59 protein-coding genes (1 of these 59 only partly in view) are annotated in these 54,711 nt (G+C 71.4%); 32 read left to right on the top strand and 27 right to left on the bottom strand.

Going from position 1 to position 54,711, the window contains the following annotated elements; all coding sequences use genetic code 11:
- The 7 genes from ACFWBN_RS30680 to ACFWBN_RS30650 all read right to left on the bottom strand — a co-directional run.
- Window positions 1-209: the 5' portion of an ATP-binding protein gene (locus ACFWBN_RS30680; protein ID WP_385181931.1), read on the bottom strand. Its footprint begins 1,213 nt before the window's first position; 209 of the gene's 1,422 nt are visible here — the first part of the coding sequence; its start codon is at window positions 207-209; the stop codon falls past the left edge of the window.
- A gap of 19 nt (window positions 210-228) precedes the next feature.
- Window positions 229-1,791 (bottom strand): SCO6880 family protein, encoded by a 1,563-nt coding sequence (locus ACFWBN_RS30675; RefSeq protein WP_385181928.1) that lies wholly within the window; start codon window positions 1,789-1,791, stop codon window positions 229-231.
- Window positions 1,788-3,104: a hypothetical protein gene (locus tag ACFWBN_RS30670; RefSeq protein WP_385181925.1), complete on the bottom strand. Its 1,317-nt coding sequence runs from the start codon at window positions 3,102-3,104 to the stop codon at window positions 1,788-1,790. The genes ACFWBN_RS30675 and ACFWBN_RS30670 overlap by 4 nt, the downstream gene beginning before the upstream one ends.
- A complete protein-coding gene (locus ACFWBN_RS30665) occupies window positions 3,094-3,900 on the bottom strand; it encodes a hypothetical protein (RefSeq protein WP_385181922.1) in 807 nt (268 codons plus the stop codon). Before ACFWBN_RS30665 ends, ACFWBN_RS30670 begins: the two co-directional genes overlap by 11 nt.
- 97 nt (window positions 3,901-3,997) lie before the next feature.
- Window positions 3,998-4,306 carry a hypothetical protein gene (locus ACFWBN_RS30660; RefSeq protein WP_008742356.1) on the bottom strand — a complete coding sequence of 103 codons (309 nt, stop codon included), beginning with the start codon at window positions 4,304-4,306 and terminating at the stop codon, window positions 3,998-4,000.
- Between the two features lie 309 nt (window positions 4,307-4,615).
- Window positions 4,616-5,455 (bottom strand): pentapeptide repeat-containing protein, encoded by an 840-nt coding sequence (locus ACFWBN_RS30655; RefSeq protein WP_385181920.1) that lies wholly within the window; start codon window positions 5,453-5,455, stop codon window positions 4,616-4,618.
- A complete protein-coding gene (locus tag ACFWBN_RS30650) occupies window positions 5,452-5,976 on the bottom strand; it encodes a GNAT family N-acetyltransferase (RefSeq protein ID WP_385181916.1) in 525 nt (174 codons plus the stop codon). Before ACFWBN_RS30650 ends, ACFWBN_RS30655 begins: the two co-directional genes overlap by 4 nt.
- Before the next feature lie 80 nt (window positions 5,977-6,056).
- Between ACFWBN_RS30650 and ACFWBN_RS30645 the strand changes: the two genes are divergently transcribed.
- From ACFWBN_RS30645 to ACFWBN_RS30630, 4 genes are all read left to right on the top strand, one after another.
- Window positions 6,057-6,665 (top strand): LysE family transporter, encoded by a 609-nt coding sequence (locus ACFWBN_RS30645; protein WP_385181913.1) that lies wholly within the window; start codon window positions 6,057-6,059, stop codon window positions 6,663-6,665.
- A 63-nt stretch (window positions 6,666-6,728) separates the two neighbouring features.
- Window positions 6,729-7,523, top strand: a complete 795-nt coding sequence (locus ACFWBN_RS30640; protein ID WP_385181911.1) for a thioesterase family protein — start codon at window positions 6,729-6,731, stop codon at window positions 7,521-7,523.
- A gap of 447 nt (window positions 7,524-7,970) precedes the next feature.
- Complete coding sequence (locus ACFWBN_RS30635) at window positions 7,971-8,981, top strand: NlpC/P60 family protein (RefSeq protein WP_385181948.1); 1,011 nt, start codon at window positions 7,971-7,973, stop codon at window positions 8,979-8,981.
- 154 nt (window positions 8,982-9,135) lie between these two features.
- Window positions 9,136-9,867, top strand: coding sequence for a phosphatase PAP2 family protein (locus tag ACFWBN_RS30630; protein WP_385181908.1), 732 nt, complete (start codon window positions 9,136-9,138; stop codon window positions 9,865-9,867).
- Window positions 9,868-10,041: 174 nt separating this feature from the next.
- Here the strand turns inward: ACFWBN_RS30630 and ACFWBN_RS30625 are convergent, their stop codons facing one another.
- Both ACFWBN_RS30625 and ACFWBN_RS30620 read right to left on the bottom strand, forming a co-directional pair.
- Window positions 10,042-10,257: a hypothetical protein gene (locus ACFWBN_RS30625; protein WP_385181905.1), complete on the bottom strand. Its 216-nt coding sequence runs from the start codon at window positions 10,255-10,257 to the stop codon at window positions 10,042-10,044.
- A 91-nt stretch (window positions 10,258-10,348) separates the two neighbouring features.
- Window positions 10,349-10,534 (bottom strand): hypothetical protein, encoded by a 186-nt coding sequence (locus ACFWBN_RS30620; RefSeq protein ID WP_385181946.1) that lies wholly within the window; start codon window positions 10,532-10,534, stop codon window positions 10,349-10,351.
- Window positions 10,535-10,739: 205 nt separating this feature from the next.
- On the opposite strand from ACFWBN_RS30620, the gene ACFWBN_RS30615 reads away from it, so the two are divergent.
- Window positions 10,740-11,525 (top strand): hypothetical protein, encoded by a 786-nt coding sequence (locus ACFWBN_RS30615; RefSeq protein ID WP_385181902.1) that lies wholly within the window; start codon window positions 10,740-10,742, stop codon window positions 11,523-11,525.
- Window positions 11,526-11,672: 147 nt separating this feature from the next.
- Window positions 11,673-11,828 (top strand): hypothetical protein, encoded by a 156-nt coding sequence (locus ACFWBN_RS30610; RefSeq protein WP_385181950.1) that lies wholly within the window; start codon window positions 11,673-11,675, stop codon window positions 11,826-11,828.
- A 31-nt stretch (window positions 11,829-11,859) separates the two neighbouring features.
- On the opposite strand, the gene ACFWBN_RS30605 is transcribed toward ACFWBN_RS30610, so the two are convergent.
- The gene (locus tag ACFWBN_RS30605) at window positions 11,860-12,174 is read right to left on the bottom strand and encodes a metal-sensitive transcriptional regulator (RefSeq protein WP_382642903.1); all 315 of its coding nucleotides are present in this window, start codon (window positions 12,172-12,174) and stop codon (window positions 11,860-11,862) included.
- Between the two features lie 222 nt (window positions 12,175-12,396).
- Between ACFWBN_RS30605 and ACFWBN_RS30600 the strand changes: the two genes are divergently transcribed.
- Window positions 12,397-13,017 carry a DUF47 domain-containing protein gene (locus ACFWBN_RS30600; RefSeq protein ID WP_008742369.1) on the top strand — a complete coding sequence of 207 codons (621 nt, stop codon included), beginning with the start codon at window positions 12,397-12,399 and terminating at the stop codon, window positions 13,015-13,017.
- Window positions 13,018-13,022: 5 nt separating this feature from the next.
- A complete protein-coding gene (locus ACFWBN_RS30595) occupies window positions 13,023-14,021 on the top strand; it encodes an anion permease (RefSeq protein WP_385181897.1) in 999 nt (332 codons plus the stop codon).
- Between the two features lie 141 nt (window positions 14,022-14,162).
- On the opposite strand, the gene pstB is transcribed toward ACFWBN_RS30595, so the two are convergent.
- From pstB to mshD, 7 genes are all read right to left on the bottom strand, one after another.
- A complete protein-coding gene (gene pstB / locus ACFWBN_RS30590; RefSeq protein WP_385181894.1) occupies window positions 14,163-14,939 on the bottom strand; it encodes a phosphate ABC transporter ATP-binding protein PstB in 777 nt (258 codons plus the stop codon).
- 30 nt (window positions 14,940-14,969) lie between these two features.
- The gene (pstA, locus tag ACFWBN_RS30585) at window positions 14,970-16,052 is read right to left on the bottom strand and encodes a phosphate ABC transporter permease PstA (RefSeq protein WP_385181891.1); all 1,083 of its coding nucleotides are present in this window, start codon (window positions 16,050-16,052) and stop codon (window positions 14,970-14,972) included.
- Complete coding sequence (gene pstC, locus ACFWBN_RS30580) at window positions 16,052-17,041, bottom strand: phosphate ABC transporter permease subunit PstC (RefSeq protein ID WP_385181888.1); 990 nt, start codon at window positions 17,039-17,041, stop codon at window positions 16,052-16,054. The genes pstA and pstC overlap by 1 nt, the downstream gene beginning before the upstream one ends.
- A 129-nt stretch (window positions 17,042-17,170) precedes the next feature.
- Window positions 17,171-18,307, bottom strand: coding sequence for a phosphate ABC transporter substrate-binding protein PstS (gene pstS, locus ACFWBN_RS30575; RefSeq protein ID WP_385181886.1), 1,137 nt, complete (start codon window positions 18,305-18,307; stop codon window positions 17,171-17,173).
- Between the two features lie 245 nt (window positions 18,308-18,552).
- Window positions 18,553-19,512, bottom strand: a complete 960-nt coding sequence (locus tag ACFWBN_RS30570) for a CHAD domain-containing protein (protein ID WP_385181883.1) — start codon at window positions 19,510-19,512, stop codon at window positions 18,553-18,555.
- Window positions 19,513-19,516: 4 nt separating this feature from the next.
- On the bottom strand, window positions 19,517-21,793 hold the full coding sequence (locus tag ACFWBN_RS30565; protein ID WP_385181880.1) for an RNA degradosome polyphosphate kinase: 2,277 nt from the start codon (window positions 21,791-21,793) through the stop codon (window positions 19,517-19,519).
- Between the two features lie 381 nt (window positions 21,794-22,174).
- Window positions 22,175-23,101 carry a mycothiol synthase gene (mshD, locus tag ACFWBN_RS30560; protein ID WP_385181877.1) on the bottom strand — a complete coding sequence of 309 codons (927 nt, stop codon included), beginning with the start codon at window positions 23,099-23,101 and terminating at the stop codon, window positions 22,175-22,177.
- Window positions 23,102-23,269: 168 nt separating this feature from the next.
- On the opposite strand from mshD, the gene ACFWBN_RS30555 reads away from it, so the two are divergent.
- Window positions 23,270-25,084, top strand: coding sequence for a bifunctional metallophosphatase/5'-nucleotidase (locus ACFWBN_RS30555; RefSeq protein ID WP_385181875.1), 1,815 nt, complete (start codon window positions 23,270-23,272; stop codon window positions 25,082-25,084).
- 58 nt (window positions 25,085-25,142) lie between these two features.
- Here ACFWBN_RS30555 and ACFWBN_RS30550 read toward each other — a convergent pair whose 3' ends face one another.
- A complete protein-coding gene (locus ACFWBN_RS30550) occupies window positions 25,143-25,925 on the bottom strand; it encodes an alpha/beta fold hydrolase (RefSeq protein ID WP_385181873.1) in 783 nt (260 codons plus the stop codon).
- A 122-nt stretch (window positions 25,926-26,047) separates the two neighbouring features.
- Between ACFWBN_RS30550 and ACFWBN_RS30545 the strand changes: the two genes are divergently transcribed.
- Complete coding sequence (locus tag ACFWBN_RS30545; protein ID WP_385181870.1) at window positions 26,048-26,617, top strand: TetR/AcrR family transcriptional regulator; 570 nt, start codon at window positions 26,048-26,050, stop codon at window positions 26,615-26,617.
- A gap of 167 nt (window positions 26,618-26,784) precedes the next feature.
- Entirely contained in the window at window positions 26,785-27,654 is an 870-nt protein-coding gene (locus ACFWBN_RS30540) for a phosphatidylinositol-specific phospholipase C (RefSeq protein WP_385181943.1), read from the top strand.
- Here ACFWBN_RS30540 and ACFWBN_RS30535 read toward each other — a convergent pair.
- From ACFWBN_RS30535 to ACFWBN_RS30515, 5 genes are all read right to left on the bottom strand, one after another.
- A complete protein-coding gene (locus tag ACFWBN_RS30535) occupies window positions 27,634-29,091 on the bottom strand; it encodes a sensor histidine kinase (protein WP_385181868.1) in 1,458 nt (485 codons plus the stop codon). The genes ACFWBN_RS30540 and ACFWBN_RS30535 overlap by 21 nt on opposite strands.
- Window positions 29,088-29,822: a response regulator transcription factor gene (locus ACFWBN_RS30530; protein ID WP_385181866.1), complete on the bottom strand. Its 735-nt coding sequence runs from the start codon at window positions 29,820-29,822 to the stop codon at window positions 29,088-29,090. The genes ACFWBN_RS30535 and ACFWBN_RS30530 overlap by 4 nt, the downstream gene beginning before the upstream one ends.
- A gap of 65 nt (window positions 29,823-29,887) precedes the next feature.
- Window positions 29,888-31,036: a S1C family serine protease gene (locus ACFWBN_RS30525; RefSeq protein ID WP_385181864.1), complete on the bottom strand. Its 1,149-nt coding sequence runs from the start codon at window positions 31,034-31,036 to the stop codon at window positions 29,888-29,890.
- A gap of 409 nt (window positions 31,037-31,445) precedes the next feature.
- The gene (locus ACFWBN_RS30520) at window positions 31,446-32,468 is read right to left on the bottom strand and encodes a LacI family DNA-binding transcriptional regulator (RefSeq protein WP_385181861.1); all 1,023 of its coding nucleotides are present in this window, start codon (window positions 32,466-32,468) and stop codon (window positions 31,446-31,448) included.
- 24 nt (window positions 32,469-32,492) lie between these two features.
- Window positions 32,493-33,308 carry a response regulator transcription factor gene (locus ACFWBN_RS30515; RefSeq protein ID WP_385181858.1) on the bottom strand — a complete coding sequence of 272 codons (816 nt, stop codon included), beginning with the start codon at window positions 33,306-33,308 and terminating at the stop codon, window positions 32,493-32,495.
- A gap of 468 nt (window positions 33,309-33,776) precedes the next feature.
- Between ACFWBN_RS30515 and ACFWBN_RS30510 the strand changes: the two genes are divergently transcribed.
- The 13 genes from ACFWBN_RS30510 to ACFWBN_RS30450 all read left to right on the top strand — a co-directional run bounded on the left by ACFWBN_RS30510 (window position 33,777) and on the right by ACFWBN_RS30450 (window position 43,447).
- On the top strand, window positions 33,777-34,031 hold the full coding sequence (locus ACFWBN_RS30510) for a MoaD/ThiS family protein (RefSeq protein ID WP_030718384.1): 255 nt from the start codon (window positions 33,777-33,779) through the stop codon (window positions 34,029-34,031).
- A gap of 10 nt (window positions 34,032-34,041) precedes the next feature.
- Window positions 34,042-35,436 (top strand): hypothetical protein, encoded by a 1,395-nt coding sequence (locus ACFWBN_RS30505; protein WP_385181855.1) that lies wholly within the window; start codon window positions 34,042-34,044, stop codon window positions 35,434-35,436.
- 95 nt (window positions 35,437-35,531) lie between these two features.
- Entirely contained in the window at window positions 35,532-36,248 is a 717-nt protein-coding gene (locus tag ACFWBN_RS30500; protein WP_385181853.1) for a DUF2993 domain-containing protein, read from the top strand.
- Between the two features lie 155 nt (window positions 36,249-36,403).
- Window positions 36,404-36,493: an Ms5788A family Cys-rich leader peptide gene (locus tag ACFWBN_RS30495; protein WP_353962230.1), complete on the top strand. Its 90-nt coding sequence runs from the start codon at window positions 36,404-36,406 to the stop codon at window positions 36,491-36,493.
- 196 nt (window positions 36,494-36,689) lie between these two features.
- Window positions 36,690-37,535, top strand: coding sequence for a sulfurtransferase (locus ACFWBN_RS30490; RefSeq protein ID WP_385181849.1), 846 nt, complete (start codon window positions 36,690-36,692; stop codon window positions 37,533-37,535).
- Window positions 37,536-37,589: 54 nt separating this feature from the next.
- Complete coding sequence (locus ACFWBN_RS30485) at window positions 37,590-37,880, top strand: DUF1416 domain-containing protein (protein ID WP_361759364.1); 291 nt, start codon at window positions 37,590-37,592, stop codon at window positions 37,878-37,880.
- Window positions 37,881-37,944: 64 nt separating this feature from the next.
- Window positions 37,945-38,277, top strand: coding sequence for a DUF3099 domain-containing protein (locus ACFWBN_RS30480; RefSeq protein WP_385181941.1), 333 nt, complete (start codon window positions 37,945-37,947; stop codon window positions 38,275-38,277).
- A gap of 114 nt (window positions 38,278-38,391) precedes the next feature.
- Entirely contained in the window at window positions 38,392-39,195 is an 804-nt protein-coding gene (locus ACFWBN_RS30475) for a hypothetical protein (RefSeq protein ID WP_385181846.1), read from the top strand.
- A complete protein-coding gene (locus ACFWBN_RS30470; protein WP_385181843.1) occupies window positions 39,192-40,106 on the top strand; it encodes a hypothetical protein in 915 nt (304 codons plus the stop codon). Before ACFWBN_RS30475 ends, ACFWBN_RS30470 begins: the two co-directional genes overlap by 4 nt.
- Window positions 40,103-41,074 (top strand): hypothetical protein, encoded by a 972-nt coding sequence (locus tag ACFWBN_RS30465; protein ID WP_385181841.1) that lies wholly within the window; start codon window positions 40,103-40,105, stop codon window positions 41,072-41,074. The genes ACFWBN_RS30470 and ACFWBN_RS30465 overlap by 4 nt, the downstream gene beginning before the upstream one ends.
- 258 nt (window positions 41,075-41,332) lie before the next feature.
- Window positions 41,333-41,905 (top strand): FABP family protein, encoded by a 573-nt coding sequence (locus ACFWBN_RS30460; protein WP_385181838.1) that lies wholly within the window; start codon window positions 41,333-41,335, stop codon window positions 41,903-41,905.
- Between the two features lie 124 nt (window positions 41,906-42,029).
- The gene (locus ACFWBN_RS30455; RefSeq protein ID WP_385181938.1) at window positions 42,030-42,461 is read left to right on the top strand and encodes a Fur family transcriptional regulator; all 432 of its coding nucleotides are present in this window, start codon (window positions 42,030-42,032) and stop codon (window positions 42,459-42,461) included.
- A 20-nt stretch (window positions 42,462-42,481) separates the two neighbouring features.
- The gene (locus ACFWBN_RS30450; RefSeq protein ID WP_385181835.1) at window positions 42,482-43,447 is read left to right on the top strand and encodes a YgfZ/GcvT domain-containing protein; all 966 of its coding nucleotides are present in this window, start codon (window positions 42,482-42,484) and stop codon (window positions 43,445-43,447) included.
- Between the two features lie 12 nt (window positions 43,448-43,459).
- Here ACFWBN_RS30450 and dtd read toward each other — a convergent pair whose 3' ends face one another.
- Window positions 43,460-43,885 (bottom strand): D-aminoacyl-tRNA deacylase, encoded by a 426-nt coding sequence (gene dtd / locus ACFWBN_RS30445; protein ID WP_376659489.1) that lies wholly within the window; start codon window positions 43,883-43,885, stop codon window positions 43,460-43,462.
- 136 nt (window positions 43,886-44,021) lie between these two features.
- Here dtd and ACFWBN_RS30440 point away from each other — a divergent pair, with 136 nt between their 5' ends.
- From ACFWBN_RS30440 to ACFWBN_RS30415, 6 genes are all read left to right on the top strand, one after another.
- Complete coding sequence (locus ACFWBN_RS30440) at window positions 44,022-44,612, top strand: AmfC protein (protein WP_385181831.1); 591 nt, start codon at window positions 44,022-44,024, stop codon at window positions 44,610-44,612.
- Window positions 44,613-44,706: 94 nt separating this feature from the next.
- Window positions 44,707-45,951: a GNAT family N-acetyltransferase gene (locus ACFWBN_RS30435; RefSeq protein ID WP_385181828.1), complete on the top strand. Its 1,245-nt coding sequence runs from the start codon at window positions 44,707-44,709 to the stop codon at window positions 45,949-45,951.
- A gap of 64 nt (window positions 45,952-46,015) precedes the next feature.
- Entirely contained in the window at window positions 46,016-46,777 is a 762-nt protein-coding gene (locus tag ACFWBN_RS30430) for a putative protein N(5)-glutamine methyltransferase (RefSeq protein ID WP_385181826.1), read from the top strand.
- Window positions 46,778-46,904: 127 nt separating this feature from the next.
- The gene (locus ACFWBN_RS30425) at window positions 46,905-47,327 is read left to right on the top strand and encodes a helix-turn-helix domain-containing protein (RefSeq protein WP_385181823.1); all 423 of its coding nucleotides are present in this window, start codon (window positions 46,905-46,907) and stop codon (window positions 47,325-47,327) included.
- A 33-nt stretch (window positions 47,328-47,360) separates the two neighbouring features.
- A complete protein-coding gene (locus tag ACFWBN_RS30420) occupies window positions 47,361-47,936 on the top strand; it encodes a hypothetical protein (RefSeq protein ID WP_385181820.1) in 576 nt (191 codons plus the stop codon).
- A gap of 90 nt (window positions 47,937-48,026) precedes the next feature.
- A complete protein-coding gene (locus tag ACFWBN_RS30415) occupies window positions 48,027-48,365 on the top strand; it encodes a DUF2516 family protein (protein ID WP_385181817.1) in 339 nt (112 codons plus the stop codon).
- A 37-nt stretch (window positions 48,366-48,402) separates the two neighbouring features.
- On the opposite strand, the gene ACFWBN_RS30410 is transcribed toward ACFWBN_RS30415, so the two are convergent.
- The 3 genes from ACFWBN_RS30410 to ACFWBN_RS30400 all read right to left on the bottom strand — a co-directional run bounded on the left by ACFWBN_RS30410 (window position 48,403) and on the right by ACFWBN_RS30400 (window position 52,350).
- Window positions 48,403-49,710, bottom strand: coding sequence for a PP2C family protein-serine/threonine phosphatase (locus ACFWBN_RS30410; RefSeq protein ID WP_385181815.1), 1,308 nt, complete (start codon window positions 49,708-49,710; stop codon window positions 48,403-48,405).
- A 436-nt stretch (window positions 49,711-50,146) separates the two neighbouring features.
- Window positions 50,147-51,223, bottom strand: coding sequence for an NlpC/P60 family protein (locus tag ACFWBN_RS30405; protein ID WP_385181813.1), 1,077 nt, complete (start codon window positions 51,221-51,223; stop codon window positions 50,147-50,149).
- 305 nt (window positions 51,224-51,528) lie between these two features.
- A complete protein-coding gene (locus ACFWBN_RS30400; protein WP_385181810.1) occupies window positions 51,529-52,350 on the bottom strand; it encodes a class I SAM-dependent methyltransferase in 822 nt (273 codons plus the stop codon).
- A gap of 239 nt (window positions 52,351-52,589) precedes the next feature.
- Between ACFWBN_RS30400 and mshA the strand changes: the two genes are divergently transcribed.
- Together mshA and ACFWBN_RS30390 are read left to right on the top strand one after the other, a co-directional pair.
- The gene (mshA, locus tag ACFWBN_RS30395) at window positions 52,590-53,972 is read left to right on the top strand and encodes a D-inositol-3-phosphate glycosyltransferase (protein ID WP_385181807.1); all 1,383 of its coding nucleotides are present in this window, start codon (window positions 52,590-52,592) and stop codon (window positions 53,970-53,972) included.
- The gene (locus ACFWBN_RS30390; RefSeq protein WP_385181804.1) at window positions 53,965-54,462 is read left to right on the top strand and encodes a YbjN domain-containing protein; all 498 of its coding nucleotides are present in this window, start codon (window positions 53,965-53,967) and stop codon (window positions 54,460-54,462) included. The genes mshA and ACFWBN_RS30390 overlap by 8 nt, the downstream gene beginning before the upstream one ends.
- The last annotated feature ends 249 nt before the right edge of the window (window positions 54,463-54,711 follow it).

Raw genomic sequence — 54,711 nt, 5'->3', positions numbered from 1 at the left:
AGCTGGAAGGGGTCGTAGATGTAGCCCTTGCCGCTGTAGACCTCGCGGCCGATGATGACGCCGGAGTCGCCGAGTCCGGGGGCGGCGGTGGGCAGGTAGACGGCCTGCGCCTGCCCGGTGGAGGTGCGTACGGGCAGGCGCGTGGTTTCGACTTTGCCGAAGAGGAAGCTGGTGAAGGCGTCCGTCAGGGCGGACATGGGATCTCGCATGGGCGGCACTTCCCTCCAGCTAGCGTCGGATGCCGGTGGCGAACGGCAGGGTGTTGACGAAGGCGCGGTGGTGCTCGCGGTCGCACCACTCCAGCTTCAGGTAGGACTTGCCGGCCGAGGCGCGGATCGTCCGCTTGTCGCGGGCGAGGGCTTCGGGTGACCGAGAGGACACCGTGATGTACCCGACCAGGTTGACTCCCGCCGCACCGCTGGCGAGATCTTCACCTCTTTGGTCGAGCCGGCCGTGGGCGGCGATGTCGCGGGGGTCGACGGTGCGGTTCATCTTGGCGGCGCGGGAGGCGTCGGCCTCGTCGTTGGTCTTCTCCGTGAGCATGCGCTCGATGGCCACCTCGGTGGGCTCCAGGTCCATGGTGACGGCGACGGTGCGGATGACGTCGGGGGTGTGGACGAGGAGCGGGGCGAGGAAGTTGACGCCGACGGGGGTCATCGGCCACTCCTTGACCCAGGCGGTGGCGTGGCACCAGGGGGCGCGGGTGGAGGACTCGCGGGTCTTGGCCTGGAGGTAGGTGGGCTCGACGGCGTCGAGCTCGGCGGGCCAGGCGTTGCGCTTGGTCATGGCCTGGATGTGGTCGATGGGGTGGTCCGGGTCGTACATGGAGTGCACGAGGGAGGACAGGCGGCCCTGGCCCAGCGGCTGGCGGACGCGGATGTCGGCTTCGGCGAGGCGGGCGCAGATGTCGGTGAGCTCGCGGGCCATGACGATGGCGAGGCCGGCGTCGCGGTCGAGCTTGCGGCCCTTGTGGGGGGTGGCGGCGCGGGCGATGGTGTGGGCCTCGGCGGCGAGTTCGCGCGTGTAGTGCATGCAGGCGACGAGGTACGCGCGGTGCTGCTCGGAGGAGGTGGACACCATCGACTGGAGCTGGTCGTACGAGTCGCGCAGCCAGCCGGGGGCCTGGGTGTCGCCGCGCTGGGCCACGTCCTTGGCGTGCGCGTCGGGGTCGGCGGGCAGGGTGCGGGCGAGCATCTGGAGGCGGGTGACGAAGCCGTCGCCGTTGGCCACGTGCTTGAGGAGGGTGCCGAAGCGGTCGACGAGGGCTTCCTGGTCCTCGCTGTCGCGCAGGCCGACGCCGGGGCCCTCGATCTCGATGGCGGCGGTGACGGTGCGGCGGTCCGCGTGGAGGAGTACGGCGATCTCGTCGGGGCCGAAGGGGGCGGCGAGCCAGTTGATGCGGCCGATGCCGGGGGGCGGGCCGACCTCGACCTCGCGGCCGTCGGCGGCGCGGGTGCCTGCCTCGATGGCGGAGGAGCGGTAGGTGGTGCCGCGGCGCAGCGTGCGCTTGTAGCTGCGGCTGATCTCGAACCAGCGGTAGAACGTACGGCCCTTGTACGGGACGTACACGGCGGCGAGCGCGAGCATGGGGAAGCCGGCGAGGCTGACGATGCGCAGGGTGAGGTCGGGGACGAGCAGTCCGCTCATCATGCCGAAGAACGCCCCCGCGATGATCAGGGCGATCTCGCCGGTCTCGCGGTTCTTGCCGACGATCGCGTTCGGCCGGGCGCGGCCGATGAGATACGTGCGGCGGGGCGCGACCGGGTGCATCTGGTGGGACTGGGTCGTCAACGCCCGTCACCTCCTGTGTTCCTCGTACTCGAACTCGTGCGGGGTGCGGGTGCGGCGGAGGGGACAGATCCGCCGCCGGCTCCGCCGCCGGAGGTGGGGCGGCTGCTGTGGGCGGCCACGCCTCCGGAGATGGGGTTGGCGGGGCGGGGCGCGCTGTTGCCGCCGCCGTCGCCTCCGCGGTGGGCGCCGCGGCTGCTGTGGGTCTTGATGCCCTGCGAGACGAGGGAGGCCGGGGAGCTGATGACGGCGGCCGCCTGGGCGCCGTCGGTGGCCTTGCTGCGGTTCGAGCGGGCGGAGGCGATCTCGTCGCCGAAGCCGGGGACGAAGCGGTAGATCATCGCGGAGGCGAAGATCGCCAGGAGGATGATGGCGAGGCCGGTGACGACGGCGGAGAAGGCGTTGGGGCCCTTCTCGCCGGTGAGGGCTCCGGCGAGGCCGAGGACGATGACGATGACCGGCTTCACGAGGATGACGGCGATCATGATGCCCGCCCAGCGGCGGACGTGGCCCCAGAGGTTCCGGTCGACGAGGCCCGCGTAGACGACGACGCCGAGGAGGGCGCCGACGTAGAGGAGGGCGGCGCGGATGAAGAGCTCGAGGTAGAGCACGCCGGCGGCGAGGACGGTGACGAGGGCGACGACGATCAGCATGATCGGGCCGCCGCCGATGTCGTCGCCCTTCTTGAGGGCTTCGGAGAAGGAGCCGAAGAAGACGTCGGTCTGGCCGCCGGTGGCGGAGGCGATGACCTCGGTGACGCCGTCGGTGGCGGAGACGACGGTGTAGAGGACGAGGGGGGTGAAGGCGGAGGCGAGGACGGTGAGCCAGAGGAAGCCGATGGCTTCGGAGATGGCGGTGGTGAGGGGGACGCCGCGGACGGCTCGCTTGGCGACGGCGAAGAGCCAGAGGACGAGGGTGAGGATGGTGGAGGCGGCGAAGACGACCGAGTACTGCTTGAGGAAGGCGGGGTTGGTGAAGTCGACGTTGGCTGTGCCCTTGACCGCTTCGCTGAGTTTGCCGACGATCCAGGAGGCGGCGTCGGCGCAGCCCTTCGCTAGCGAGGCTAGGGGGTTGAGGGCGTCGGCCGGGTCGCTGGGCGCTAGGCCTGTACGGGGGCCTTGGCCGGAGCCGCGGTCGCAGTACTCCCGGGCCGGCCCGGCGATCAGCGCACACGGGTCGTTGCTCGCGCTCGGCGCCGGAGTTGGCGTGGGAGTCGGCGCGGCCATCGCGCGCGAGGCGAACAGGACGACCGCGGTCTGGAGGACCGCCGCGGTGGCGCCCACCCTTCGGAGCGGGAGCCGGTGACTACCGGGCATAGGTGAACCCTCCGAATTCGGTGACGGCACTGCCGATCTCGTCGGAGGTGGATACGGGGTTGTCGCCGGTGACCGGAGTGGGGCCGTCCTTCTGCGAGGTCTCGACGACCTTCCAGTCGCTGCCGTTCCACTTGAGCGTCATGGAGATCGTGAACCAGCCGCTGGTGACGGGGCGCGTGGACTTCTCGCCGGTCAGGCCGAACATGCCGACGCACCACACATCGACCGCGGCGGTCCCACTGGCGAAGTTCTTCACCTTGGCGCCGACCGGTACCGTCCGGTTGACGAAAGTGGCACCGGCCGGCGCAAGACCATCCTTCGTGAGGCCGATCTGGGAGAGCAGGCCTGCCGAGTAGTCGGCGTCGAACGCGGCCTGAAGCTTCGTCCGGCTGCCTTCCTCGGCGACCGCGTCCACGATGGAGTGGCGGCGCGCCGGGTTGAACATGCCGTCAGAACCAAGGGCGACGGCGTAGTTGGAGGCTGCCGACTGGGCGCCCTGTTGGTCCTGGGCGAACCCGGAGGCCACACCACCGTTCTTGCCCGTTACCGGGGCCGTGCCCGTGGTGGTCGTGGAGGAGGCGGCCGGGGCGTTGTCCGAGGGCTTGGCCTCCGGGGCGTCGGGGCCCTGGTTCGCGAACGCGATGGCGGCGATCAGGAGGACCACCACGCCGACCACCGTGATCAGGCTGCGGGTGGCGCGGGGGGTGCGGCGGGTGGGGCCGTACGGGTCCGCGGCGGAGTCCGGGAGGCGGGTACGGGTCTGGCCCGTGCCGCCGTACTGGTCGTCGTTGCTCATTCCGTGTCGGCCCCCTCCGCGTCGTACGACGTTAGCGCTGGTTCCCGCGCAGGCGCGGTGTGGTGATTCCTCATCAGGTACGGCCGCGGCGGCCCGGCTAGACGGCCATTCCGTAGACGATCGTGAAGAGGGTGCCCAGGGAGCCGATGATGAAGACGCCCGTGAGGCCGGCCACGATCAGGCCCTTGCCCTGTTCCGCGCTGAACGTGTCGCGCAGGGCGGTCGCGCCGATGCGCTGCTTGGCCGCGCCCCAGATGGCGATGCCGAGGCAGAGGAGGATCGCCACGGCCATGACCACCTCGATCATGACCTTCGCTTCGTTGCCGAGACTGCCGAACGGCCCCCAGTTCGGGGCGATTCCGCCGATGATGGTGGTGATGTCGCCCTTTTCGGCTGCCAGGATCATGTAACTCACCGCCCCTGTATGGGTAGTTCCGGAAGCCCGTGCCCGACGGCAGGGGTCACTCACTATCTTCGCTGATGAAACTGCCGCCGTCGTCGACTTGACGGCTCTCTTTACCCGATCTCCCGGCCCGCGCCCCGCCCGTGCGCTCTGACCTGGGCGCGGGCGGTGTGTATGCGAAAGAACGTATGGTCACTCTGTGTATCACGGGGGGTGACGCCGGGCAATGATTGTCGTCTCGGCGTACGGGTGGGGTGCGGGGACGCCGTTCGGCGTAGCCCCGGACCCCCCGCGTTTCGAGCCTCGGTGGGGCTACGCCCAGTGCGCGGGGCGGGTGAGGGTGGGGGGGATGCGGGTGGTGGGGTCGCCCTGGGCGGCGTTGAGTTGGGGCTGCGTGAGGAAGATGGTGTCGCGGAGGTCCGCGCCGCGGAGGTTGGTGTCGCGGAGGTCCGCGCCGATCAGGTCGGCCGTGCGGAGGTCGGCGCGGGTGAGGTCGGCGGCGATCAGGTAGGCGCCGCGGAGGTTCGCGCCGCGGAGGTCCGCGCCGGAGAGGCGGGCGCCCATCAGGTCGGCGCCGCGGTGGTTCTTCTTGCGGCCCGGCACCTTGGCCCGTACGAGCTCGCTCGTCTTGAGGAGGAGGGTGTTGATCTCCTGGCGGAGGGCGTCGACGTTCAGGGTGGCGAGGGTGTCCGCGTCGGCCCGGGTCCATTCGGACGCTTCCGACAGCGCCCGGCGCAGGTCCGCGTGGACCGGGGCGGCGTCCGGGAGGGTCAGTGCCGAGGAGACGTAGAAGAGCAGCTCGTGCAGCTGGCGCATGATCGGGAAGGCGTCGAACATCCGGCGGGCCGTGTCGGGGTGGGTGCGCCAGTCCTGGCCGCCGAAGGTGACCTGGGAGACCTGCTGGCCCGCGCCGAAGCAGTCGAAGACCGTGCAGCCCTGGAACCCCTTGTCGCGCAGCCGGGTGTGGATGCCGCAGCGGAAGTCCTGCTGGAGGTTCTTGCAGGGGGTTCCGGCGGGCTTGTTCACCGCGAAGTCGGTGGACTTGGCGAAGGGGAGGGCCACGCAGCAGAGGGCGAAGCAGTTCGCGCAGTCGGCTTGCAGGACGGGAAGGGGGGCGGGAAGCGGGGCGGGGGTACTCGGCACGTCTTTCATTGTGACGGGTCGGGGGCGATGAGTTTCATCTGGTGGGCGGTCCACGGCACGCCGTCGACCTCTTCGACGTCCTTGAGCGTGTCGTGGGTGCGGAAGCCCAGCTTCTCGTAGAGGCGGATCGCCGCCGTGTTGTGGGCCCAGACGCCGAGGCCGAGCTGGGGGAGGTTCAGCTCGCCGAAGGCGCGGGAGACGGTGAGTGAGACGAGCGTCTCGCCGAGGCCCCGGCCGCGGGCCTCGGGGGCGATCAGTACCCGGCCGAGGCGGGTGCCGGCGATCGAGGCGTGGCCGACCGGGTCGCCGGCGGGGGTGACGGCGGTCCAGGTGTGGCGGCCGGGCTCGGCGGCGTAGGCGGTGAGCTGGGCCTCGTCCAGGGGCCAGGAGAAGGAGGGGCCGGCCCAGGTCATGAGCTCGGCGTGGCTGGTCACCCAGGTGCGGAGGAGGGGGGCGTCGTGGGTGGGGTGGAAGGGGCGCAGGGAGAGCGGCGTCGGCGGCGGGATCGGCGGCGGGGTCGGCATCGGCATTCCGTCAGTATCGGTGGGCTTCAAGTGTGTTGGGTTTGGGAGGGGTTGATCGGTGGGGGTGGGGAGGTGAGCATGCCCCTATGACTGAAGTGATCGCAGTTGGTGTCATTACCTTTCTCGCCGTGATCAGCCCGGGCGCCGATTTCGCCATGGTGGTCCGCAACAGCTATCTGTACGGGCGGCCCACCGGGCTGTTCGCCGCGGCCGGGGTCGCGGGCGGGGTGCTGGTCCACGTCTCCTACACGATGCTCGGGGTCGGTCTGCTGATCGCCTCCTCCACCGCGCTGTTCACCGCGATCAAGCTGGCGGGCGCGGCGTATCTGGTGTGGATCGGGATACGGACCTTCCGGGCGCGGGCCGAGGTGACCGTGGACCTGGAGTCGAAGCCGCAGCTGACGCGGCTGGGGGCGCTGCGGTCGGGGTTCTTGACCAATGTGCTCAATCCGAAGACGACGCTGTTCGTCGTGTCGACCTTTACGCAGGTGGTCGATCCGGAGACGGTGGTGTGGCAGCAGGCGGGCTACGGATTGTTCATGTCGGGGGCGCATCTGGCGTGGTTCGGGGCGGTGGCGCTGTTCTTCTCCAACTCCCGGCTGCGGGACCGGATGCTGAAGGCGCAGAAGGCGCTGAACCGGGCCATCGGGTCGGTGCTGGTGGGGCTGGGGGTGGGGCTGGGGTTCGCCCGCTGATCGGTGCGTGCGGGGTTCATGAGGGGCTGGTGTGGGGGGTTACCTGTCGGTAGCGTGCTGGGTATGGGCGCTGTCGAGGGGTTCTTCGAACGGGTTGATGCCGGGCGGTTCACCGCCACCGAGTACACGCGCGGGCCGTGGGACCCGGGCTCGCAGCATGCCGGGCCGCCTGCGGCGTTGCTCGGGCGGGCCGTCGAGGAGCGGGCGGGGGCGCGTACGGACATGCGGGTCGCGCGGATCACGTACGAGATCCTGCGGCCGGTGCCGATCGGGGAGCTGGAGATTTCGACCTCGGTGCTGCGGGCCGGGCGCAGCACCGAGGTGGTCGAGGCGGCCCTCACCCCGGCGGGTGGGGCCGCGCCGGTGATGCTGGCGCGGGCGCTGCGGATCCGGGTGGCCGAGGAGGTCGTGCCGGCGGTGGTTCCGGGGCCGCAGCTGCCGCCGCCGGGGGAGGTGGAGGTGACGCCGTTCTTCCCGGTGCCGTGGGAGGTCGGCTACCACTCGGCGATGGAGACGCGGTTCACCGAGGGGGCGTTCGTCGAGCTGGGTCCCGGTACGTGCTGGATGCGGATGAAGGTGCCGCTCGTTGCCGGGGAGGAGACCAGGGCGCTGGACCGGGTGCTGATCGCCGCCGACTCCGGGAACGGGATCAGCTCGGTGATGGACTTCGGGCGGTACGTCTTCATCAACGGGGACCTCAGCGTGCATCTGCATCGGCATCCGGTGGGGGAGTGGGCGTGCGTGGAGGCGCGTACGAGTGTGGACGGGGGCGGGATCGGGCTGGCCGATGCGCGGCTGCACGATGAGAAGGGGCCGATCGGGCGGAGTGCGCAGAGTCTGTTCGTCGCGCCGAGGTAGGGGGCGGGGCGGGGGGCCCCGGCGGGGCTGGGGGTGTCCCGCCTGTGTGTGCAGGTGCGGGTTGGAGATCGGGGCTCCGCCCCGGGCCCCGCGCCTCAAACGCCGGCGAGGCTGGGAGTGCTCTGGGTGTGCAGGTGCGGGTTACAGATCGGGGCTCCGCTCCGCGCCCCGCGCCTCAAACGCCGGCGGGGCTGGGAGCGCTCTGGGTGTGCAGGTGCGGGTTACAGATCGGGGCTCCGCCCCGGGCCCCGCGCCTCAAGCGCCGGCGGGGCTGGAATCGCCTGGGACTGGGTTTCGGGGAGGGGGGCTGGACGGTGGTCCTGTGGGGCGTTGAGGATGGGTGGGGTCGGGCGGTGGAGCAAGTGGGCTAGTACGACCGGCGACACGGGCGAATCGCGGCGGAAAGCCAGGGCCATGGGGGAGGGTTGACGGGTGCGCAGATTCTGGATGGCCGGTGGGATCGGGGTCGGGCTGTGTCTGACCTTCGTCGTCCTGCTCGTAGTGGGGACGTACTCGGCCGCGGCGGGCCTGGTGGGAGCCGGTGCGGGGGCGGGCGGTCGGGTGGGGCTCGCCAAGGGGGCGGTGCCGGCGAAGTATCAGGCGCTGGTGGAGAAGTGGGGCAACCTGTGCCCGGCCATCAACCCGGCGCTGCTCGCCGCCCAGCTGTACTCCGAGAGCGGCTGGAACCCGAGTGCCGTCAGTCCGGCGGACGCGCGCGGTATCGCGCAGTTCATCCCGGGTACGTGGTCGGGGCACGGGATCGACGGGGACGGGGACGGGGACCGGGACATCTGGGACCCGAATGACGCGATCCCCTCGGCGGCCTCGTACGACTGTGAACTGGCCAAGGACGTGGCGAGCGTGCCGGGTGATCCGGCGTCGAACATGCTCGCCGCCTACAACGCGGGGGCCTACGCGGTCATCAAGTACGGGGGCGTGCCGCCGTACAAGGAGACCCAGGGGTACGTGAAGACCATTACGACGCTGGCGAAGAGCTTTGCCCGGCCCGTGGGGCGGGTGGCGCCCTCGCAACAGGCCGCCGGGGCCATTTACTTCGCGCAGAAGCAGCTCGGGACGCCGTATCTGTGGGGTGGGAACGGAACCCCCGACCAGGACGGGCGGTTCGACTGCTCGGGGCTGACCAAGGCCGCGTACGAGACGGTGGGGATCGAGCTGCCGCGCGTCGCCAATGACCAGTACAACGCCGGGGCGCATCCTTCGCGCGACCAACTGCTGCCGGGCGACCTGGTGTTCTTCTCCGATGATCTGACGAACTCTCGGGAGATCCGGCACGTCGGGCTCTACGTGGGCGGCGGATACATGATCAACGCCCCCTATACGGGTGCCGTGATCCGGTTCGACAAGATTGACACCCCTGATTACTTCGGCGCGACGCGCGTGACGAAGGACGGGGCCGAGGCTCTTCCGGAGCGCGCCGGGGCGAGCAGGGCGCCGTAGCAACTCTCCGTGAAGCCAAGGCCCTGAGCTGCGACGATGAGTCACTCTTCGATAACGTTGGAGTGATCATTCGGTGGAGAGTGGAACGTAGCCGCCAGAACGGGCGTTCCATGGACACAGGGGAACCACGGCAAGGGCAAGGGGCCGCATCACCATGGCTGGACTCACGACCGGTGGGCCGAACGTGGATGTCAGCCTGCTGTACGAGCTCAACGGACTTGCCCGGCAGGCCCCGGGCTGGGTGGACCGCGCCGTGAGCCTGGTCGGCGAGTACGGGATCCTGCTGGCCCTGGTGCTCCTGGTCCTGTGGTGCTGGCGAGGTGCGCGCCGGCAGGACGAGGCCACGGCCGCCGAGTCCTTCGCCGCGCTCGTATGGGCCCCGCTCGGCGCCGGGCTGGCGCTGCTCGTCAATGCGCCGCTGCGCGAATTCGTCGGGCGGCCGCGGCCGTTCCGGCAGCACGAGGGCCTTCAGGTACTCGACCCGGGCCTCGGGATCGGCCTCGCGAAGTCGGAGTTCTCCTTCGTCAGCGACCACGCGACCCTCGCGATGGCCCTGGGCGTCGGCCTGTTCGTGGCCAACCGGAAGCTCGGGCTCATCGGTATCGGGCTGGCCCTCGCCGAGGGACTGTGCCGCGTGTACATGGGCGTCCACTACCCCACCGACGTGATCGGCGGCTTCGCGCTCGGCACCGCCGTGGTCCTCGTCCTCGCGCCGCTCGCGATGGCGTCGCTGAACCCGGTGGTGCGGGCGGTGGCCCGCTCCCCGCGCGTGGGGCGGCTGGTGCGGGCCAAGGGCGGGGCGCTGCCGCGGCCGGTCGACCTGGCGCAGGCGCAGACCCCGTCGGCGGGACAGCAGCGCACGCAGGAGAGCGACCTCGCCGCCTGAGGGCGGTTCTCCACCACCGCCTGCGGGGCCTACGGGTTCACCGGTTTACGGATTCACCGGTTTACGGGGTTCCGCTTCCGTACGACTCCCAGGCGGCGATCAGGACGGCCGCCAGCAGGCACACCAGCGCCGCCCCGAAGCACAGGCGCACCGCCGTAGGGCGGGGGCGCGGGGTCATGGCTCGCGCCGCTCGTCGCCGTCGCGGCGGTAGCGGGAGCGCAGCCACAGGCCGGTGGCCACGGCCGCGGCGGCGGTGAGCCCGATGGCCAGGGCCACGTCGGCCGGGCCGTCCGCCGTGCCCACGGGCCGGGCCCAGGCGCCGGCGGCCGGGGTGAAGGCGATGAGCAGGGCCCAGAGAAGGGCCGCGAGGCGGGCTGCGGGTCCTGGCATGAATCAAGGGCATCCGCTCCGGCGGGCACCGGCCAGCCGGGCCGTCCGAACGGGCTAGATCGATTACCCCGGGGTGTGTGCCGGACCGCGACTACCCCGCGGTGTGCCGGTTGGCGTCCTTGCGGGCCAGGTCGCGGGAGCGGCGGGCCGGGCCGCTCCAGCCGCAGGTGCAGACGGCCAGGCAGAAGGATCCGCGCTCGGCGGTGGAGGTGGCGTGCCCGGTGGGTGGCTGCGGCTGTGGCCGCTGGAAGGGTACGGAGGCAAGCGGAGGGACCAGGGTCGCTTTCGTGTGCGGTTCCACGCCTCCACGGTACCCGGGTCGGGCACGGGGCGGGGCGGTGCGTGGCCCGTGACGGGAAACCCCGGACCTCGTTAAGCGGAGCGGGTGGGGGCCTCGGGCAAACAGCGGTCATGCGTTGGGGGTTGGGCAGGCGATGGTGGTTCACCAGCACAGGCGGCGGCGCGGGCGTGCGGGTGAGGTGATGCTCGCTGCCGGGGTCACCCTGGCGGTTGCGGCGACGGGCGCCTGCGCGGGCGCCGGCGGCAGCGACGACACGCCCCCCGCGGACCCGGCGGCGGTGGTCCGCGGGGCCGCCGACGCGCTGGCGAAGACGGGCAGCGCGCAGGCCCGTACGGCCATGGAGATGGCCACGGGCGGCACCCGGGTCACGATCCGGGGCGAGGGCGGGGTCGACTTCAAGCAGCGCATGGGCCAGCTGCTGGTGATGCTCCCGGCCGACGTGAAGGGCAAGGCCGAGCACCGGCCGATCACCGAGCTGCTCGTGCCGGGCGCGCTCTACATGAAGAACCGCGGCTCGGGCGTTCCCGACGACAAGTGGGTACGGGTCGACACGACGACCCTGGCCGACGGGAACCTGGTCACGGGCGGGGCCACCGATCCGCTGGTCGCGGCCGAGCTGCTGCGGGGCGCGCAGGAGGTCACGTACGTCGGGGAGACCGAGGTGGCGGGCACCAAGGTGCGGCACTACCGGGGGACCACCGACATCGGGCGGGCGGCGGGGAGCGCGTCACCGGACGTGCGGGGGGCGCTGGCGGCGGCGGCGAAAGGGTTCAGCAAGGACACCGTGCCGTTCGATGCCTATCTGGACGAGCAGGGGCGGCTGCGGAAGGTCAGGCACCGGTTCACGTACGTCAACAATGGCGTGATCGATGTCTCGTCGACCACGCTGCTGTACGGGTTCGGGACGCCGGTGACCGTCGTATTGCCCGCAAGTGCGGACATTTACGCGGGGAAGATCGCCGATTAGGGGCGGCGGGCGGGGGTGGGCGGCGCGGTCGGGCCATGGGGCGGTATCCGGAAATGGTCCATCCGTGTCATGCGCGGTGAGCCGGGGGCTCCCTACGCTTGGGGAGTCGAGTGCCGATGTCGATGACGGCAGATTGAGGTGACACGCGTGACTCCCGCTGGCGGTACGACGGTGCAGGACCACGTGGCGCTCGCCGAGATCGAGCTGTGCGGTGAGTTGATCATTGCCGCTTCGGCGGCGGACGAGGACCGGCTGAGTCTGGACCGGATCGACGAGGTGTTGTTGGGGTTGGCGGGCAGCTGACCCGCCCTCCGCCCCCTCGGGCCCGGGGCCGTCAGGTGCGCAGCAGGCGGGCGATGGCCTTCGTGGCCTCTTCCACCTTGGCGTCGATTTCGGTGCCGCCCTTGAGGGCCGCGTCGGCCACGCAGTGGCGGAGGTGCTCCTCCAGGAGCTGGAGGGCGAAGGACTGGAGGGCCTTCGTGCTCGCCGAGACCTGCGTGAGTATGTCGATGCAGTAGACGTCCTCGTCGACGAGCCGCTGGAGGCCGCGGATCTGGCCCTCGATCCGGCGCAGTCGCTTGAGGTGCTCGTCCTTCTGGTGGTGGTAGCCGTGGACGGCTCCGGAGCCCTCCGCCTCGATGGTCGTCATGTGCTCTCCCGTGTGATCGGTGTTTCGTGATCCGTGACCCGTGACCCGCAAGGGGATGCATACCCCTCACGGGTATAGGATACCGGGCCTCGGTCGCAGGGACAGGGGCCCGTGGTCCTCACTCTGCCTGATGGAGGACACTGGGGAACCGCCGGTTAGCCGTGGCAGGGGGATGCGCCTAGCATCAGCCTGACCGAATCCAATGCACCCCGAGGACCTCACGTGCGATTTCGTCTGACCCCCAGGGAGACGAGCTTCTACGACATGTTCGCCGCATCCGCGGACAACATCGTCACGGGCTCCAAGCTCCTGATGGAACTGCTCGGAGCGGACTCCTCCGCCCGGGCCGAGATCGCGGAGCGGATGCGGGCGGCGGAACACGCGGGGGACGACGCGACCCACGCGATCTTCCACCAGCTGAACTCCTCCTTCATCACGCCGTTCGACCGCGAGGACATCTACAACCTGGCCTCGTCGCTCGACGACATCATGGACTTCATGGAGGAGGCGGTCGACCTGGTCGTCCTCTACAACGTGGAGGAGCTCCCCAAGGGCGTCGAGCAGCAGATCGAGGTGCTGGCGCGCGCGGCCGAGCTGACCGCCGAGGCCATGCCGCACCTGCGGACGATGGACAACCTCACCGAGTACTGGATCGAGGTCAACCGTCTTGAGAACCAGGCCGACCAGATCCACCGCAAGCTGCTCGCCCAGCTCTTCAACGGCAAGTACGACGCCATCGAGGTGCTGAAGCTCAAGCAGATCGTCGACGTGCTCGAAGAGGCGGCCGACGCGTTCGAGCACGTTGCGAACACGGTGGAGACCATCGCGGTCAAGGAGTCCTGAACCTCGTGGACACCTTCGCTCTGATCGTGACCATCGGTGTCGCGCTCGGCTTTACCTATACGAATGGTTTTCACGACTCCGCGAACGCGATCGCGACCTCCGTTTCGACGAGGGCGCTGACCCCGCGCGCGGCGCTGGCCATGGCGGCCGTGATGAACCTCGCCGGCGCCTTCCTGGGCAGCGGGGTCGCCAAGACGGTCAGCGAGGGCCTGATCGAGACGCCCCACGGCAACCGGGGCATGTGGATCCTCTTCGCGGCGCTGGTCGGTGCGATCGTCTGGAACCTGATCACCTGGTACTTCGGTCTGCCCTCGTCCTCCTCGCACGCGCTGTTCGGCGGCATGGTGGGCGCGGCGCTGGCCGGCGGCACCGAGGTGATCTGGTCGGGCGTGGTCGACAAGGTCGTCATCCCGATGTTCGTCTCGCCCGTCGTGGGTCTGGTCGTCGGTTACCTGGTCATGGTCGCCATCCTGTGGATGTTCCGCCGGGCCAACCCGCACAAGGCCAAGCGCGGTTTCCGTATCGCGCAGACCGTCTCGGCGGCCGGCATGGCCCTGGGCCACGGCCTCCAGGACGCGCAGAAGACCATGGGCATCGTGATGATGGCCCTGGTCATCGCCGATGTGCAGGCCGCCGGTTCCGAGATCCCGATCTGGGTCAAGATCGCGTGTGCGGTGATGCTGTCGCTGGGCACGTACGCGGGTGGCTGGCGCATCATGCGCACGCTCGGCCGCAAGATCATCGAGCTGGACCCGCCGCAGGGCTTCGCGGCCGAGACCACCGGTGCCTCGATCATGTTCGGCTCGGCGTTCCTCTTCCACGCGCCGATCTCCACCACCCACGTGATCACCTCGGCGATCATGGGTGTGGGTGCCACCAAGCGGGTGAACGCGGTCCGCTGGGGCGTCGCCAAGAACATCATCCTGGGCTGGTTCATCACGATGCCGGCCGCGGCGCTCGTCGCCGCGGTCAGCTTCTGGATCGTGAACCTCGCCTTCGTGTAGCGGGACAACGAAAGCGGGCCGGCTCCCCCCACCCAGGGGGAGCCGGCCCTTTTTCTTTCTTTCGCCTTGCGGTGGCACCGCCATGCAGCACCGCAGGACGTTCAGATCACGCGGCGGAGCCGCATGATGTCTCGTCCGGGCTTAGCCGAAGCGGCCCGAGATGTAGTCCTCGGTCGCCTGCACGGACGGGTTGGAGAAGATCCGGTCCGTGTCGTCGATCTCGATGAGCTTGCCGGGCTGGCCGACGGCGGAGAGGTTGAAGAAGGCGGTGCGGTCCGAGACGCGGGCCGCCTGCTGCATGTTGTGCGTCACGATGACGATCGTGAAGCGCTCCTTCAGCTCGCCGATCAGGTCCTCGATCGCCAGGGTGGAGATCGGGTCGAGGGCCGAGCAGGGCTCGTCCATCAGCAGGACCTGGGGCTCGACCGCGATGGCGCGGGCGATGCACAGACGCTGCTGCTGGCCGCCGGAGAGGCCGGAGCCCGGCTTGTTCAGGCGGTCCTTGACCTCGTTCCAGAGGTTGGCGCCCTGGAGGGACTTCTCCACGATGTCGGTCAGCTCGGACTTCTTGAAGCTGCCGTTCAGCCGCAGGCCCGCCGCCACGTTGTCGAAGATCGACATGGTGGGGAAGGGGTTGGGGCGCTGGAAGACCATGCCGACCGTGCGGCGGACCGCGACCGGGTCCACGCCGGGGCCGTACAGGTTCTCGTCGTCCAGGAGGACCTTGCCCTCGACGCGGCCGCCGGGGGTGACCTCGTGCATGCGGTTGAGGGTGCGCAGGAAGGTGGACTTGCCGCAGCCGGAGGGGCCGATGAAGGCGGTCACGGAGCGGGGCTCCACGGTCATCGAGATGTCATCGATGGCCTTGTGGGTGCCGTAGAAGGCGGACAGTCCGCTGACGTCGATTCGCTTCGCCATGAGGGGTCACTTCGCTTTCATGTGGTCGCGTCAGCGACCGGTCTTCGGGGCCTTCCAGCGGGCGATGCCGCGGGCCACCAGATTGAGGATCATGACGAAGGCGATCAGGACGAGCGCTGCGGCCCATGCCCGGTCGTAGGAGGCTTCACTGCCGACCTTGTACTGCTCCCAGATGTAGAGGGGGAGCGAGGACTGAGCACCTTCGAAGGGGTTTCCGTTGATCAGCTGGGAGCCGAAGACCAGCAGCATGATCGGCGCGGTCTCACCGGCGATGCGGGCTACGGCCAGCATGACACCGGTGGAGATGCCGCCGATGGCGGTGGGGAGCACGACCTTGAGGATCATGCGCCACTTCGGCACGCCGAGGGCGAGGGCGGCCTCGCGCAGCTCGTTCGGGACGAGCTTGAGCATCTCCTCGGTGGAGCGGACCACGACGGGCATCATCAGGATCGACAGGGCCATGGCGCCGGCGAAGCCGGAGGGGCCGAAGCCGAGCATCAGGTTCCAGGTCGTCAGGATGAACAGACCCGCGACGATGGAGGGGATGCCGGTCATGACGTCGACGAAGAACGTCACGGCCTTGGCGAGCGAGCCCTTGCCGTACTCGACCAGGTAGACGGCGGTCAGCAGGCCGATGGGGGCCGCGATCGCGGTGGCCAGGGCGACCTGCTCGATCGTGCCGAGCAGCGCGTGGTAGACGCCGCCGCCCTGGTCGAAGCTGGTCACTCCGTTCATGGAGTGGCTGAGGAAGTTCCCGTCGAGGAGCTTGATGCCGCGGCTGATCGTGGTCCACATCAGCGAGAGCAGCGGGATGACCGCGAGGACGAAGCAGACCCACACGACGGAGGTCGCGACGCGGTCCTTGGCCTGGCGGCGGTTCTCGATGACCGCGCTGGCGGTGTACGTGACGGCGACGAACAGGAGGGCCGCGAGCAGGCCCCACTGGATCTTGCTGTCGAGGCCGAAGACGAGGCCGATGCCGGTGCCGAGGGCGATCGAGAGGACCGCGATGCCGGCCGGGGCCCAGCGGGGCAGGCCGCCTCGGGTGAGGCTGGTGGGGGCGGCGGACTTCGGGGCCCGGGCGGGCCGCTGGTCCTGGAGTGCGTGGCTCATCAGGCGTTCGCCCCCGAGAAGTCCTTGCGGCGAGCGATGATCAGGCGAGCTGCACCGTTGACCAGCAGGGTGAGCAGGAAGAGGACCAGGCCGGAGGCGATCAGCGCGTCCCGGCCGAACTCGTTGGCCTCGTCGAACTTCGCGGCGATGTTCTGCGCGAAGGTTCCGCCGCCCGGGTTCAGGACGTGGAACGAGATCAGGAAGCTCGGGGAGAGGACGGTCGCCACGGCCATGGTCTCGCCGAGTGCGCGGCCGAGGCCGAGCATCGAGGCGGAGATGACGCCGGAGCGGCCGAAGGGCAGCACCGACATCCGGATGACCTCCCAGCGGGTCGCGCCGAGGGCCAGGGCGGCCTCCTCGTTCATGCGCGGGACCTGGAGGAAGACCTCGCGGCTGACGCTGGTCACGATCGGCAGGATCATGATGGCGAGCAGGATGCCGACGGTGAAGAGCGAGCGGGCGACGCCGACCTGGGTCTTCTCGAAGACGTAGGTCCAGCCCAGGTACTCGTCGAGCCAGAGGTTCAGCCCGCCCAGCTGCGGGACGAGGAAGAGGGCGCCCCAGATGCCGTAGATGATCGACGGCACGGCGGCCAGCAGGTCGACCACGTAGGCGAGGGGCGCGGCCAGCTTGCGCGGCGCGTAGTGCGAGATGAAGAGGGCGATGCCGACAGCGATCGGAACCGCGATGGCCATCGCGATGATCGAGCTGACGACGGTGCCGAAGAGCAGGACGGCGATGCCGAAGACGGGCGGGTTGGCGGACGCGTTCCAGTCGAAGGTGGTGAGGAAGTTCCCCTCGTTCTTCGACAAGGCGATCGAGGCCCGGTAGGTGAGGAAGACGGCGATCGACGCCATGATCACCAGGAGCAGGATGCCGGAGCCCTTGGAGAGGCCGGCGAAGATCTTGTCACCGGCGCGGCCGGTGGACCTTCCGCTCTTGGCGACAGGCGGAGCCGTGTCTATCTGGGTGGGTGTGGTGGAAGCCATAATCTTTCCGGTCTGAGTGGGGGGCAGGCCCCCTGGCGGCGGTGCACCGGATTTCCCCCGGGTGAAGGGGAAAGGTCCCGGGTCCGGTCCGCTCCGGACGGGGAGTGGACCGGACCTCGGGGTCAGGATTTAGCCGAGGGTCTTGATGACTTCGCGGACCTTGGTGTTGATCTCGGCCGGGATCGGCGCGTAGCCGTTCTCGGTGAGGACCTTCTGGCCGGCGTCGGAGGCGGCGTAGTTCAGGAAGGACTTCACGGTGGCCAGCGTCTCGGGCTTGTTGCCCTTGTCGCAGACGACCTCGTAGGTGACCAGGGTGAGCGGGTAGGCGCCCTCGGCCTTGGTGGTGTAGTCGAGCTTCAGGGCCAGGTCGGAGCCGGTGCCGGAGATCTTGGCGGCGGCGATGGCCTTGGAGGCGTTCTCACCGGAGGCCTTGACCGGGGCGGAGGCGCCGGTGTTCAGGTCGACCGTCTTGATGCTCTGCGAGCTGGCGAAGGAGAGCTCGAAGTAGCCGATCGCACCGTCGACCTGCTTGACCTGGGCGGCGACGCTGGAGGAGCCGGAGGCGGCCTGGCCACCCGGGGCGGCCCACTTCTTGGCGGCCTCGTACGGCCAGGCGTCGCCCGCGGTGGCCTTGAGGTACTTGGTGAGGTTCTCGGTGGTGCCCGAGTCGTCGGAGCGGTGGAAGGCCTGGATGGCGGTGGAGGGAAGCGTGACGCCCGGGTTCAGCTTCTTGATCGCCTCGTCGTCCCACTTCTTGATCTTGTCGTTGAAGATGTTGGCGATCGTGGCGGCGTCGAGGTTCAGCTTGTCCACGCCGGCGACGTTGAAGCCGAGGGCGATGGGGCCGCCGACCATCGGCAGGTCGATGCCCTGGCCACCGGTGCAGATCTTCTTCGACTCCTCGACCTGCTCCGGCTTCAGCGCCGAGTCGGAGCCGGCGAAACCGACGGTGCCCTGGTTGAAGGCGACGATGCCCTCACCGGAGGAGGAGGACTTGTAGTTCACCTCGACGCCCGGGCAGGCGGCCATGTAGTTCTTCACCCACAGCTCGACCGCGTTCTTCTGCGCGGAGGAGCCCGACGCCAGGAGCTTGCCCTTGGCGTCGTCGCACTTGATGTCGCCCGCGGCGGCCGCGGAGGGCTTGGCCGTGCCGTCGGCGGTCTTGGTGTTGTCGTCCGAGCCGCACGCCGTGAGGACCAGGGCGCCGGACACGACAAGCGCCCCGAGGGCGGAGGCACGAAGCATGTTCTTGCGCTGAAGCTTCACTTTCGGGTGTTCCTTCCAGAAGCCGCCGGCCGCTTTCTGTATCGGGGCGGCGTGCGAAGAGGACTACGTCGGTTTGCGCGGCTGAGCTGCTCGGTCTGCGGGCGACTCGCTCCGTGCATCACCGAAATTAGGCAGAACAGGTGAAGCCGCCGACCGGGCCGAGTGAACGGACGGTGAACCATGGCGGACGACCCGGTGCGTCCCGGCCGGTCCGCGCACGGGCGTAACCATCCGTTACCCGGCCGTTATCCCGCCGTGACCGCGCCGGTGAAACCGGCGGCGCCCGATGTCAGCGGTGCCGGGAGCCAGACGTGCCGGAAGGCCAGGCGGGCGGCCTCGACCTCGTGGCGCTGGTCGGCGTGCAGCACGCCGAGGGCGTACGCCGTGGCGGGGGCGATGCGGGGGGTGCGGGCCGCGGTCGCGGAGGCCGCCGCGGCCTCGGCGGCGTCGCGGTGGCGGTCCAGGGCCTGACCGGCGATTTCCAGCCGGGTCACGTCCTCGCCCAGCGCCTCCTGTGCGTACCGGTGGACCCGCAGGAGGCGGCGCACCTCGTGCCAGAGCCCGTCGTGGTCCGCGTTGTACGGGTGCTCGTCCTCGGCGGGCGGCAGCGCCGCGATCGCCGCCGACAGGCGGGTTTCGGCCACCTCTGCCAGTGGTACGAGGACCTTCGCGACCCGCCCCCGGGCCGCGACCACGTCCAGCGGAACCTCCGAGGCCAGCACCGCCACCGCGTCCGCCACCGCGTGGAAGCGGGCGGAGCCGAGCGCCTGGAGCGTCGCCGAGTGGGCGCGGGTCCGCGCCAGGGTCAGCTGGCGCTCCAGCAGCGCGCCGGCGCGGGCCGAGCCCACCGTGAGCGCGCCCGCGCCGCCGCGCGGCGCCGGGACCTCCGGGGCCCCCGACAGCCGGTGCAGCGCGTCGAGCAGCCGCACCAGCCGGGCGGCGTACGCGTGCTCGTCGGCCAGGGTCGAGGACAGCCACACCAGCTCGGTGCGCAGCCCGTCGGCCCAGGACGACTCGGTCACCACCCGGAAGGTGGCCAGGGACCCGCTGATGCGGCGCGCAGCCCCCCGCAGGCTGCGCGCCGCGTCGCTTCCTTCCGCGGCATCGGCCCCGCTCTCCTCGTGCAGGCGCAGCCCGCGGAGGAAAGCGGTGGCCTGCGAGCGCAGGTACGTGCCGAGCACGTCACCCGCGTCCGCCCCTGCCATCGGGTCATGGTTTGGCTGAGCCACGCCGGCGCCTCCGGGCGTCTATGAGCATCTCCTGTACGTGCCGCAGCGGCTGGCCGTCCGCGTCCGTGCTGTGCCGGGTCCATTCGCCGTCCGGTCCCAGGTGCCAGGAGGACGTGAGGTCGGACATCCCGGTTTCCAGCATCCGGTCCAGTGCCGCGCGGTGGGCCGGGTCGGCGACCCTGACCAGTGCCTCGATGCGGCGGTCGAGGTTGCGGTGCATCATGTCGGCGCTGCCGATCCACACCTCGGGCTCGCCGCCGTTGCCGAAGGCGAAGACCCGGGAGTGCTCCAGGAAGCGGCCGAGGATCGAGCGGACCCGGATGTTCTCCGAGAGCCCGGGGACTCCTGGGCGCACCGCGCAGATGCCGCGGACCCAGATGTCGATGGGGACCCCCGCCTGGGAGGCCCGGTAGAGCGCGTCGATGATCGCCTCGTCGACGATCGAGTTCATCTTCAGGCGCACGGAGGCGGGACGGCCGGCCCGGTGGTGGTCGGCCTCCTTGTCGATCCGCGCTATCAGCCCGTCCCGCAGCGACCGCGGCGCCACCATCAGGCGGCGGTAGGTCTCGCGGCGCGAGTAGCCGGACAGCCGGTTGAAGAGGTCGGAGAGGTCCGCGCCGACCTGCGGGTCGGCGGTGAGCAGACCGAGGTCCTCGTAGAGGCGGGCCGTCTTCGGGTGGTAGTTGCCGGTGCCGACGTGCGCGTAGCGGCGCAGCTGGTCGCCCTCCTGGCGGACGACGAGCGACAGCTTGCAGTGGGTCTTGAGGCCGACGAGCCCGTAGACGACGTGGCAGCCGGACTCCTCCAGCTTGCGCGCCCACTTGATGTTGGCCTGCTCGTCGAAGCGGGCCTTGATCTCGACGAGTACGAGGACCTGCTTGCCGGATTCGGCGGCGTCGATCAGGGCGTCCACGATCGGGGAGTCGCCGGAGGTGCGGTAGAGCGTCTGCTTGATCGCGAGGACGTCGGGGTCGGCGGCGGCCTGCTCCAGGAAGGCCTGCACCGAGGTGGAGAAGGAGTCGTACGGGTGGTGCAGCAGGACGTCCCGCTCGCGCAGGGCGGCGAAGATGTCGGGCGCGTGCGCGGACTCGACCTCGGCGAGGTCCCGGTGGGTGCCGGCGACGAACTTCGGGTACTTCAGCTCGGGCCGGTCCAGGGAGGCGATCCCGAAGAGGGAGGTCAGGTCCAGCGGGCCGGGCAGCGGGTACACCTCGCCGTGGGAGACCTTCAGCTCCTGGACGAGGAGGTCCAGTACGCCCGGGTCGATGGACTCCTCGACCTCCAGGCGCACGGGCGGGCCGAAGCGGCGCCGCATGAGCTCCTTCTCCAGGGCCTGGAGGAGGTTCTCGGCGTCGTCCTCCTCCACTTCGAGGTCCTCGTTGCGGGTCACGCGGAACATGTGGTGCGCGAGCACCTCCATGCCGGGGAACAGCTCCTCCAGGTGCGCGGCGATGACGTCCTCCAGCGGGACGTAGCGCTGCGGGGAGGCCTCCAGGAAGCGGGAGAGGAGGGGCGGGACCTTGACGCGGGCGAAGTGGCGGTGGCCGCTGACCGGGTTGCGTACGACGACGGCCAGGTTGAGGGAGAGGCCCGAGATGTACGGGAAGGGGTGCGCGGGGTCCACGGCCAGCGGGGTCAGCACCGGGAAGATCTGGTTCCGGAACAGCGTGAAGAGGCGGGCCTGCTCCTTCTCGGTGAGGTCGGGCCAGCGGATCAGGTGGACGCCTTCTTCGGCGAGCGCCGGGGAGATGTCCTGCTGGAAGCAGGCGGCGTGGCGGGCCATGAGCTCGCGCGAGCGGGTCCAGATCAGGTCCAGGACCTCACGGGGCTGGAGGCCTGAGGCCGAACGGGTGGCGACGCCGGTCGCGATGCGGCGCTTGAGGCCGGCCACGCGGACCATGAAGAACTCGTCGAGGTTGCTCGCGAAGATCGCCAGGAAGTTGGCGCGCTCCAGGAGGGGCGTCGTCGGATCTTCGGCGAGCTCCAGGACGCGCTCGTTGAAGGCGAGCCAGCTGCGCTCCCGGTCGAGGAACCGGCCGGGCGGCAGCTCGCCGCCGTCCTTGTCGTCGTAGGCGTCCAGGTCGGCGTCGAGGTCGGGCTCGAGGTCGACGTGGGGGCGGTGCGCGCTGATGGAGCCTATGCGCGCGTGGGCGCCGGTGACGGCCATATTGCCCGGCCCTCCCGCGGGGGCGGCGGACGTGTGAGACGGGTGCTGGGCGGGGACCTCGGTGGGGCCGACGCTGGGCTGGTGGCTCATGACTCCATTCTTCCGCGCGCGCGGGAGGACAGGCGCGTCGGAAGTGTCGGCCGTCAGTCGGAGGCGGGGCTGCCGGGGCTGCATGGGGGGAGAGTCGCAAGCGCGCATTAATGCCTGGTTAATGGCGTATGGCTTCCCGGCTCTGGCTGGTGCACGAGTGGGCGTGCGCCGCCGAGGTGGGTGGGCCCGCGCGCCTCAAGGATCGGGGCTCCGCCCCGGGCCCCGCGCCTCAATCGCCGGCGGGGCTGGATTTGGCCCGTCTGCGTGGGTGGGTGCGGCTTACGGATCGGGGCTCCGCCCCGGGCCCCGCGCCTCAAACGCCGGCGAGGCTGGATGTGCCTCGTCGGCGCCTCGGGCGGGGACCTCCCGGCGGGGGCCGGGTCAGCTTTCGGTGCGGTACATCAGGTCCACCTCGTGGGTGGTGAAGCCGAGGCCCTCGTAGACGGCGAGGGCCGCCGGGTTGTCGGCGTCGACGTAGAGCATCGCCGTCGGGAGGCCGGCGTCCGACAGGTGGCGCAGGCCGATGGCCGTGAGGGCCTTGCCGAGGCCGCCGCCCTGGGCGCCCGGGCGGACGCCCAGTACGTAGACCTCGCCCAGCTGCTCCGCCCGGTGGACCTTGGTCCAGTGGAAGCCGACCAGCTCGCCGTCCCGCTCCGCGAGGAAGAAGCCCTTCGGGTCGAACCACGGCTGCGCGATCCGGTCGTTGAGGTCCCGCTGGGTCAGCGCGCCCTGCTCGGGGTGGTGGGCGAAGGCGGCCGCGTTCGTCGCGAGCCAGGCCGCGTCGTCCACGCCGGGGACGAAGGTGCGGATCGTCACCCCGGGCGGGAGCACCGGCTCGGGCAGCGGGCCGCCCTCCGACAGCGGCCTGCGGAGCTGGCGCAGTTCGCGGAAGAGGGTCAGGCCCAGGACCTGCGCGAGGTGCCGGGCGGCCGATTTGCCCCCGTGCGCCCACACCCGGATCCGCTTGCCGGAGGCGGCCAGCAGGGCCGTGCCCAGCGCCCGTCCGTGGCCGCGCCCGCGCAGCGCCGGGTGGATGACCAGCTCGGCGGCCGGGGCCTCCACCGGGTCGGTGTCCTCCAGTTGCCCGTATCCGGCGAGCCGGCCGCCCTCGGTGAGCAGGAAGTGCCGGATGCCCTCGCGCGGCCCGCCGCGGAGCTGGAGCCGCCCCTGCTCGGAGACGGCGGTGGTGCCGTCGGTGCGCGCCGCCTCCTCGATCAGGGCGAGCACGGAGTCGGCCTGTTCCTCCGTCAGCTCGTCGAGGGTCTGAATCTGCCGTCCCGGCTCCAGGGCCGCTGCTGCGTCAGTCATGTCATGAGCCTACGACCGTCGCGGGCGGCGGGCGGGGGCGGGCGCGGGGTCGGTCCGTCTTCTGCGCGTAACCAGCTCGATACCCGTTCCCCCCTGTCGTGCTACGCGCGTTGACAATAGGCTTCGGCGGACCTCCCAAGCAGTATCGCTGTCCACAAAGGGGATTAAATGTCAGCGACGCCACAACGGCACCGCCGAGCCCGCCGGTTGACCTTCGCCGCCCTCGCCGTCACGGCAGGGGCCGGCGCGATGGTCGCCGCCGCACTTCCGGCCGGTGCCGCGAGTGGTGGCGGTGCCGGCAAGAGCCGGACCGTCGACGTGCAGATGCTGTCGTTCAACGACTTCCACGGCACGCTGGAGCCCCCGCAGGGCTCTTCCGGCAATGTGACCGAGCGTCAGGCCGACGGCACCACCAAGGCCATACCCGCGGGCGGGGTCGAGTACCTCGCGACCAGCCTGCGCGAAGCCCGCAAGGGCCACGAGTACTCCGTCACGGCCGCGGCCGGTGACATGATCGGCGGCAGCCCGATGCTGTCCGGGCTCTTCCACGACGAGCCGAGCATCGAGGCGCTGAACAAGCTCGACCTGGACGTCACCAGCGTCGGCAACCACGAGTTCGACGAGGGCCGGACCGAGCTGCGCCGCATGCAGTACGGCGGCTGCCACCCGGTCGAGGGCTGTTTCGAGTACGGCAAGGAGTTCCTGGGCTCCGAGTTCCAGTACCTCGCCGCCAACGTGACGGACGTGAAGACCAAGCGTCCGATGATGTCGCCCACCTTCATCTGGAAGAAGGGGGACGTGAAGATCGGCTTCATCGGCGTCACCCTGGAGGGCACGCCGGACGTCGTCACCGCCGAGGGCGTCAAGGGCCTGAAGTTCGGCGACGAGGTCGAGACGATCAACAAGTACGCGGCCGAGCTGAACAAGCAGGGCGTGAAGTCGATCGTCGCGCTGATCCACGAGGGCGGCCTGCCCGCGAGCGGCGCGTACAACTACGACTGCGACGTCCCGGGCGCCGGCGCCGGCATCTCGGGCGCGATCGTGGACATCGCCAAGAACGTGGACCCGAAGGTCGACGCCCTGGTGACCGGCCACACGCACCAGGCGTACGCCTGCAACATCCCGGACCCGGCGGGCAACCCGCGCATGGTGACCTCGGCCGCCTCCTACGGCCGGCTGTTCACCGAGAGCACCCTGAAGTACGACCGGCAGACCAAGGACATCGTCCGTACGGCGGCCGGCGTCTCGAAGCCGGTGCAGAAGGTCGTCACCCGTGACGTGCCCAAGGCGCCGGACATGACCGAGCTCCTCGGCCGCTGGAACGCCCTCGCGGCCCCGGTCGCCAACCGTCCGATGGGCTACATCTCGGCGGACATCCCGGGCCGCGGCTCGGAGTCGCCGGAGAAGCCGCTGGGCGACCTGATCGCCGACGCGCAGCTGGAGGCCCTGGCCCCGGCCGACAAGGGCGGCGCGCAGCTGGCCATCATGAACCCGGGCGGCATCCGTGCCGACCTGGCCTACAAGGCCGCGGGCGCCGAGGGCGACGGTGTGGTGACGTACGGCGAGTCCTACACGGTCCAGCCCTTCACCAACATGATGAACATCGTGGACCTGACCGGCGCGCAGCTGATCACCGCGCTCCAGCAGCAGGTCAGCGGCACGGTCAACGGCCCGAACCCGAAGATCCTGCAGGTGTCGAAGGGGTTCACCTACACCCTCGACATGACGAAGACGGGTGCCGACCGCATCGTCGTGGACTCGGTGAAGCTGAACGGCGCGGCGATCGACCCCGCCAAGACCTACCGGGTCGCGATGAACGAGTTCCTCGCGGGCGGCGGTGACGGCTTCACCGTCCTGAAGGAGCACAAGAACAAGCTGGTGGGCGCGTCCGACCTGGACTGCTTCAACGCCTACCTGGGCAAGTCGACGGCCACGAGCCCGATCGCGCCGCCGGCGGCGGACCGGATCACGGTCGTCAAGTAACTTCCGCAAGCGCCCGGAGGGGCGGTGGGCCTGGCGGCCCGCCGCCCCTTCGGCGTTCTCAGAGGGTGGCCAGGAACTTCCCGACAGCCTCGTGGAAACCCTGCGGGTCCTGGAACGGCACGAAGTGGTCGCCCTCCAGGGGCGCGTACGAGGTCCCCGGCCGCCGGGAGACCATCGCGTCGGCCACCGCCTGGGGGAGTGCCTCGCTGCGGGTGCCGTGGACGAGCAGCGCCGGGCTGTCGCTCGCGAGCCAGGCGTCCCAGTGGTCGCCGCGGCAGGCTTCGATCGAGTCGAGCTGGTCCTGCGGGTGGAACGGCAGGCGCCAGCCGGTCCCGTCGGGGAGCGGGCGCAGCGCGTGCGCGACGAACTGCGCGCCCACCGGTCCGGCCGCGGCCAGCAGTTCCTCGGTGGTGGGCGCGGTGTAGCGCAGGCCGCGGAGCAAGGCGAACCAGTCGGATTCCGCGGGGTGGGTCTCCACGGTGGTGTCCACGTTGATGAGCGCGGCGACCCGGTGGGGATGGGCGGCGGCCAGGTGGTAGGCGTTGAGCCCGCCGAGGGAGTAGCCGAGGACGGCCACGGGGGCCTCGATGCCGAGGTGGTCGAGCAGGGCGACGGCGTCGGCGACGTATCCCTCGCGGCTGTACTCGGCGGCCCGGTCGGAGTCGCCGTGGCCGCGCTGGTCGGGGGCGATGATCCGCCACGCGTCGCCGAGGTGCTCGGCCAGCCCGGTGAAGGCGAGGCCTTCGGACATGCCGCCGTGCAGGGCGAGCAGCGGGCGGCCGGTCCCGCCGAAGTCCAGGTAGGAGAGAGTGCGGTCGTCGATCTTCAGCTCGTGGCGCATGGCGTGTGCCTTCCGTGGGTCTGTGGATCTTCCGATGGGTGAAGCGTGCCAGGATTTGGGCAAGCGCGCAATACGTCTGTGTAGCGCGCTTGCCCAAAACGGGGCGCGGATACGATCCCGGCATGGGAAATCGCGAGGACCTGCTGGCCGGAGCGCGCCGCTGCCTGGAGGAGAAGGGCTACCTGCGCACGACCGTGCGCGACGTCGCCACGGCCTCGAAGGTGAGCATGGCCGCGATCGGCTACCACTTCGGATCGCGCGAGGCCCTGCTCAACCAGGCGCTGTTCGCCGCCATGGACGAGTGGGCCGCGGGATCGGGCCGGCTCGCCGGCGAGGGGGACACCGCGGGGGAGCGCTACGCCGACACCTGGGACCGCAAGATCCGGGACTTCGGCGAGATGCGCTGGCTGTGGCTGGCCTCCGTCGAGGCCTTCGTGCACGCGCAGTCCTCGCCCGAGCTGCTCGCCGTCCTCGCCGAGGGGCAGCGCCGCAACCGCACGATGGTGGCCGCCGCGCTGCGCGGGGTTCCCGAGAGCGAGGTGTCGGAGGAGGACGTACGGTCCCTCGGATCGATGCACATCGCGCTGCTGAGCGGGGTGATGGTGCAGGCCCTCACCGACCCGGAGCAGGCTCCGAACGGCCGCGAACTCCTCCAAGGGCTGCGCGAGATGGTCGAGTTGCTCGAAAGCTGACCGCTACCGACGGGTAGTAAAGGCTGGTTCCGCACGCCATAATCCGGTCCCACCACTGGGTCGGCAAAGGGGCGGGCATGGGCGTGGCAGCGGGCACGGACACGGGTACGGGTACGGACGCGGGTACGCACGCGGGAACGGCTACGAGCAGAGCCACGGGCGCCGGGCTGGGCCGCCGGGGGTTCCTGACCGGGGCGGCGGCGCTCGCGGCGGCCGCCGCCGTGGGACTCGGGTCGGCCGGCCCGGCCTCCGCCGCGACACTCGGCACGCAGGACTGGATGGCCGGCCTGGCCGACCCCACCCCCCTCCAGCGGATGACCATCCCCGGCACGCACGACTCCGGCGCCACCCAGGGCGGGCTCTACGTGGCCTGCCAGAACACCTCGATCGCGCAGCAGCTCGACTCCGGGATCCGCTTCCTCGACGTCCGCTGCCGCGTCACCGGCGGGTCCTTCGCCATCCACCACGGGTCCTTCTACCAGAACCTGATGTTCGGCGACGTCCTCGTCGCCTGCGCGAACTTCCTCGCCGCGCACCCCTCCGAGACCGTCCTGATGCGGCTCAAGCAGGAGTACTCCACGGACGGCGACGCCACCTTCCGCGCCGTCTTCGACGACTACCTCGACCACCGGGGCTGGCGCCCGCTCTTCCGCATCGCCGACACCCTGCCGAACCTCGGGCAGGCCCGCGGCAAGGTGGTCCTGCTCGCCGACAACGGCGGGCTGCCCGGCCTGCGCTACGGGGACGGCAACGTCTTCGACATCCAGGACGACTGGAACGCGGAGCCCTTCGCGAAGCGCGGCAAGATCGAGAACCACTTCCGCAAGGCCGTCCAGCAGCCCGGCAAGCTCTTCGTGAACTACACCAGCACCTCGGCGTACATGCCGCCGCGCTGGAACTCCGACCGGCTGGGCCCGCAGGTGCACGCCTTCGTCGACGGCGGGGAGCTGTCCGGCCGGACCGGGCTCGGGATCGTCCCCATGGACTTCCCGAACACCCGCTCCGGCCTGGTCGCCTCACTGATCCGGCACAACTGACGGCTCGGCCGCCGGCCCGGTCGGCAGCGGGGCGGGCGGCGGGGTCGGCGCCCCCGGGAAGCGGAGCACCGCCTCCGCCCCCGGGCCGCCGTCGGCCGCCGCCCGCAGCTCGGCGCTGCCGCCCGCGCGCTGCACCGTACGGGCCACGATGGACAGGCCCAGGCCGCTGCCGGGCAGGGCGCGGGCCGACGGGGAGCGCCAGAACCGCTCGAAGACGTGCGGGAGTTCCTCGGCCGGGATGCCCGGACCGTGGTCCCGTACGGCCAGCTCGCCCGCCCGCAGCGTCACCGCGACCGCGCCGCCGGGCGGGCTGAACTTCACCGCGTTGTCGAGGACGTTGACCACCGCCCGCTCCAGCGCGGCCGCCTCGCCCCGTACGTACCAGGGCGCCAGGTCGGCGGTGAAGTCCAGCTCGGGGCCGCGCAGCCGGGCCCGGGACAGCGCGCTCCCGGCGATCTCGTGCAGGGCCACCACCCCGAGCGGGCCGGGGGAGACGGCGTCCGGCCGGGACAGCTCCTGGAGGTCCCCGATGAGCGCGGCGAGCTCCGTCATCTGCGCCTTGACCGAGGCCAGCAGCTCCCTGCGGTCCTCGGGCGGGATGGCCCGGCCGGTCTCCTCGCTGCGCGCCAGCAGCTCGATGTTCGTCCGCAGCGAGGTGAGCGGGGTGCGCAGCTCGTGCCCGGCGTCGGCGATCAGCTGCGCCTGGCGCTCCTGGGAGGAGGCGAGGGCGGCCGTCATGGAGTTGAAGGACCGCGACAGGCGGGCGATCTCGTCGTCGCCCTCGTCGGGGATCCGTACGGTGAGGTCCTCGGTCCGGGCGATGTGCTCGACGGCGTCGGTCAGTTCGTCGACGGGCTGCAGCCCGGTACGGGCCACCCACAGCCCGGCGGCGCCCGCGCCGACGACCCCGATGCCGCAGACCAGGAGCAGCACCCAGGCCAGGGTGGACAGGGGCTTGTCGACATCGGCCAGCGGCTTCGCCACGATCAGTGCGGCGGGCTGCCGGTTCACCAGGGCGGGCTGGGCGTAGACGCGGACCGCGGTGCCGTCGGAGGTGGTCGCGTCGTAGAGGACGGCGTTGCGCCGGCGCTGGGCGACGTCCAGGTCGGTCTCGGTCACCTCCAGCGTGTTCTTGCCGTCGATCCAGCAGTGGCTGCCGTCCGCCCGCACGATCTGGACCTGGGCGCTGAGGTTGTTGGCGGGCCGGTCCGGCAGGGCGCCGCCGACGACGCAGCCGATCGCGCTGTACACCTGGTTGGCCTGGGCCTCCGCGTTGGTGGCGCGCAGCGAGCTGTCGAGCTGGTCGCGCAGCTGGCCCCGCACCATCACCCACGACACCGCCGCGACGGCGGCCACGGCCAGGGCCACCGCCACCGTGACCAGCAGCGCGAGGCGGGAGCGCAGCGGGAGGGCGCGGAATCTGGCGGTCGGGCTCACTCGGGCCCGCTCTCGCCGGCGCGCAGGACGTAGCCGACCCCGCGCACGGTGTGCACCACGCGGGGCTCGCCGCGCGCCTCGGTCTTGCGGCGCAGGTACATCACGTACACGTCCAGGGAGTTGGAGCTGGGCTCGAAGTCGAAGCCCCAGACGGTCTTGAGGATCTGCTCGCGGGTCAGGACCTGGCGCGGGTGCGCGAGGAACATCTCCAGCAGCGTGAACTCGGTCCGGGTCAGCTCCACCGGGCGCCCGGCCCGGGTGACCTCGCGGGTGGCGAGGTCCATGCGCAGGTCGCCGAAGGTCAGGGCGTCCTCGTGGCTCTCCTCGCCGGTCCGCGGGGCGGCGTAGGAGCTGCGGCGCAGCAGTGCGCGGACGCGGGCGAAGAGCTCGTCCAGCTCGAAGGGCTTGACGAGGTAGTCGTCGGCGCCCGCGTCGAGGCCGGTGACGCGGTCGCCGACGGTGTCGCGGGCGGTGAGCATCAGGACCGGGGTGACACTGCCCGCCGAGCGCAGCCGCCGGGCCGCCGTCAGACCGTCCATCCGGGGCATCTGGATGTCCAGGACGATCAGATCGGGAGCGTACGAGGCCGCCTTGTCGAGGGCGTCGAGCCCGTCGACCGCGGTCTGCACGGCGTACCCCTCGAAGGCGAGGCTGCGGCGCAGGGCCTCACGGACGGCCGGCTCGTCGTCGACGACGAGGATGCGCTGCGGGTCGCCTTCGGCGGGATGCATGGACGGTTCCTCCATGGTGGTCGTGACGTTCCCTTCAGCGTCGCACGCGGGTGGTACCGGGCCCGTCAGAGCGAGGTGCCGAAGCCGTTGGTGCCGGTGTTGTTGCCGGTGCTGCCGCCGTTGCCGCCGGGGCCGCCCTTGCGGAGGGAGTCCAGGTCCGCCTTGATCGTGTTGACCGGGATGGCGAAGCCGAGGCCGACGCTGCCCGCGGTGGAGCTGCCGTTGGAGGGGGAGTAGATCGCGGAGGGCATGCCGACGATCTCGCCGTTCATGTTGACGAGGGCGCCGCCGGAGTTGCCGGGGTTGAGGGAGGCGTCCGTCTGGATGGCCTTGTACGTGGTGGTGTCCGAGCCGGTCTGCCCGTTGAACTGCTGTCCGCCGAAGGAGAAGGGCCAGCCGCCGCCGCCCTGCGGGCTGCTCTGCGGGGACTGCCTCTCCTCCGACTTGTCGACGGTGACGTCGCGGTTCAGCGCGGAGACGATGCCGCTGGTGACGGTGCCGGTGAGGCGGTCGGGGGAGCCGATGGCGACGACCTGGTCGCCGACCTTCAGGCTGCCGGAGTCGCCGAGCTTGGCGGGCTTGAGGCCGCCGGCGCCCTGCAGCTTGATGAGGGCCAGGTCCTTGTCGGGGTCGGTGCCGACGATCTTGGCCTTGTACTTCTTGCCGTCGCTCATCGTCACCTCGATCTCGGAGGCGCCGTTCACGACGTGGTTGTTGGTGACGATCTCGCCGTCGGCGGTGATGACGATGCCGGAGCCGGTGCCCTGGCCGGACGCGGTGCGGGTGTCGATGCGGACCACGGAGGGGCTGACCTGCTCGGCGACGCCGGAGACGGTGCCGTTGCTGGACTGCGAGACGTTGGTGCCGCTGATGCCGGTGCCGGTGCCGTTCTGGGAGCCCATCAGCTGCTGGACGGCGGCGGCCGTGCCGCCGCCGACCACGGCCGCCGCGAGGGCGACGGCGGCCAGCAGCGCGACGGGCCGCTTGGCGCGGGGGGCGGGCGCGGCCGCGTGGGCGGGGCCGTGTCCCTGCGGTCCGCCGCCGCCGTCGCCCCAGCCGGCCGGTACGGTCTCGCCCCGGAGGACCGGGGGCTGGTGCGCCTCGTGCCATCCGGGCGCGGCGGGCGGGTACGCGGGCGCCGGCGGGTACGCCCCGTGCTGGGTCGGGTTGTTCTCCTGCGGGTACTCGCCTTCGCGGCGGAAGCTGTCGGTCATGGCTATGACTCTGGTCGCCGATGATGAGAGCTTCCTGAGTCTGACCTGAGAAGCCCGACAGAACCGCGTATGCCCGATATAAGGCCGCGTTGTCGGGTGCGGCGCCGCTGCGGGGGCGCTGCCCCCGAACCCCCGCGCCTCAAACGCCGGCGAGGCTGGATTTGGCCGTGCGCGTGGCGTAACCCTGCCGCCCAGGCGGGCTGGATTGCCCGGAGGGGCAATTCCAGCCCCGCCGGCGTTTGAGGCGCCGCCGGAGGCCAATCAAGCCTCGCCGGCGTTTGAGGCGTGGGGGTCCCCCCGGACGGAGTCTGGGGGAGGGTCTGGGGCGGAGCCCCAGGAGGGCGGGCCGCAGGCGCAGTGCACGGCCTCGGCCGAGAGGGTGGATCCGCCGACCGCCGGTGGCTATCGGCTAGCGGCAGCCGCAGGAGCGCCTGATCACCAACGCCGAAGGGAACTGCCGCAGCCGCTCGCGCCGGGAGCCGGTCACGCGGAGCGCGTCGTCCAGGACGAGGTCCACCGCCGCGCGGGCCATCGCCGGGCGGTCCGAGGCGATGGTGGTCAGGGGCGGGTCCGTGAGGGCCGCCTCCTTGACGTCGTCGAAGCCGGCCACCGCCAGCTCGCCGGGGACGTCGATGCGCAGTTCGCGGGCGGCCCGGAGCACGCCGATGGCCTGGTCGTCCGTGGCGCAGAAGATGGCCGGCGGACGGTCCGGGCCCGACAGGACCTCCAGGGCGACGCGGTAGGCGTCGTAGCGGTTGTACGGGGCCTCGAAGAGGCGGCCCTCGGTCGAGCGGCCGGACTCCTGCATGGCCCGGCGCCAGCCCTCGACGTGGTCCGCGACCGGGTCGCCGACCGACGGGGTGTTCTCGACGCCGCCGATGCAGGCGACGTACTCGTGCCCGTGTTCGAGCAGGTGGCGGGTGGCGAGCTGGGCGCCGCCGATGTCGTCCGTGACGACGGCGACGTCGTCGATCGCCTCCGGGCGCTCGTGGAGGAGGACGATACGGGCGTCCCACGCCTCGATCTCAGAGGCGGCGCGTTCGCTCATGCCCTGGCTGACCAGGATCAGGCCCGAGACCCGCATGCCCAGGAAGGCCCGCAGGTAGTGGACCTCGCGCTCGTCCCGGTAGTCGGAGTTCCCGACCAGCACCATCTTTCCGCGCTCGGCGGCGGCCTGCTCGACCGCGTGCGCCATCTCCGCGAAGAACGGCTGGCGGGCATCGGGGACGATCATGCCTATGAGATCGGTGCGCCGCGAGGCCATCGCCTGGGCGACCCGGTCCGGGCGGTAGCCCAGCTCCTTGATCGCGGCGAGGACACGCTCGCGCGTGGCCGGGGCAACCGGCCGGGGTCCGTTGTTGATGACGTAGCTCACGACGGCGGTAGAGGTACCCGCAAGTCGCGCCACGTCATCCCGCGTCACCTTGGCCACGCGCGGAAGTCTACGCGGGGTGACCTACCTCTGGGCAGGGCGTCCTGCGGAGTGGATGGTCACAGGATCTTCAGCCGGACGGGTGACGGCCGCACCCGCCTGTGCCGCCGCCTGTGCCGAAGCCTGTGCGGCCGCCTGCGCCGCGGCTTCCGCGGCCGCCCGCTCGACCTTCTCCGGCGTGACGAAGCGGTAGCCGACGTTGCGGACCGTACCGATCAGCGACTCGTGCTCGGGGCCGAGCTTGGCGCGCAGCCGCCGTACGTGGACGTCCACCGTCCGGGTGCCGCCGAAGTAGTCGTAGCCCCAGACCTCCTGCAGCAGCTGGGCGCGGGTGAAGACCCGCCCCGGGTGCTGCGCGAGGTACTTGAGCAGCTCGAACTCCTTGAAGGTGAGGTCCAGGACCCGGCCCTTCAGCTTCGCCGAGTACGTCGCCTCGTCGACCGACAGGTCGCCGTTGCGGATCTCCATCGGGGAGTCGTCCGTGCCCAGCTGCTGGCGGCCGGTGGCCAGCCGCAGCCGCGCCTCGACCTCCGCCGGGCCCGCGGTGTCGAGGAGCACGTCGTCGATGCCCCAGTCGGCGGTGACGGCCGCGAGGCCGCCCTCGGTGACCACGAGGAGGAGCGGGCAGCCGGGTCCGGTGGACCGCAGCAGCTGGCACAGCGACCGCACCTGGGGCAGGTCGCGGCGGCCGTCCACGAGGATGACGTCGGCACCCGGGGTGTCCACGAGGGCCGGGCCCTCGGCGGGCGCCACCCGGACGCTGTGCAGCAGCAGGCCGAGGGCGGGCAGCACCTCGGTGGACGGCTGCAGGGCGTTGGTCAGCAGCAGGAGAGAGCTCATGCCCGACCACCCCGCCCGGTTCCGGTCGGCAGGTCGAACACGGTTCGCTGGTCCATCACGTCGGTTCCTCCTCGGTCCCGTCGAGGACATGCGTGGTTCTGCTTCGTACGTGTGGTGCGTGGCCTCCGTCCGGTCCCCGCGCCCTGAGGTCCGGATGGATACCACTGTTCTCGGTTCGTTCAACGTGCTGAAAGCACAAAAGGACCCGGGGGCAACGTTGCCCGGATCCTCTTCGCAGCAGAATAGCCCACCGGCCCTTTCCGGGCCGAGGCTTCTTCCGCTCCCAGTTCTGTGGTTCCTGCCACGCGCAAGTCCAGCGTATGCCCCGGTTTCATGCGATCGGCGGCCCGCCGAGCAGTACCGCCGGGCCGCCCGGGTGCACACGGGGCGCGCGGAGGCACGCCGGAGCGGGCGGTGCGAGGGGTCATCATGGAGGCCGACGGTAGAGAGCCGACGATAGGAGCTGCAGTGGCAACCGGAACCATCCGCTACTGGGCGGCGGCCAAGGCCGCGGCCAAGACGGCGGAGGAGCCGTACTCGGCGCGCACACTGGCCGAGGCGCTCGACGCCGTGCGGGAACGCCACCCCGGGGAGCTGACCCGGGTCCTGCTGCGCTGCTCCTTCCTCGTGAACGACGAGCCTGTGGGCAAGCGCCCGCACGATGCCGTCCTGCTGACTGAGGGGGGCACCGTAGAGGTGCTCCCGCCGTTCGCGGGCGGGTGAGCGGGAGCCGATGAGCACGCCTGAAGAACAGCAGCAGCAGTACCAGCAGCAACAGCAGCACCTGTACGAGCAGCAGCAACAGCAGCAGCAGGACCCGTACGGGACCCAGACCTGGCAGTCCGACACCTGGGACACCGGGTACCAGCCGGTGCAGCCGCCGCTGGGCGGGGTGCCGGGGCAGCCGGTCGCGCCCGAGGGGTGGTTCCGGGACGAGGTCCAGGCTCCGGCCCAGGCCCCCGCTCCCGCGCCGGTCCAGGACTGGTCGCACCCGGCTCCGGCCGCCGAGCAGACCGCCTACCTGCCGCCGTACCAGGAGCAGGCCCCGGGGTCTGCCCAGGCCGCGGTTCCGGAGGGCTGGTTCCGGGACGAGGTCCCGGCTCCGGCTCCCGCTCCCGCCCAGGACTGGTCGCAGGCGGCCCCGGCTCCGGCCCCGGCCCCCGCCGCCGAGCAGACGGCCTACCTCCCGCCGTACCAGGAGCAGGCCCACGCGCCCGCTCCGGAGCCCTCCGCCCTGGACGGCTGGTTCCGCGAGGAGGCGCCGGCCGAGCAGACCGCCTACCTCCCGCCCCAGGCGGCCGCGGCCCCCGAGCCCGCCGCCGAGGAGGAGCCCGCGTACTCCCCGCCCACCCTCGCCGGCAACACCCTGCGCGCCGTCGACCCGGCGCAGGCCCGCGCCGAGGGCCGGTCGCCGATCATCGACCCCGGTCCGCAGTCGGCCATACTGACCGCCGCCCTCGGGGTGCTGCTCGCCGCGGCCGCGGCGTTCGGGCAGCTCGCGCTCGTCGTGCCGCTGGTCGCCCTCCAGGGGCTCACCGCGGCCGGCTGGTTCCGCCTCAACGGCATGTGGCCGGCCCGCCAGGGCATCGCCCTCGCCTTCGCCGGAGCCCTCGTCGCCGATGTGGCCGTGCTCGCGGTGGACGACGCGTACGGGCCCGGCGCGATCATCGGCACCCTGGGCGCCTGGGTGCTGCTCACCCTCGTGCTCCAGCTGCGCAGCCACGCCGACCCCGACGAGCGGATGTACGGCCTGATGGCCTCGGTGGCCTCCGCCGCCCTCGCCATCGTCTGCGCCGGCTTCCTGGCCGCCGACACCCGCGCGGTCAGCGTCGGCGCGGCCGCCGTGGCCGTCGCCGTCTTCGCCCGCGCGCTGCCGCTGCCCCCCGCCCCCTCGGTCGGCGTCTCGCTGGCCGCCGCGGCCGGTGCGGGCATCGCCGTCGGCGGGATGGTCGGCGTCGGCGCGGGCGGGGCGCTGATCGGCCTCGTCGCCGGGGTGTGCGCGCTGATCGGGCTGCGCGTGGCGGCGTACGACTACCCGTCCAAGTTCGTCCACATGACGGCCGGTGTCGCGCTGCCGCTGGCGGCCGCCGCCCCCGCCGTCTACCTCATCGGCCGGGTGGTGGGCTGACCGGTCCGGCCGGTGGGGGTGGCGGGCTGACGGCCCCTTCACATCCGTCCATGGTCAACTTGGTCGCACGTACCGACTAGTAGGGGGTGGGGCACGTGCGTTTTCTGCGTGTCGTTGTGATCATCGGAGTGGTGCTGGGGGCGGTCTTCGTCGGAGCGGACCGCCTGCTGGCCGGCTATGCCGAGAACCGGCTGGCCGAGCGGATCCAGGCCCGGCAGGGGCTGGCCGGCAGCTCGGAGGTGGAGATCCACGGGTTCCCGTTCCTGACGCAGGCGCTCAGCCACGACCTCGACCGCGTCGACCTGAAGCTCCGGGGCGTCGAGGTGATGGCGGACGGCCGCAAGACGCGGCTCTCCGAGCTCGACGCGAGCTTCCGCAACGTGAAGCTGAACGGGAGCTACAGCGGCGGCACCGCCAAGAGCGCCACGGGCACCGGGCTCATCACGTACGCGGACCTGACCGCGGCCTCGCAGACCGGCGCGACCCTCTCCTACGGCGGGGCGCCGGGCAAGGTGAAGGTGACGGCGGGCGTGGACATCCTCGGCAAGACGCTGACGCGCAGCGTGGTGTCCACCATCACCCTTGAGGACGCGAAGGACGGAAAGGGCGGCAAGACCGTCCGCGTGCGCGCCGACGAGGTGCCGGGCGAAGGCATCCCCGGGCTGGAGAAGCTGGTCCGCAAGAAGACCGACTTCGACCGCAACCTCGACAGCGGGCTGCCGTCGGGGCTCCACCTCTCCGCCCTGACCTCGGACGAGACCGGCGTACACCTCACGCTGGACGGTTCGAACGTGGTGATGGCCGGATCGTGAGACGGAGCGGTCCGATCCGCAGAAGGACGGGCCGCACGAGGTGCTCCGGGGGTGGCGCGGCGGTCGCCCACGGGGCTCGGATCCCACTATGCGGACGATCCTGTCTCGGAATATGACACACCGGTGACAGGGCGGCCGATTCGTCCCTACGATCCATGCCTATGAAGCATCAGCAGGCGGACCTCACGAAGCGGCGGGCAGTAGACCTGTGTCGCGTCGCCGCCATGCTCTGTCGATCCATGTGACGTGTGAGCGCATCCGCTCCATCAGCCGGACGACGGCTTTTTCCCCGCGTGACCGTACCCGCCTCCTGATCCCTGACGCCTCCCCGCTCAGGACCTGCGAGCGCACCCGGACGCACGCACGCAGCACCCCGCAGCACCAGCACCCACCTGCTGGACCAGCACAGCCCCGCCGCACACTGCCCCGGAGGAGAACACCATGAGCCGCAGCGACGTCCTCGTAGACGCCGACTGGGTCGAGGCCCACCTGAACGACGCCGACGTCGTCATCGTCGAGGTGGACGAGGACACGTCCGCCTACGACAAGAACCACATCACCAACGCCGTCCGGATCGACTGGAAGAGCGACCTCCAGGACCCGGTCCGCCGTGACTTCGTGGACCAGGAGGGCTTCGAGAAGCTCCTCTCCGCCAAGGGCATCTCCAACGACGACACGGTCGTCCTCTACGGCGGCAACAACAACTGGTTCGCGTCCTACGCCTACTGGTACTTCAAGCTGTACGGCCACCAGGACGTCCGCCTGCTCGACGGCGGCCGCAAGAAGTGGGAGCTCGACTCCCGCGACCTGGTCGACGGCAAGGACGTCCCGAACCGCCCGGCCACCCAGTACAAGGCCAAGGCCCAGGACACCTCCATCCGCGCCTTCCGCGACGACGCGGTCGCCGCGATCGGCACGAAGAACCTGGTCGACGTCCGCTCCCCCGACGAGTTCTCCGGCAAGCTGCTCGCGCCGGCGCACCTGCCGCAGGAGCAGTCGCAGCGTCCGGGGCACATCCCGAGCGCCCGCAACATCCCGTGGTCGAAGAACGCCAACGACGACGGCACCTTCAAGTCCGACGAGGAGCTCACCGCCCTCTACGCGGCCGAGCAGGTCGACCTGGCGAAGGACACCATCGCCTACTGCCGCATCGGTGAGCGCTCCGCGCTCACGTGGTTCGTGCTGCACGAGCTCCTGGGCCAGGAGAACGTCAAGAACTACGACGGCTCGTGGACCGAGTACGGCTCGCTGGTCGGCGTGCCGATCGAGCTCGGCGCCAACAAGTAATTCCGGGCACGCGACGCCCTCGTAGCTGAACCTCTCTAGGACAGGACAGAGAACATGTGTGGAGCACAGATCGGCGGGCCCGACCTCGCCACGCTCAAGCCCGGTGAGACCGCCATCCAGGGGCAGATCACCAAGGGCGGCGAGCCGGTGTCCGGCTACGTCCGCCTGCTGGACTCGACCGGCGAGTTCACCGCCGAGGTCCCGACCTCGGCGACCGGCCAGTTCCGCTTCTACGCGGCCGAGGGCTCCTGGACGCTGCGCGCGCTCGTCCCGGGCGGCACGGCGGACCGCAAGGTCGTCGTCGCCGAGGCCGGCGGCGTGACGGACGTGGCGATCGCGGTCTGAGCACCGCACATGTGATCGCCTTGTTGATCGGCCGAAGGGCCGCACCCCCGGGGGTTGGACGCCACTGGATCGGGGTGCGGCCCTTCGTGCCGTACGGGCTGTCATTCGCGGGGTCCGGTTCTACCCTGAAGGCATGTACGCCCGGCGCCGGCGCGCCTACTTCCTGCTGATGGGCGGATGCCTGTTCCTCTTCGTCTCCGCCTGGTCCTTCGTGCGCCTGTTCTCGGTGGAGGCGGCCGTGGCCCTGTGCGTGGTCGCCATGGTCATCCCGCCGGTCGCCGCGATGATCGCCAACCGGCGCGGCCCGGACGACCGCTGGTGGGACGACCCCTCGGGCGATCCGAAGTCCGACGAGTGGTGGGACGAACTGGACGGAAAGCGGCGTCACGAGGATTGAAACGCCGTGAGATAAAAATGTAATAAGGGTTCGTACAACCAGTCCTCGCCAGGGCGGGTCATGGGTACGCGCGGGTACACGCATCCGCGCCTCCAGGCCTGTGGGGGGACTTCCTTGGAACACGAACACACCATCCCCGAGCAGCGGAAAGAGGGGGAGCTCGCGGCTCCTGACCCCGCTGCCGATCCCGCGCCGGCCATCGCCCCGCGCCGCCGCCGGGGCCGTACGACGCTCCTGATCGCCGGCGCGGCCGTCCTCGGCGTGGTCGCCGGGACGATCACCGGCTACGCGGTCCAGTACCACCGGGCCCCGACCCCGCTGCAGCCACTGGCGCAGCAGAACGTGGCCGTGCAGCCACCCGTCGCGCCGAACGACGCGACCACCCGTCGCTCCGTCAACGCCAACCGGTGGGACAAGGCGGAGGAGGACCTCGCCAAGAAGCTGCTGGAGGCCCCGGGCGGCGCGAAGGACGGCTACTCGGGTTACCAGTCGCTGGACATGTTCGCGGCGGACTACTACGAGTCCCCCGACCGCGGCTTCGACTCCATCGCCAAGAACGTGCGGCGGATCGCCACGGCGGGCTGGCAGCAGGGCGAAAACGACTTCATCGAGATCCGGCTGCTCCAGTTCCAGGACCAGCACGCGGCCCAGAAGTACCAGGAGGGCCAGTCCGCGTACCAGGAGGAGGAGAAGCGCGCGGGCAACGACGGCTTCGCGCTGCCCGGCGTACCCGACGGCTACGGCCGCGGCTGGCTCTACAAGCCGAAGACGAAGGCGGGGTACCTCCCGCTGCGCCAGGCCCGGGCCATCTTCCGGCGCGGGGACATCGTCATGGACGTCGAGCTCACGAACAACCGGGGTGACGTCTCCCAGGGCGAGATCACCGATCTGGCCAAGCGACAGATGGAGCGGCTGTGACCGAGCAGCAGAACGACGCCGTGACGGCTCCGGCGTCGGAGCAGGAGAACGACGCCGTGACGGGTCAGGCGCCGGAGCAGGAGAACGACGCCGTGACCGGTCCGGCGCCGGAGCAGGACGCACCGGTCTCCGCGCGCCCGCCGCGCAAGGTGAACCGCAGGACGCTGGCCCTGGTCGCGGGCGGGCTCGGCCTGGCCGTCCTCGCGGGCGGCGGCTTCTGGGCCGCCGACAGGATCGACCAGGCGGACCGGACCTCCCCGACGCGCTACTGGGTACCGGACGGCCCCCGGCCGACCGCCTCGGCGACCCCGGTGCCGACCGTGCCGCCCAACGAGCTCACGGGCAAGCTGCTGCCGGTCCCCGCGAGCTATGAGCTGGGGCCCGACCTGGAGGACGAGGGCAACGACTTCTACGTGTCGGGCGAGCGCGCGATCCAGGCCGTGAAGGACTCCCGTACGGGGCTGTCCGCCGCCGAGCGCGCCGAGCGGGACAAGGCCGTGGCCGAGCTGAAGCTCAAGGGCGTGGCCGGTCGCAGCTACATCCTCGGGTACGCCGGCCCGATCAGCGAGATCGAGCTCACGCAGGCGGACCCGCAGGCACTCGGCAAGTTCGCGGACCTCAACAAGAAGCTCCTCGACGTCATCGTGGCGCTGGGCGAGAAGAAGAAGGAAGCGCCCGCCGTCGAAGGGTTCCCGCAGGCCAAGTGCGTCCTGCTGGACATCGTCGAGGAACGGCCCAACGCGTCGTCGAAGCCCGAGACGATCGAATCCCTCGACTGCGTGGCCGTCGAAGGGGACGTGCTGGTGACCTTCCGTTCGTACGCTCCCCGGCCCCGGTTCAACGTGAAGACGGCCGTCGATCTGTTCACGCAGCAGCTGAACCACCTGAAGTCCCCCGGGGAGTCCGCGTGACCGAGCAGAACACCACCGACGCCGCCCCCGCCGAGGGACGGGACCTCGTGGCCGAGCCGGTGCCCGAGTCGGCCCCCGAGCCCGTGGCCGTGACGGCTCCCGAGTCGGCTCCCGAGTCGGCCCCCGAGCCCGTGGCCGTGACGGCTCCCGAGTCGGCTCCCGAGTCGGTGCCGGCCGCGCCGAAGGACCGCAGGAAGCTCTTCGCCGCGCTGCGGTGGACCGCCGCCGTTCTCGTCTTCGCCGCCGTCGGCGCGGGCACCGCGTACGGGGTCGTCCAGCCGGAGCGGACCAAGATCCCCGGGCTGTCCACGCTGCCCGACGGCCGCTGGACCTACCCGCAGCTGGCCAAGCCCGAGCTGCCGGCCGGAGCCCCGCTGCCCGGCGCCGCGGACAACCCGGACGGCACGCACTACGCCGCCCTGAGCGGCCTGCTGCTCCCCGCCCCCGAGGGGTCCCGGCCCGACGACGTCGTCAAGGCGGACAAGGACGGGAAGGTGGAGCCGGACGCCTTCCTGGAGGAGTACGCCCCCGACGACCGGCCGAAGCTCAAGCAGGGCTTCGAGTACGAGGGGCTGCGCCAGATCACCGGCCGGTCCTGGACCATGCCCGACGGCACGCGGACCCGCGTCTACCTGCTGCGCTTCCACTCCTCCAGCTTCGTGGACGCCTTCAGCGGCTGCAGCCTCAACACCCGGCTGACCGGCGCCGACTCGCTCTCGGTCGACTTGTCGTGGACCAAGGCCAAGACCGGGCAGTCCGGGGGCGCCGACTTCGCCGGACCGGGCACCCCCGGCTCCAGCGAAATCAGCCTCTACGAGGAGGCCAAGCCCTTCGGGGACGAGCAGGTCCGCCTCGGCTGCCTGCAGATGGGTGACGTCCAGGCGGTGGTCGTCCAGTCCCGCAAGGGCGGGCTGCCGGTCATTCCCTTCCACCAGACGGTGATCCTCCAGAGCCAGCTGCTGAGCTGAGGTCCGTCCGGCCGACCTCACAGAGTGCGCCGGTCCCCGGGCCAGTAGGCTTGGGGACCGGCCCGTACAGCCCCGATACGAATTCCGAGGAGCACCCCGTGCTTGAGGCAGTCTTCACCTCCCTGCTGGTCCTGGTCTGCGTCGGCGTCCTCGCCTTCACCGGCCTGGCCGTCAAGAAGCTGTACCAGGGTCAGCGCTGAGCATCCGCCCGGCCGACCGCCCCGGAACCCCTCCCACAGATCGCCTGAGCAGCCACACATGATCCAGATCCCGTCCGACCTGAACCCGGGCCTCGTCCCCCTCGCCTTCCTCCTCGGCAACTGGGAGGGCGCGGGCGTCTTCGACTTCCCGGGTGAGGAGAAGTGCAACTTCGGCCAGGAGGTCGTCTTCAGCCACGACGGCCGGGACTTCCTGGAGTACACCTCCCGCACCTGGGTCCTCGACAGCGAGGGCAACAAGGTCCGGCCGCTCGAATCCGAGTCGGGCTACTGGCGCATCGACAAGGACCGCAAGGTCGAGATCGTCATGGTCCGCGACCAGGGCGTCATCGAGGTCTGGTACGGGGAGCTCGCCGACCAGAAGCCCCAGATCGACCTGGTCACCGACGCGGTCGCCCGCACCGCGGCCTCCGGGCCGTACAGCGGCGGCAAGCGGCTCTACGGCTACGTCAAGAGCGACCTCATGTGGGTCGGCGAGAAGGCCACCCCGGACGTCGAGCTGCGCCCGTACATGTCGGCCCAGCTGAAGAAGGTCGTCACCCCGGAGGAGGTCGCCGAGATGGCGCGCAACCTCCCGGACATGCCGGACGACGGCATCGCCTTCTTCCGCTGATCGCCGCTGATCGCCGCACACGCCCCCACAGCCGTGTGAGGAGGGGACCGCGGGCAGACCATGCCCGCGGTCCCCTTCGCGCGCTTACACTGGCCGGGTGGTGAGCACCGGAGACACCGACAGCATGGACTGGAAGAGCGACCTGCGGCAGCGCGGATACCGGCTGACACCGCAGCGCCAGCTCGTGCTGGAAGCGGTCGACACCCTGGAGCACGCGACTCCGGACGAGATCCTCGCCCAGGTGCGCAAGACCGCCTCCGGGGTCAACATCTCCACCGTCTACCGGACGCTGGAGCTGCTGGAGGAGCTCAAGCTGGTCTCGCACGCCCACCTCGGGCACGGGGCGCCGACCTACCACCTCGCCGACCGGCACCACCACATCCACCTGGTCTGCCGCGACTGCGGCGACGTCATCGAGGCGGACGTGGACATCGCCGCCGAGTTCACCGCGAAGCTCCGTACGACCTTCGGTTTCGAGACCGACATGAAGCACTTCGCGATCTTCGGCCTGTGCAGGAAATGCGCGGCCAAACACCGTGCTGCCGCCCAGCCGTAGCAGGGTCGTAGGCTTGTGCCATGACCAGCCCTTTGCTCCATCTTCCCGGCGCCGTGCAGGCCGAAGGCCGTGACGAGGGCGTCGCCGCCCACTACGGAGAGCTGTACGGCGAACAGCGCGCCCTCGCGGACGGCCGCGGCTTCGTCGACCTGTCGCACCGCGGGGTCGTCACCGTCACCGGACCGGAGCGGCTGAGCTGGCTGCACCTGCTGCTCACCCAGCACCTCACCGAGCTGCCGGCCGGGCAGGCCACCGAGGCGCTGATCCTCTCCGCGAACGGCCACATCGAGCACGCGCTCTACCTCGTCGACGACGGCGAGACCACGTGGGCGCACGTGGAGCCGGGCACCCAGGGGGAGTTGATCGCCTACCTGGAGTCCATGAAGTTCTTCTACCGCGTCGAAGTCGCCGACCGCACCGAGGAGTTCGCGGTCGTGCACCTGCCGGCCGGCTCCATCGCCGAGGTCGCCAAGGAGCTCGTCGTACGGGAGACCGCGTACGGCCGCGACGTCTTCCTGCCCCGCGCCGAGCTGGAGGCCTTCGCCGCGGCGCACGGCCCGGCCGCCGGGCTCCTCGCCTACGAGGCCCTGCGCGTCGAGGCGCACCGGCCGCGGCTCGGCCTGGAGACCGACCACCGCACGATCCCGCACGAGCTGGGCTGGATCGGCACCGCCGTCCACCTCCAGAAGGGCTGCTACCGCGGCCAGGAGACGGTGGCCCGCGTCCACAACCTGGGGAAGCCCCCGCGCCGCCTGGTCTTCCTGCACCTGGATGGCTCCGAGGTGCTGCTCCCGGCGCACGGCGCCCCGGTCCGGCTCGCCGCCGACGGGGAGGAGGGCCGCCAGCTGGGCTTCGTCACCACCGCCGTACGCCACCACGAACTGGGCCCGATCGCCCTCGCGCTGGTCAAGCGGAACGTCCCGGTCGACGCCCCGCTGCTGGCCGGCAAGACGGCCGCGGCCCAGGAGGTCGTCGTAGCGCCTTAGTGCACGGGCGCGCTAGATGTCGATGACGATGGTGAACGGGCCGTGGTTGGTCAGCGAGACCCGCATGTCCGCGCCGAACCGGCCCGTCTCCACCGTCGCGCCCAGCGCCCGCAGTTGCGCCACGACCTCGTCGACCAGCGGCTCGGCCACAGGTCCGGGCGCGGCCGCGTTCCAGGTGGGCCGGCGGCCCTTGCGGGCGTCTCCGTAGAGCGTGAACTGGGAGATCACCAGCAGCGGCGCGTTCACGTCGCTGCAGGACTTCTCCGCCTCCAGGATCCGCACCGACCACAGCTTGCGGGCCAGCAGCGCCGCCTTCTCCGGGGTGTCGTCGTGGGTCACCCCCACCAGCACGCACAGCCCCTCGCCGACGATCTCGCCCACGGTCTCGCCGCCCACGACGACGCTCGCGCCGTCCACCCTCTGCACCACTGCTCGCATACCACCTGTGTACCAGCCGTGCACCCGTCCGGGGCCGATCGGGTGGACTGGGACTGCATGGGGACCACGGAGAGTGGCACCATGCACGCAGGCGGTGCGGGTGCGCCGCACCGGTCGAGGGGACGGACTCGTTCGTATGAATACTTCTGGTACCTCCGTACCTGCATCACCCGCGTCCAATTCGTCTGTGTCCGCTGTCGCTGCCGCGGTACGACCGCCCGCGCAGCGCACCGCCGACGCCCAGGGGACGCCGACGCCGGTCGGGGCGCTCGGGCTGCCCGAGCTGCGCGCGCTGCGCCGGGACGCGCAGCGCGACGAGGCCGATCTGAGCTATGTGCGCCGGCTGCTCCAGGGCCGCATCGACATCCTGCGGGCCGAGCTGGCCCGGCGGACCGATCCCGAGGCGCGGGTGGTGGACCGGCTCTCGGAGATCCTCGCCGACGCGCCCTCCAGCCGGAGCGCCTCCGCCCGGCACGTGACGCTGGGGACCCCGCACGGGGAGGAGTACCGGCTGCTGGCCGCGGAGATGCTGGCCGACGTGGAGCTCTCGGACCTGGGCGCCCGGACGGACGGGGAGCTGTACGACGGGATGGGCCGGCTGGTCCGGTACGAGCAGCAGGTCTCGCGGCGCCGGCAGCAGCTGCAGCGCACGGTGGACGACTGCACCGCGGAGATCACCCGGCGGTACCGGGAGGGCGAGGCGCAGGTGGACGACCTGCTGACCTGAGACCCGCGACGGGCGCGGGGCGCCGGGCGCCGGGCATGGTGCGGCGCGGAAAATCGCGGGACTCGGCCGGACCGGGCGGTTAGCGTGGCCCGTTATGAGTGCTGACGTCCGGCCGATCGCCGAATCCGAACTCCCCGAGTGGCTGGAGGCCCTGAACGCAGGGTTCCTGACCCCGGGCCGGGCAACGGAGTCCGATGTTGCCCAGCGGGCCAAGTACAGCGACCTCGCCCGCATCCAGGGCGCCTTCGACACCGACACCGGCCGCTGCGTGGCGACCTTCCGCTCCTTCGCGCAGGAGCTGACCGTGCCGGGCGGGGCGGCCGTCCCCTCCAGCGCCGTCTCGAACGTCGCGGTGCTGCCCACCCACCGCCGCCAGGGTCTGCTGACCCGGATGATGGCCGCCGAGCTCGCCGCCGCGCAGGCGCGCGGGGACGTGGTGTCGACGCTGATCGCCGCCGAGTACCCGATCTACGGGCGCTACGGGTACGGGCCCGCCGCCTCGATCTCGGAATGGGAGATCGACGTACCGCGGACCGGACTGGACCGGCGCCTGTCGCGGCCCGTGGACGGCGGGAGGATCGACCTGGTGGACGTGGCCGAGGTGCGCCGGGTGGGCCCGGAGCTGCACGAGCGGCTGCGGGCGGTCACGCACGGGGCGGTGAACCGGGACGACCGCTGGTGGAACCTGACGACCGGCGTGGAGGAGGTGTCGCACCGCCCGTACAAGGAGAAGTTCCACGCCGTGTACCGGACGGCGGCGGGCGAGGTGGCCGGCCTGGCGGTCTACACCGCCGACGACCACTGGACGGACGCGAAGGTTCCGCTGAACACCGTGCAGGTCAGGGACCTGATCGCGGTCACCCCGCAGGCGGAGCGGGCGCTGTGGCACTTCCTGTGCTCCATCGACTGGGTGCTGAAGGTGCGCACCGGTTACCGGGCCCCCGACGACCTCGTCGCGCAGCTGCTCCCGGACCCGCGCGCCGCCAGGCCCCTGGCCACCGCGGACTACATGTGGGTGCGGCTGCTGGACGTCGTACGGGCCCTCCGTGCGCGGACGTACGCCGTCCCCGGGGTGCTCGTACTGGAGGTGACGGACCCGGCGGGCCTGGCCGACGGCCGCTACTGGCTGGACGCGGAAACCGGCGCGTGCGTGCGGACGTCGGAGCCGGCCGACCTGCGGCTGGACGTGTCGGCGCTGGGCGCCCTGTATCTCGGCGACGAGTCGGCGGTGCGGCTGGCCGCGCTGGGCCGGGTGGCGGAGGAGCGGCCGGGGGCGGTCGCGCTGGCCGACGCGGTGTTCCGTACCGCGCGCCGGCCGTGGTGCCCGGACATGTTCTGACCGGCCGTATCGTCGGACTTGTCTTTCAATGACCAGAGACTGAGGACTGAGCTATTTGACGGCTGTGACGGCTGTGGTGGAACAACTGCGTGCGGCGGGCTGCGTCTTCGCGGAGGAGGAGGCGGATCTCCTCGCCGCGGCCGCGCGCGACGACGGCCACCTGGCGGAGCTGCTGGCCCGCCGGGTCGGCGGTGAACCGCTGGAACACGTGGTGGGCTGGGCGGAGTTCTGCGGTCTGCGCATGGAGGTGGGCGCGGGGGCCTTCGTACCGCGCCGGCGGACGGAGTTCCTGGTGCGGGAGGCGGTGGCGCTCGCCCGGCCGGGGGCGGTCGTACTGGACTTGTGCTGCGGGGTCGGCGCGCTGGGCGCGGCGGTGGCCGCGCAGGTGCCGGGCGGGGTGGAGCTGCACGCGGCGGACATCGACCCGGCGGCGCTGGCGTACGCGCGGCGCAACGTGGCTCCGTACGGTGGCAGCGTGTGGGAGGGCGACCTGTACGGGCCGCTCCCCGAGTCCCTCCGGGGCCGGGTGGACGTGCTGGTGGTCAACGCCCCGTACGTCCCGACGGAGGAGATCGACTTCATGCCGTCGGAGGCCCGGGACCACGAGCCGCTCGTCTCGCTGGACGGCGGCGCGGACGGCCTGGACATCCACCGGCGGGTCGCGGCCGGCGCCCTGCCCTGGCTGGCCCCGGGCGGCCGGCTGCTGATCGAGACGAGCGCCCGCCAGTGCCCGTCGACGGCCGCGGCCCTGACCGAGGGGGGCCTGGAGACCCGGGTGGCCACCTCGGAGGAGTTCTACGCGACGGTGGTGATCGCGGCGGCGTGATCGGCGCGGCCCCGGTGTCCGGCGGCAGCAGGTCGGGCACGTCCGGCGCGGGCGCCCACCGAAGCGGGGTGGAAACTATTGCAAGCGGCTGCTTGCAATAGTTAGCAGGGTCGGGCAGGATGGGGACATGGCATCGCTCAACGTCGGAAACCTCGGCGAATACCTCCGTGAGCAGCGTCGACAGGCCCAGCTTTCGCTGCGGCAGCTGGCCGACGCGGCGGGGGTGTCGAATCCGTACCTGAGCCAGATCGAGCGCGGGCTGCGCAAGCCGAGCGCGGACATCCTCCAGCAGCTGGCCAAGGCGCTGCGGATCTCCGCGGAGACGCTGTACGTGCAGGCCGGGATCCTGGATGAGCGGGACCGGGACGAGGTGGAGACGCGGGCCGTCATCCTCGCCGACCCGTCGATCAACGAGCGGCAGAAGCAGGTGCTGCTCCAGATCTACGAGTCGTTCCGCAAGGAGAACGCACTCGACGCGCCCGGCGCACCTGACGCGCCCGGCGCACCTGGCGCGCCCGCCGACGAGATGCCGCCGAAGACGACGCACTGAACCGAACCGAACTTGATCCGGGAGGACCACCACATGGCCATCGCCGATGACCTGAAGAAGACCCTCACCGACCCCAGGCCCCTCTACTTCGCCGCCGGCACCGCCGACCTGGCCGTGCAGCAGGCCAAGAAGGTGCCGGGCCTCATCGAGCAGCTGCGCGCCGAGGCCCCCGCGCGCATCGAGGCCGTGAAGAACACCGACCCGAAGGTCGTGCAGGAGAAGGCCACCGCCGTGGCCAAGGAGGCGCAGGAGGCGGTCACCGCCAAGGTCGCCGAGGTGATCGGCGCGATCGACCCGAAGAAGCTCGGGGAGACCGCGCAGGACCTGGCGCTGCGCGGCGTCGGTGTGGCCGCGGAGTACGCGGTCCGCGCCAAGGAGACCTACGACAAGGTCGCCGAGCACGGAGAGCAGGCCGTGCGGGCCTGGCGGGGCGAGGTCTCCGAGGAGATCGTCGAGATCGCCGTCGCGGTCGAGCCCGAGGCGGAGCCGGAGGCCGAGGCCAAGGCCGAGCCCGAGGCCGCCGCCGAGGAGAAGCCCGCCGCCAGGAAGACCACCGCGCGCAAGAGCACGGCCAAGAAGGCCGCCGCCGCGCCGGTCGACGAGAGCTGAACCGCATGAGCGCCGCCGGGCCGGGCACCCTTTGGGGGTCCGGCCCGGTAGCGTGGAACCAAAGCGTCAGATGAGAAGGCGGTCGAAGCGATGCTGATGAACGGGTTCGATAACGGGGTGCTCCCGTTGCTCGGGTTCGCCATGCTGGCGCTCGCCGTCGTGGCCTTCGTGTTCGCCGCGGTGGCACGCGAGGACGCGTACCGGGCGGCCGACAAGCAGAGCAAGACCTTCTGGCTGGTCATCCTCGGCATCACGGTCCTGGTGGACGCCTTCCTGGGGATGCTCTTCCTGGAGATCGCCGGTCTGGTCGCGACCATCGTGTTCTTCGTCGACGTGCGCCCCGCCCTCAAGCAGGTCTCGGGCGGCGGCCGGCGCAGCGGCGGCAGCAGCAGCGACGGGCCGTACGGCCCGTACAACGGCGGACGCTAGCCCTCCGGGCCTCCGGCCCTTTTCCCTGGTCCTTGGGTCAGCCCTCGGCGCGGGACAGCAGGACCACGGCCACGTCGTCGGTGAGCTCGCCGCCGTTGAGGCGGCGCGCCTCGGTGACGGAGGCCTCCAGCAGGCCCTCGCCGCTCAGGCCGCGGTCGAGGTGGCGGTTGATCATCTCGACCATGCCGTCCTGCCCGAGGCGCTCCTTGCCCTCGCCGATCCGGCCCTCGATCAGGCCGTCCGTGTAGAGCATCAGGCTCCACGTGCCGCCGAGCTCGACCTGCCGGCGGGGCCAGCGGGCCCGGGGCAGCAGTCCCAGGGCCGGGCCGCTGTTCTCGTACGGGAGCAGGCGCGCGGGGCGGCCCGGCCTGGAGATCAGCGGGGCCGGATGGCCGGCCAGGCACAGGCCCGCGCGGCGGCCGTCGGGGGAGATGTCCACCGTGCACAGCGTCGCGAAGATCTCGTCGCAGGGGCGCTCGACCTCCAGGACCTGCTGGAGCGTGGACAGCAGGTCGTCACCGCACAGCCCGGCCAGGGTCAGGGCGCGCCAGGCGATGCGGAGCTCGACGCCGAGGGCGGCCTCGTCGGGGCCGTGGCCGCAGACGTCGCCGATCATGGCGTGGACGGTGCCGTCGGGGGTGCGGACGGTGTCGTAGAAGTCGCCGCCGAGCAGGGCCCGGCTGCGGCCGGGGCGGTAGCGGGCGGCGAAGCGGAGGTCGGAGCCCTCCAGGAGCGGGTTGGGGAGCAGTCCGCGTTCGAGGCGGGCGTTCTCCTGGGCCCGCAGTTTCGATTCTGCAAGCTTGTACTGGGCGATGTCGGCCCGTTTTCTCTCCACCGCGTAGCGGATGGCGCGGCTCAGCAGCCGGCCGTCCAGCTCGTCCCGGAAGAGGAAGTCCTGGGCGCCGACCCGGACGGCTTCGGCGGCGCGCTCGGCGTCGGCCTCTGCGGTGAGGACGAGGACGGCGTGGCGCGGGGCGATGCGGAGGACCTGGCGGAGGTTGGCGAGCTGGTCGACGGCGGTGGTCGCGGCTGTCGCCGTCGCTGCCGCCGTCGCTGGGGTGCGGGGGCTCGGGTCCGGGAGCGACAGGTCGAGCAGGATGCAGTGCACGTCGGGGGTGAGCAGCCGCGCGGCCTCGGTGAGGTTGCGGGCGGTGCGGAGCCGGATGCGGTGGCCGTCGGTGTCGAGGATCTCGGGGACGGTGAGGCCGCCCGCGGGGTCGTCCTCGATGACGAGGAGGGTCAGCGGGGTCGTGTGGGGCGCGCTGGGCGGTGCGGCGGCGTGTAGAACGGCCTGACCGCTCTCCGTGGCGGGGGTGTCCCTCTGCCGCGGTACGGGTACGGGCATCGTCTCCGGTTCCTTCCCTCCCCCCGAGGGTGCGTCCGGGCGACCCTAGCGGTCCAGGACCGGCGAACGGAATGCCGTTCTGGGCCATGGCCTCCGTCATATGCGCTTATCGCGGGGGAAAATCGGCCTCACTGATGACCAACGTCACGGCGGGGGCGACTCCCGTCCCGTCTAGCGAGACGTACGGGGCGGCCCTTTGGTTGCCCTTGGGCTCCGCCGGGCGTGGCGGGCTGGGCGCGGCGCCGCTGTGCAGGTGCGGCTCACAGACCTGGGGCTCCGCCCCACACCCCGCGCCTCAAACGCCGGCGAGGCTGGATTTTCCAGCCCGCCCGGCGTTTGAGGGCACGGGCGCGGAGCGCACGTACGGGGCCCGGGGCGGAGCCCCGGCAGCGGCGCCGCACCAAGGCACGGAGAACGCCGAGCAACCCCGCAGGGGCTACGCGTCGGGGCGGACCACCGCCTTGATCGGCATCGAGCCCGCGCCCGCCATCGTCACGTTCCGGCCCGGCCGCGGCGCGTGGACCATCGCGCCGTCGCCGACGTACATCGCGACATGGCTCGCGTCGTCGAAGTAGATGATCAGATCACCCGGCCGCATGTCCTTGATCGCGACCTTCGGCAGCAGCCGCAGCTGCTCCTGCGAGGTGCGCGGGATGGCCCGGCCCGCCGCCAGCCAGGCCTGGGAGGTCAGGCCGGAGCAGTCGAACGACCCCGGGCCCTCCGCGCCCCAGACGTACGGCTTGCCCATCTGCGCGGTGGCGTACTGCACGGCCCGCTTCCCGGCGTCCGTCGCCGCACCGTTGACGTCCTTCATCGCGCCCGTCGACAGCCATGCCGTCTGGGCCTTGTACTGCGCTTCCTGCTCCAGCTGGATCAGCCGGGCCTTCTCCTCGGCCTCGAGCTTGTTCTCCAGCTCCTCCGCGGCCTTGATCTTCTGCTCGATCTGCTTCTTCGCGTCCTCCTGCTTGACGCGATTGGCCTCCAGCGTCGCCCAGTGCGCGCTGGCCTCCTCGGCGTACCGCTTCAAGTCGTTCTGGGTGCGGTCCAGTTCGGTCAGCAGGTCCGAGGCGGCCTTCTCGCCCTGGCGCAACCGGCCGGCCCCGTCGAGGAACTGGCCCGGATCGTCGCTCAGCGCCAGCTTCGCGCCCGCCGGCAGCCCGCCCGAGCGGTACTGGGCGCGCGCGGCGGCTCCCGCGCGGCTCTTCAGGGTGGTGATCCGCTCCTGGCCGGCGACGATCAGGTTGGCGATCGCGACGATCTTCTCCGACTGGGCCTTGGCCTCGGCCTCGGCGAGGTTGTAGGCGTCGGTGGCGGTGCCCGCCTGGCGGTAGAGGTCCTCTATCTCCTTGCGGACCTGCTCCAGGGACTTGGCGCCCGGCTCCGGCGCGGGCGCGGCCGGCGCGCCCGGTGCCGCCGGTGCGCCCGGTGCCGCCGGTGCGCCCGGCGCCGCCGGTGCGCCCGGCGCCGCGTGCGCGATGCCCGTCGCAAGGCCGGGTGCCGTCAGTACCGCCATCGCGCACAGCAGCACGAGAGCACTTGCACCCCGCCGACGCCTCTCGGCCCCCATGGTTCCCCCAGCCATCCCGAGCCAGACCCCGCACTCTGCATCAGATCTGACTATTCATCAGTAACTTGTCTTTGCCATCGGGATGGTGCCATGAGTCGATGAATTCCAACACCCTTGTGGATGTCCTTCCGATCTTGTCCGCCCCATCGGACGCCACCGGATCACCCATCAGGAAGCCCACCGGTCCCCGCTGCCCCACCCCTACGACTCAACGGGCCGCTCCCCGCCGCCGGTTCCCCGGCACGCCGCATTCACCCCGTCGGGCGCAACGCGTCCCAGCGCACCGTCAGTTCCCCCTGCCGCCACCGCCCCGGACCGTCCGCCAGCGGCCAGTCGGCGGACAGCGCCCGCGCCGTGCGGATCCAGCGCTGCCGCGCCCCGTACGAGGCGTACGGGGCCGCCGCCGCCCACGCCCGGTCGAAGTCCCGCAGGAAGGCGTGCACCGGCTCGCCCGGAACGTTGCGGTGGATCAGCGCCTTCGGCAGCCGCTCCGCCAGGTCCGAGGGGCGCTCCAGGGAGCCCAGCCGGGTCGCGAAGGTCACCGTGCGCGCCCCCTCGGGCCCCAGTGCCACCCACACGTGCCGCCGCCCGATCTCGTCGCAGGTCCCCTCCACCAGCAAGCCGTCCGGATCCAGCCGCGCGCAGAGCCGCGCCCACACCTCCGCGACCTGCTCCTCGTCGTACTGCCGCAGTACGTTCGCCGCACGGATCAGCGCCGGGCGGACGCCGCCCTCCAGGGGCACCTCGAAGCCGCCGTGCCGGAAGCTCAGCCCGTCCCGCTCGTACGGCTTCGCCCCCGCTACCCGCGCCGGCTCGATCTCGATGCCGACCACCCGCACCCGCGGCGCCGCCTCCCGCAGCCGCGCCAGCAGCTCGACCGCGGTCCAGGGGGCCGCTCCGTAGCCGAGGTCCACCGCGACCGGCGCCTCCGCGCGCCGCAGCGCGGCCCCGTGCGTGGCGGCGATCCAGCGGTCCATCCGGCGCAGGCGGTTCGGGTTCGTCGTCCCGCGCGTCACCGAGCCCACAGGGCGCACGGAGGCGCGGCTCGGGGTCGGGGTGCTGCGGGAGGCCATGAGCCGAGAGTAAGCGGAGGGCCCGCGCCGGATAAAAATCCGGCAAACGGAGGAGAAAACCGGCCACCCCCGGAATGCGGTGGGCGGCCATCCGGGTTGCACTCCTTGCAGGGCGCCGACCGCGCTCCTGTCGGCATGCCGTGCGTCTGCGCTCGACGCGGCGTTCCGGCCTCCCGACGGCCCACCAGCGTCCGAACGGCTAGTCCGAGCGGTTTGTCCGAGCGAGAGGAACTGCTCCCTTGAGCCAGTACGTGTCCCGCCTCGGCGGCAGCATCAGCGGCCGGATCGCCGCGGCTCGCGGCACCCGCCACGACCCGCCGCGGCTGCGCCTCCCGGCCGTCGGCCACCACCGCAAGCCCCGCCGCGTCGCCATGCTCAGCGTGCACACCTCGCCCCTGCACCAGCCCGGTACCGGCGACGCCGGCGGGATGAACGTCTACATCGTGGAGCTGGCCAAGCGCCTCGCCGCGATCAACATCGAGGTCGAGATCTTCACCCGGGCCACCACCGGCGGGCTGCCGCCCGTGGTCGAGCTGGCCCCCGGGGTCCTCGTACGGCACGTGGACGCGGGCCCGTACGAAGGCCTCGCCAAGGAGGAGCTCCCGGCCCAGCTGTGCGCCTTCACCCACGGCGTGATGCAGGCCTGGGCCGGCCACCGCCCCGGCTACTACGACCTCGTCCACTCCCACTACTGGCTCTCCGGCCACGTCGGCTGGCTCGCCGCAGAGCGCTGGGGCGTCCCGCTCGTGCACGCCATGCACACCATGGCCAAGGTCAAGAACGCCGCGCTCGCCGAGGGCGACACGCCCGAGCCCGCCGCCCGCGTCATCGGCGAGACCCAGATCGTGGCCGCCGCCGACCGGCTCATCGCGAACACCGCCGAGGAAGCCGACGAACTCGTCCGGCACTACGAGGCCGACCCGGGCAAGGTGGCCGTCGTCCACCCCGGCGTGAACCTCGACCGCTTCACGGTGGGCGACGGCCGCGCCGCTGCCCGCGCCCGCCTCGGGCTGCCGCAGGACGCCGTCATCCCGCTCTTCGCCGGGCGGATCCAGCCCCTCAAGGCGCCCGACATCCTGCTGCGCGCCGTCGCCGTCCTGGTCGACCGGGACCCCTCGCTGCGCGGCCGCCTCTTCGTCCCCGTCGTCGGCGGGCCGAGCGGCAGCGGCCTCGCCAAGCCGGAGGGGCTGCAGAAGCTCGCCGCGAAGCTCGGCATCGCCGATCTCGTGCACTTCCACCCGCCGGTGGCGCAGGACGGGCTCGCCGACTGGTTCCGGGCGGCGTCCGTACTGGTCATGCCCTCGTACAGCGAGTCCTTCGGGCTCGTCGCCATAGAGGCCCAGGCCAGCGGTACGCCGGTGCTCGCCGCCGAGGTCGGCGGGCTGCCCGTCGCCGTGAACGACGGGGTCACGGGGATCCTCGTACCCGGGCACGACCCCGTGGACTACGCGCGCGAGCTGCGGCGCTTCGTGGACGATCCCGGGCTCGCGGACCGGATGGGGGCCGAGGCGGCTCGGCACGCGCAGTTCTTCGGCTGGGACACCGCCGCGAGCGGCACGGCGGACGTCTACACCGCCGCCATGCATGATCATCGCCGTCGCGTACGCTCCCACCATGGCTGACGCTGACACCGACACCGCCGCGATCATCGAGGGCGTCCTGACCGGCTCGGAGCTGAGCTGGGAGAGCCCCGAGCCGGGTTCGTACGTCGTCCAGCTCCCCGGCACGCGCAAGCTGAGCACCACGTGCTCGCTCCGGGTCGGCCGGCATTCGCTGTCGGTCAACGCGTTCGTGATCCGCCACCCGGACGAGAACGAGGCCGGCGTCCACCGGTGGTTGCTGGAGCGCAACCTGAAGCTGTACGGCCTGAGCTACGCCGTGGACCGCCTCGGGGACGTCTACCTCACCGGCCGCCTGCCGCTGTCGGTGGTGAACGCGGAGGACCTGGACCGGTTGCTGGGGACGGTCCTGGAGGCGGCGGACGGGGCCTTCAACACGCTGCTGGAGCTGGGGTTCGCGAGCGCGATCCGGCGGGAGTACGAGTGGCGCGTGGCGCGCGGCGAGCCGACCTACAACCTGGACGCCTTCAAGCACTTGACGCAGCCGTCGTAATTCCAGCCGTGCCGGCTCCTCCAGCCCCGCTGGCTCCTCCAGCCCCGCTGGCTTCTCGGGCCCTGCCGGCTCCTCCAGCCTTGCCGGCTCCCCCGGCTCCCCCGGCTCCCCCGGCTCCTCCAGTCCTGCCGGCTCCTCCAGCTCCTCCAGCTCCGCCGGTTCCTCCGGCCCTGCCGGCACCGTCGGCATCTCCAGCCCCGCCGGCGTTTGAGGCGCGGGGGTCCGGGGGCTGGCCCCCGGCAACGGCGC

It is taken from the genome of Streptomyces sp. NPDC059989 (genome assembly GCF_042736975.1).
In the GTDB taxonomy this organism is placed as follows: domain Bacteria; phylum Actinomycetota; class Actinomycetes; order Streptomycetales; family Streptomycetaceae; genus Streptomyces.
This window is presented reverse-complemented; position numbering and strand designations above follow the sequence as displayed.

Bases quoted from the DNA above. Each gene is read 5' to 3' on its own strand.
- ACFWBN_RS30670 (WP_385181925.1), bottom strand. From the start codon at position 3,104: ATGCCCGGTAGTCACCGGCTCCCGCTCCGAAGGGTGGGCGCCACCGCG.
- ACFWBN_RS30665 (WP_385181922.1), bottom strand. From the start codon at position 3,900: ATGAGCAACGACGACCAGTACGGCGGCACGGGCCAGACCCGTACCCGC.
- ACFWBN_RS30660 (WP_008742356.1), bottom strand. From the start codon at position 4,306: ATGATCCTGGCAGCCGAAAAGGGCGACATCACCACCATCATCGGCGGA.
- ACFWBN_RS30655 (WP_385181920.1), bottom strand. From the start codon at position 5,455: ATGAAAGACGTGCCGAGTACCCCCGCCCCGCTTCCCGCCCCCCTTCCC.
- ACFWBN_RS30650 (WP_385181916.1), bottom strand. From the start codon at position 5,976: ATGCCGATGCCGACCCCGCCGCCGATCCCGCCGCCGACGCCGCTCTCC.
- ACFWBN_RS30645 (WP_385181913.1), top strand. From the start codon at position 6,057: ATGACTGAAGTGATCGCAGTTGGTGTCATTACCTTTCTCGCCGTGATC.
- ACFWBN_RS30640 (WP_385181911.1), top strand. From the start codon at position 6,729: ATGGGCGCTGTCGAGGGGTTCTTCGAACGGGTTGATGCCGGGCGGTTC.
- ACFWBN_RS30635 (WP_385181948.1), top strand. From the start codon at position 7,971: ATGGCCGGTGGGATCGGGGTCGGGCTGTGTCTGACCTTCGTCGTCCTG.
- ACFWBN_RS30630 (WP_385181908.1), top strand. From the start codon at position 9,136: ATGGCTGGACTCACGACCGGTGGGCCGAACGTGGATGTCAGCCTGCTG.
- ACFWBN_RS30625 (WP_385181905.1), bottom strand. From the start codon at position 10,257: ATGCCAGGACCCGCAGCCCGCCTCGCGGCCCTTCTCTGGGCCCTGCTC.
- ACFWBN_RS30615 (WP_385181902.1), top strand. From the start codon at position 10,740: ATGCTCGCTGCCGGGGTCACCCTGGCGGTTGCGGCGACGGGCGCCTGC.
- ACFWBN_RS30605 (WP_382642903.1), bottom strand. From the start codon at position 12,174: ATGACGACCATCGAGGCGGAGGGCTCCGGAGCCGTCCACGGCTACCAC.
- pstB (WP_385181894.1), bottom strand. From the start codon at position 14,939: ATGGCGAAGCGAATCGACGTCAGCGGACTGTCCGCCTTCTACGGCACC.
- pstA (WP_385181891.1), bottom strand. From the start codon at position 16,052: ATGAGCCACGCACTCCAGGACCAGCGGCCCGCCCGGGCCCCGAAGTCC.
- pstC (WP_385181888.1), bottom strand. From the start codon at position 17,041: ATGGCTTCCACCACACCCACCCAGATAGACACGGCTCCGCCTGTCGCC.
- ACFWBN_RS30570 (WP_385181883.1), bottom strand. From the start codon at position 19,512: ATGGCAGGGGCGGACGCGGGTGACGTGCTCGGCACGTACCTGCGCTCG.
- ACFWBN_RS30565 (WP_385181880.1), bottom strand. From the start codon at position 21,793: ATGAGCCACCAGCCCAGCGTCGGCCCCACCGAGGTCCCCGCCCAGCAC.
- mshD (WP_385181877.1), bottom strand. From the start codon at position 23,101: ATGACTGACGCAGCAGCGGCCCTGGAGCCGGGACGGCAGATTCAGACC.
- ACFWBN_RS30555 (WP_385181875.1), top strand. From the start codon at position 23,270: ATGTCAGCGACGCCACAACGGCACCGCCGAGCCCGCCGGTTGACCTTC.
- ACFWBN_RS30550 (WP_385181873.1), bottom strand. From the start codon at position 25,925: ATGCGCCACGAGCTGAAGATCGACGACCGCACTCTCTCCTACCTGGAC.
- ACFWBN_RS30545 (WP_385181870.1), top strand. From the start codon at position 26,048: ATGGGAAATCGCGAGGACCTGCTGGCCGGAGCGCGCCGCTGCCTGGAG.
- ACFWBN_RS30530 (WP_385181866.1), bottom strand. From the start codon at position 29,822: ATGCATCCCGCCGAAGGCGACCCGCAGCGCATCCTCGTCGTCGACGAC.
- ACFWBN_RS30525 (WP_385181864.1), bottom strand. From the start codon at position 31,036: ATGACCGACAGCTTCCGCCGCGAAGGCGAGTACCCGCAGGAGAACAAC.
- ACFWBN_RS30515 (WP_385181858.1), bottom strand. From the start codon at position 33,308: ATGAGCTCTCTCCTGCTGCTGACCAACGCCCTGCAGCCGTCCACCGAG.
- ACFWBN_RS30505 (WP_385181855.1), top strand. From the start codon at position 34,042: ATGAGCACGCCTGAAGAACAGCAGCAGCAGTACCAGCAGCAACAGCAG.
- ACFWBN_RS30495 (WP_353962230.1), top strand. From the start codon at position 36,404: ATGCCTATGAAGCATCAGCAGGCGGACCTCACGAAGCGGCGGGCAGTA.
- ACFWBN_RS30490 (WP_385181849.1), top strand. From the start codon at position 36,690: ATGAGCCGCAGCGACGTCCTCGTAGACGCCGACTGGGTCGAGGCCCAC.
- ACFWBN_RS30485 (WP_361759364.1), top strand. From the start codon at position 37,590: ATGTGTGGAGCACAGATCGGCGGGCCCGACCTCGCCACGCTCAAGCCC.
- ACFWBN_RS30460 (WP_385181838.1), top strand. From the start codon at position 41,333: ATGATCCAGATCCCGTCCGACCTGAACCCGGGCCTCGTCCCCCTCGCC.
- ACFWBN_RS30455 (WP_385181938.1), top strand. From the start codon at position 42,030: ATGGACTGGAAGAGCGACCTGCGGCAGCGCGGATACCGGCTGACACCG.
- ACFWBN_RS30450 (WP_385181835.1), top strand. From the start codon at position 42,482: ATGACCAGCCCTTTGCTCCATCTTCCCGGCGCCGTGCAGGCCGAAGGC.
- dtd (WP_376659489.1), bottom strand. From the start codon at position 43,885: ATGCGAGCAGTGGTGCAGAGGGTGGACGGCGCGAGCGTCGTCGTGGGC.
- ACFWBN_RS30440 (WP_385181831.1), top strand. From the start codon at position 44,022: ATGAATACTTCTGGTACCTCCGTACCTGCATCACCCGCGTCCAATTCG.
- ACFWBN_RS30435 (WP_385181828.1), top strand. From the start codon at position 44,707: ATGAGTGCTGACGTCCGGCCGATCGCCGAATCCGAACTCCCCGAGTGG.
- ACFWBN_RS30425 (WP_385181823.1), top strand. From the start codon at position 46,905: ATGGCATCGCTCAACGTCGGAAACCTCGGCGAATACCTCCGTGAGCAG.
- ACFWBN_RS30420 (WP_385181820.1), top strand. From the start codon at position 47,361: ATGGCCATCGCCGATGACCTGAAGAAGACCCTCACCGACCCCAGGCCC.
- ACFWBN_RS30415 (WP_385181817.1), top strand. From the start codon at position 48,027: ATGCTGATGAACGGGTTCGATAACGGGGTGCTCCCGTTGCTCGGGTTC.
- ACFWBN_RS30410 (WP_385181815.1), bottom strand. From the start codon at position 49,710: ATGCCCGTACCCGTACCGCGGCAGAGGGACACCCCCGCCACGGAGAGC.
- ACFWBN_RS30405 (WP_385181813.1), bottom strand. From the start codon at position 51,223: ATGGCGGTACTGACGGCACCCGGCCTTGCGACGGGCATCGCGCACGCG.
- ACFWBN_RS30400 (WP_385181810.1), bottom strand. From the start codon at position 52,350: ATGGCCTCCCGCAGCACCCCGACCCCGAGCCGCGCCTCCGTGCGCCCT.
- ACFWBN_RS30390 (WP_385181804.1), top strand. From the start codon at position 53,965: ATGGCTGACGCTGACACCGACACCGCCGCGATCATCGAGGGCGTCCTG.